Source organism: Promicromonospora sp. MEB111, assembly GCF_030209445.1.
Classification (GTDB): domain Bacteria; phylum Actinomycetota; class Actinomycetes; order Actinomycetales; family Cellulomonadaceae; genus Promicromonospora.
In genome coordinates this window covers 1-41,855 of the sequence record NZ_JARVSD010000031.1, presented here as the reverse complement: position 1 = coordinate 41,855, position 41,855 = coordinate 1, and the positions used below count along the sequence as shown (strand labels likewise).

Below are 41,855 nucleotides of genomic sequence, written 5' to 3'. Positions count from 1 at the left end.
GGTGACAGCCGCGGCGGCCGCGGCCCGGGCGTCCGCGCGGGCCAGCCGGGACGAGCTCGACGTGCTGCGCACCGCGGGCGTGCTCGACGCCGGCGCGCTCGGCCTGGTCCTCGTGCTCGACGCGCTCGTCGTCGCGGCTGCCGGTGCGGCCGGAGCCGGCGGACCGGCCCTCGGCGACCCGGACGCAGGCGGAGTGTCAGTGGTGCGCGGCAGCATGGACGCCGTGACCCTGGACCAGCTTCTCGACGCCGGTGCGCTGCCGCGCGTGCCGGGCGCGGGCGACGCCCTGTCGTCGGCGCCCGGCGGCGAGGCCGAGCCGCACGGTGCCGGCTCGGGCGCCCTCGAGCTCATGTTCGTCCTCACCGGCCCCGCCGGTGAGCAGGCCGACACGGTTGCCGCCGGGCTGCGCGGCGCCCTCGCCGAGGTGGGCGACTCGGTGGTCGTCGTCGGCGGGGACGCGGGTACCGGCACGGCGGTCTGGCAGGCCCACGTGCACACCGACCACCTGGACAGGGCGCTCGCGATCGCGGCCGACGCCGCACGGACGGGCACGCTCGCGCAGGTGCACGTGCGGCACCTCGCGGCGGCCGGCCAGCACGAGTGGGGCGTGGTGGCCGCCACGTCGGCGCCCGGGCTGGCCGGAGAGCTCGCGCACGCGGGCGCCGTCGTCCTCCTCACGGGCGGGGTCGGCGCCACCGTGGAGGACCTGGTGGCCGACGACGTCGAGCGGGCCGCCGCCTCGACCGGTGCCCGGCGGGTGCTGCTCCTGGGGGCACCCGGGGTGACCGCGGGGACCGGTGCGCTCGACGTCGACGAGCTGATCACCGTGCCGTCGGCCACCGACGTGCACGCCGTCGTGGCGCTCGCGGCGCTCGGCACGCTGCTGCCGGTCGGACTGCCGGACCAGGCCGGCGACCCCGTCGACGCGCACGCCGTCGTGGGCGAGGCCCTCGCCGGGCTGACCGTCCACGACACATCCGCCGCGGCCGCCGTCGACGTGCTGGAGCAGGCTGCCGGACCGGGCACCATCGTGGTGACGGCGCTGCTCGACGCCGGAGTGCCCGGCGACCTGGCCGACGGGCTCGCCGCCGCTCTCGGCGGGTGCGCGCCGGACGCCGAGCTCGTGGTCCTGTCGACCGGCCGCCCGGGCGACGGGGTGCATCTCGGCGCGGAGACCGTCGCGCCGGAGCCGGAGGTGGACGCATGAGCGAACGGGTGGACGAGCGACTGGAGCGCGCGTTCGACAAACGGACCGCGACCGCCCTGGGCAAGCTGGGGCTGACGACCGTGGGCGACCTGCTGGGCCACTACCCGCGCCGGTACGCCGACCCGGGCGCGCTCACGGACATCGCGGCCCTCGAGGTGGGCGAGCACGTGACGATCCTCGCGCGGGTCGAGCAGGCGACCGTGCGCCCCATGCGCAACCGCAACGGGGCGCTGATGGAGGTGGTGGTGACGGACGGCACCAGCCGCCTGTCGCTCACATTCTTCGGCAAGCACCGCGGCTCGCTCTACAACCACGAGAAGCGCCTGGTCCCGGGCGCGAAGGGCCTGTTCACGGGCACCGTCGGCCTGTACCGGGGAACCCGCCAGCTCACCCACCCGGACTTCACGCTGATGGGCGAGGAGTCCGACCTCGACAGCGACGAGGCGCTGCTGGAGCACGCCACCAAGCCCATCCCGATCTACCCGGCGGCCGCGGGCATCCCGAGCTGGAAGGTCCAGGGCGCGCTGCGCGTCGTGCTGGACACGCTGACCGACGCCGACGTGCCGGACCCGGTGCCCGACGAGGTGCGGCAGCGCCAGGGCCTGCCGGGACGGGCCGCCGCCCTGCGCAGCCTCCACCGGCCCGCCACGCTGGAGGAGGCGTACCAGGCCCGGCACCGGATGCGGTTCGAGGAGGCGTTCGTGCTGCAGGCCGCGCTCGCGCAGCGGCGGGCCCGCACCGCCGCCGAGGACGCGACCGCCCGGCCGCCGCTGCCGGCGGGGCAGCGGGGCATCCTCGCGGACTTCGACGCGTCCCTCCCGTTCGCGCTCACCGACGGCCAGCGCCAGGTCGGCGACGAGATCGCGGCCGAGCTCGCCCGGCCCCGCCCGATGCACCGGCTGCTGCAGGGCGAGGTGGGCAGCGGCAAGACGGTGGTCGCGCTGCGGGCCATGCTCCAGGTGGTCGACGTCGGCGGCCAGGCGGCCCTGCTCGCCCCCACCGAGGTGCTCGCCGCGCAGCACGCCCGCACCCTGCGCGCCCTGCTGGGCCCGCTGGCCGACGGCGGCACCCTGTTCGGCGCCGAGCGCGCGGGCGCCAGCACCCGGGTGGCGCTCCTGACCGGCTCGCTCGGCGCGAAGGCCCGCAAGGAGGCGCTGCTGCAGGCCGCCAGCGGGGAGGCCGGCATCGTGGTCGGCACGCACGCGCTGCTGTCGGAGCAGGTGCAGTTCGCCGACCTGGGCCTCGTCGTGGTGGACGAGCAGCACCGGTTCGGTGTCGAGCAGCGGGACGCGCTGCGCGCCAAGGGGCGCGTGTCGCCCCACCTTCTGGTCATGACCGCTACCCCCATCCCGCGCACCGTCGCGATGACGGTGTTCGGCGACCTGGAGACGTCGTCCCTCACGGAGGTGCCGGCCGGGCGCGCGGGCATCACGACCGTCGCGGTTCCCGCGGGGAACGTCCGCTGGACCGACCGCACCTGGGCCCGCGTGCGCGAGGAGGTCGACGCCGGCCGCCGCGCCTACGTCGTGTGCGCGCGGATCCACCCGGACGAGGAGAACGACGAGAAGAACGGCCAGAAGCCGAAGGTCCCGGCCAAGGACTTCGACGACGTGCCGGAGTTCCTGGACCCCGCGGACCCCGGCGCCGCGGGCGCCGCGGACCGGCCGCCGCTGCGGGCCGCGCTCGAGGTGGTCGAGGAGCTGCGCTCGCGGCCGGAGCTTGCCGGGATCGAGATCGGTGTGCTGCACGGGCAGATGCCGCCGGACCAGAAGGACGCCGCCATGGCCGCCTTCGCCTCCGGGGCGGCACCCGTGCTGGTCTCCACCACGGTGGTCGAGGTGGGCGTGGACGTCCCCGAGGCCACGGCCATGGTGATCTTCGACGCCGACCGGTTCGGCATCTCCCAGCTCCACCAGCTCCGCGGCCGGGTCGGGCGCGGCAGCGACCCCGGCCTGTGCCTCCTGGTCTCCGACGCCGAACCCGGCACACCCGCCTTCGCCCGGCTGGAGGCCATGACGCAGACCACCGACGGTTTCAAGCTCGCCAACCTCGACCTGGAGCTCCGCAGCGAGGGTGACGTGCTCGGCGCCGCGCAGTCCGGCCGGGCCAGCTCGCTCCGCCTGCTCCGCGTGGTCAAGGACGCCGGGCTCATCGAGGAGGCCCGCACCGCGGCCGCCGACGTCGTGGCGGCGTCCCCCGATCTCACCGAGTTCCCAGAGCTGGCGCGCGCCATCCGCGCGCAGCTCGACGAGGACCAGGAAGAGTTCCTGGAGCGCACCTGACGGTGCCTGACCGGTCTGACCTGGTCGGACGGCGGTGCCGGGTCGAGGCCTACCACGAACGGGATGACTCACTCCTTACGCCCGAAACATACAACCGATAGAGTCCCCGCCCGTGACGGTCGATGCGAGGCACGCGATCCACACGGGCAGGCCCGCGAAGACCGCGTGGCAGCGCGGGAGGCTGCTCGCGCTCGGATCCGTCCTCGCCGCCCTGCTCCTCGTGGCCCACGAGTACGTGCCCAACCGCTGGGGAGACCTCGGCAGCCTCGTCCAGTCCTTCCTGCCCTGGCTCGGTCTCGCGGTGCCGCTCGGCATCCTCGCGGCGCTGCTGCGGCGGTCGGCGCTCGCGGTCCTCGCCGTCCTGCTGCCGCTGGCGGCCTGGATCTGGGTCTTCCTGCCGCAGATCCGTGCCGAGGCCGCCGCGCCGGGCGACCTGACCGTGGTGCAGCACAACGTGAGCGACACCAACACCGACGTCGAGGGCACCGCCGAGGTGCTGCTCGCGGCCGAGCCGGACGTCGTGACGCTCACCGAGGTGTCCGACACGACGGCGGACCAGTTCACCCAGGCGTTCGCGGAGACGCTGCCGCACCACGAGACCCAGGGCACCGTCGGGATCTGGTCCCGGTACCCGCTCAAGGGGGCCCAGGCCGTCGACATCCGGCCCGAGGGCGTCGACGCGTCCTGGGACCGCTGCCTGCGCGTGGTGATCCAGCGCGAGGGCGCGGGCGTCGCGCTGTTCGTCGCGCACCTCCCGTCCGTCCGGTTCGGCACGGGCGGCTTCGAGACGGACCTGCGCAACGCGAGCGGGCAGCGGCTCGCAGATGCGGTCGACGCCGAGCAGACCGAGACGGTCATCGTTGCGGGGGACCTGAACGCGGTGCTGGCCGACGACGCGATCGCGCCGCTGACCAACCTCGTCACCGCGCCGACCACCGGGTTCGAGTTCACCTATCCCGCGGTGTTCCCGGTGGCGCAGATCGACCACGTCCTGGCCCGCGGCGCCACGGTGACGGAGGTCCGCGCCCTGCCCCGCACGGCCAGCGACCACCTCCCGGTCGTCGCCTACGTCGACACCCCCTGGTCCTGACCCCCCAGCCCCCGCCCGAACCGCTGAGTGCTGGATATTCGCCCTTTTTCGTGTGCCAGAAGGGCAAATATCCAGCACTCAACGGTTCGGCGGGCGGGTTAGGGTCGTGGGCGTGACCAGGATCGTTGCGGGATCGGTGGGCGGGCGGTCCATCGCGGTGCCCGCGAAGGGCACCCGCCCCACCAGCGACCGAGTCCGCGAGGCGATCTTCTCCCGGCTGGAGCACCTCGACGTGCTCGACGGCGCCCGCGTGCTCGACCTCTACGCCGGCTCCGGCGCGCTCGGGCTGGAGGCCGCCAGCCGCGGAGCGGTCGCGGTGACCCTCGTGGACAGCGCGCGCGCCGCGGCCGACGTCGCGCGCAAGAACGTCGCCGCCCTCGGCCTGACCGGGGTGCGCGTCACCACGGAGAGCGCCGAGCGGTTCGCGGCCGCGCTGGCGGGCCGGGTCGCCGGTGCGGCGGGCGTGGCGCGCGCGGCGGGCGGTGCTGCGGGCACGGCGGGCGCGGGCGGTGCGGCGGGCGCGGGCGGCGTTACGGCCGTCCCGGGCGGCGGCGTCGGCGGGCTCGACCTCGTCTTCCTCGACCCGCCCTACGACCTCGCGGAGGACGACCTCGCCGTCGTCCTGACGCACCTCGCGACGCCGGGAGTGCTCGCCGACGGCGCCGTCGTGGTCGTCGAGCGCTCGACCCGCACCCCGGAGCCTGCCTGGCCGGACGGCCTGGCCCCGTTCGCGCGCAAGGACTACGGCGAGACGGCCGTCTACTACGCGGAGCCGACGGACGCCGCGCCCGGGGACGCCGCGCCCGGGGACACCACGCCCGCGGACACCACGCCCGGGGACGAGGGCCCGGCGTCGTCGGATAGCGTGGGCGCGTGACCACCGTCGTCTGCCCCGGCTCGTTCGACCCCATCACGCTCGGCCACCTCGACGTGGTCCGCCGCGCCACCACGATGTTCGACGACGTGGTGGTTGGCGTCGCGAAGAACCCCGGCAAGTCCGGCCTGCTGGACCTCGAGACGCGCGCGGGGCTCGTGCGCGCGGCCCTGGCGTCCGCGGCCGAGGCCGAGCCGGAGCTGGCCCGGGTGCGGGTCGCCGTGGTGCCCGGGCTGCTGGTGGACTTCTGCCGGGAGATCGGCGCGGTCGCCGTCGTCAAGGGCCTGCGCGGCGGCGGGGACTTCGACGCCGAGCAGCCGATGGCCCTCATGAACCGGCACCTCTCGGGCGTCGAGACGATTTTCCTGCCGGGCGACCAGCGGTACGCGCACGTCGCGTCGTCGCTGGTCAAGGACATCGTGCGGCACGGCGGGCCGGTCGACGACCTGGTCCCGGCGGGAGTCACGGAGGCCCTGCGAGCCGCGCTGGGACAGCCTGCCGCGGGCTCGTGAGCCCTGTCACCCCGCACGGGCGCGCGTGACGCCCGTTCCATGTCGTAGGATTGCTTTTTGGTCCCTGGCTTGAGTCACCTTCGTGGCTGAGCGCCGGTCCACCCCCCTCATCGTCCATCCGGACGCTGTCCTCGTTCTGCCCTCATCGGAGCCTGTTATCTCCCGCGAACCGAACTCGCCGCTCGTGCTCGACACGCACGAGCTCTCTCGGCGTGCCGGAACGATGCGTACGCACAGCCTGACCGTGCAGGCGCCGTCGGACCTCGGCACCGCCGTGATCGGTATCCCGGAAGGCTCTGACCTGGAGCTGGACCTGAGGCTCGAGTCCGTGATGGAGGGCGTGCTGGTCTCCGGCACCGTCCGCGGCACGGTCAAGGGCGAGTGCAGCCGCTGCCTCGACGACATCTCCCGTGAGCTCACGGTCGACGTCACCGAGCTGTTCGCCTATCCCGAGAAGGCCGCCGCATCGGCCGAGGCGGGGGACGACGACGTCCAGGACGAGGAGTCCGTGCTGGAGGACGACATGGCCGACCTGGAGCCCTCGCTTCGGGATTCGGTCGTGACTGCACTACCATTTCAACCGTTGTGCCGGGAGGACTGCCCGGGCCTGTGCTCCGAGTGCGGAGCCCGCCTGGCGGATGACCCCGGTCATCACCATGACGTGGTCGACCCTCGTTGGTCGGCGCTACAGAGCATGCTCGAACCTACGAGCGTGTCGGACGAGACGAAAGAGAGCTAGCCGTGGCTGTTCCGAAGCGCAAGATGTCGCGCAGCAACACCCGTGCGCGTCGCTCGCAGTGGAAGACCACCGCAGCGACCCTCACGACCTGCCCGCAGTGCCAGGGCAACAAGCTGCCCCACACGGCGTGCCCGACGTGCGGTACCTACAAGGGTCGCACCTACCGCGACGCCCTGAAGACCGTTCACGCGGGCTGACGTGGCCAAGGGCGGGACGGCCCCGGCGAGGCCGGAACCTACCGCGCTGCTCGAGAAGCTCGGGGTCCATCTGGACCCCGAGCTTCTTGTGCTGGCACTGACCCACCGGTCGTTCGCGCACGAGGCCGGGGGCATCCCCACCAACGAGCGTCTGGAGTTCCTGGGCGACACGGTGCTGGGGCTGGTGGTCACCGAGGCGCTGTACCGGCGTCACCCGGACCAGTCGGAGGGCGACCTGGCGCGCATGCGCGCGGCCACGGTGTCGCAGCGCGCGCTCGCCGCGATCGCACGCACTCTCGGCCTGGGCAAGTACGTGCTGCTCGGCAAGGGCGAGATCCGCACGCGCGGCTTCGAGAAGGACTCGATCCTGTCCGACACGGTCGAGGCGCTGATCGGCGCCACGTACCTGTCGCACGGCCTGGAGACCTCGCGCGCGCTGGTGCACCGGCTGGTGGACCCGACGCTCGACGTCGCCGCCGGGCTGGGCGCGGGCCTCGACTGGAAGACCTCGCTGCAGGAGGCGTCCGCCGAGCGCGGTCTCGGTTCGCCGGACTACATCGCCACGTTCGAAGGGCCGGAGCACGCGCGGGTCTTCCACTCGACCGTCGTGATCGACGGCGTCACCTACGGGTCGGGTTCCGGCACCGCGAAGAAGCACGCCGAGCAGGGGGCCGCCGAGGAGACCTACCGGGCCCTGCTGGAGAAGTTCCCGCTGCCCGACAAGGCCGACGGCGCCGACGCGTCGGCCGCGCACAAGGCTCCCGCGAGCAAGCCGGACGCGAGCAAGTCTGACGCGAGCAAGGCGCCGGCCGCCGGTGCCTGAGCTCCCCGAGGTCGAGACCGTCCGTGACGGTCTCGACCGGCTCGTCGTGGGCGCCGTGGTGCGCGAGGTCGAGGTCTTCCGCGAGTACAGCGTCCGCAGGCACGACGGCGGCCCGGACTCCTTCCGCGACCAGCTCACCGGACAGCGTCTGGCGGCCGCGGTGCGCCGCGGCAAGTTCCTCTGGCTGCCGCTGACGGAGCCCGAGGCCGCGGCTTCGGCTTCGGCCCCGGCGCCGGCGCCCGATGCGGCCCCGTCGGCGAACCCCGCCCCGGCGGCCGAGCCCGCCGAGCCCGCGACCCCCGCCGAACCCCGCCCCGCCGCGGCCCTGCTGGCGCACCTCGGGATGTCGGGCCAGCTCCTCGTGCGCGGTGCCGTGCCGACCGCGGCCCCGGGCGAGGAGCCCGCCCGGATCCCGACCGGTGCCGCCGACGCGGCGGACGACTGGCAGCACCCCCACCTCCGGGTCCGCCTGCACCTGGAGGGCGCCCCCTCCGGCGCGCGGTACCTCGACTTCGTGGACCAGCGGACCTTCGGGCACCTGAGCGTCCAGGACCTCGTGCCCGACGGCAGCGCGCCCCGGGCGAGTGCTGCCGCGACGTCGGGCGCTCGGCGGCCGATCACTGCGCCGTCGCGCACGGCGTCTCCGCAGGCCGCATCAGCTCCGTCGGCTCCGAGCGTTCCCGCCGGCCACGGCTCCGACCTGCCCGTGCTGCCCGAGCCGGTGGCACACATCGCGCGCGACCTGCTCGACCCGAACCTGGACCTGGACGCCCTGGTGGGCCGGTTCCGCCGCCGTCGGACACAGGTCAAGCGCGCGCTGCTGGACCAGACGGTCGTGTCCGGCGTGGGCAACATCTATGCCGACGAGGCGTTGTGGCGAGCGCAGGTGCACTGGGCCCGGGCGACCGACAAGCTGCGGGCGGCGGACGTGCGCCGCGTGCTGGACTCGGCGGCCGAGGTGATGCGCGAGGCGCTCGCCCAGGGCGGCACAAGCTTCGACGAGCTGTACGTCAACGTCAACGGCCAGTCGGGGTACTTCGACCGGTCGCTCGCCGTGTACGGCCGGGAGAACGAGGAGTGCCGCCGCTGCGGTGCGCTGGTGCGCCGCGACGCGTTCATGAATCGGTCGTCGTTCAGCTGCCCGGTCTGCCAGCCGCGCCCGCGCGGTCTCTGACCGCCCGCCCCGCACCGTTGAGTGCTGGGTATGTGTTGGTTCCAAGCGCTCGGAGCAACACCTACCCAGCACTCGACGAGGCGTCAGGGGCGGGTCGCGACGTTGCGGAGGTCGCCGCCCGTGCGCCAGGCCGTGAGCTGCTCGGCCAGGAAGCGGGCCGCGCCGCGGGGCCGGCCGCCCGCGACGTGCGGCGTGAGGATCAGGTTCGGCACGTCCCACAGCGGCGAGTCGGCGGGCAGCGGCTCGGTCTCCATGACGTCGAGCGCCGCGCCGGCCAGCCGCCCGGAGCGCAGGGCGTCCTCCAGCGCGGCCTCGTCCACGGTCGCGCCGCGGCCGACGTTCACGAACCGCGCGGACGGCGGCAGCAGGCCGAGCAGCCGGGCGTCGAGGATGTGCCGCGTCGCAGGCACGGCGGGCAGGAGCGAGACGAGCAGATCGGTCTCGGCCAGCAGCGCGTCGAGGCCGGCGGCGTCGACCACCCGGTAGCCGGAGCGCTCGCCCGCCCGCGAGGCGACGCCCGTGACCTGCGCGCCGAGCGCGGTCAGCAGGGGTGCCAGGCGTAGCGCGATGGACCCGAAGCCCCAGATCGTCACGCGCGCGCCGTCGAGCGAGTACTCGCGGCCGGTGACGCCGTCGGCCTGGGCGAACGCGATCTCCTTGGCCCAGCGGTGCTCCCGCTGCGCGGCCAGGGACACGTCGATCCGGCGGACCGACGCGAGGATCAGGGCCAGCGCGTGCTCGGTGACGGTGTCGTCGTGCAGGGACTGCCCGGAGGAGATGACCACGTCGGGTGCGAACCCGGAGCGCAGCGCGACGTCCGGTCCCGCGGAGAGGGGCTGCACCCAGCGCAGGCCGGTCAGCCGCTCGGCGGCGTCGGCCACGATCTTGGGCGGGCTGGACCAGGTGACGAGCAGCTCGGCGTCGGTGTGCTCGGCGGGGATCGGCTCGTTCATCGCGTAGGTGGCGACGGTGTCTGTGCCGCCGGGCGCGAAGGAGGCGCCGCCGTCGGGCAGCAGGGACGGGAAGTCGAGGTCGAAGGGCACGTCCGGTACGAGGATCTTCACGCCGGGGACGTTACCCGACCGGGACACGAAGCAGAGCGCCCGTCCGGCTTGCCAGGGAGGAACCTCGGCAAGCCGGACGGGCGCCCCGAAGTGCGACGCGGGAGGCGTCAGCCCGTCACCCGGATGAAGACCGGGTTGGTCTGCCACATCTCCGTGTAGTGCACGGGGACGCCCTCCTGCTGGGCCTCGACGACCATGCCGTCGCCCGCGTAGAGCGAGACGTGGCCGGACGTCCAGACGATGTCGCCCGGCTGGGCCTCCGCGGCGGAGACCTGGTAGCCGACGGTCGACATCGAGGCCGAGCTGTGCGGGAGGCTGACCCCGAGCTGGGCGTAGACGTACTGGATGAGCCCGGAGCAGTCGAAGCCGCTGGGGGAGGCTCCGCCCCACACGTAGGGCACGCCCACGTACTCGAGGGCGAGGTTGACGGCCTGCTGCCCCAGGTCCGCAGAGGACTCGGCGGCTGCCGCCACGGCTGCCTCGGCCTCGGCGGCCGCTGCCGCGGCAGCCTCGGCGGCGGCCTTCGCCTCCGCCTCGGCCTTCGCCTTGGCTTCCGCCTCTGCCTTGGCGCGAGCCTCGGCCTCGGCCTTCGCCTTGGCCTCGGCGATGCCGGCCTCGGTCTCGGCGTACGGGGTCACGGTGACGTGGCCCTGCTCGGCCTGGAAGTCGGCGTCGTGGGCGACCTGGACCTTGGTCACGAGGTTCTCGGCGAGACCCGCACGGGTCTTGGTGTCGAACGTCTTGTTGGCGAGCGTGGTCTGGGTGTGGGACTCGGCAGGCGCGGTGTGGGCGGTCTGGGTGAAGACCGACGCGAGCATGCCGGACGTGACGACCGCGATGGCGCCGGTACGGGCGGCATTCTCGGCTGCTGTCTGGGTCAGGGCGGTGAAGGGGGTGAGAGCGGGGCCCTCGGCGCGGTGCCGCCCCCGGTTGCTGGGTCGGTTTGCCTGGTCGTCCGCCCAGTCGTGGGTGCGGTCGGTGAGTACGGTCACCAGTGATCTCCTCGGACGCCTACGAGGTGAGCTGTCGGGTTCGGATGGGGAGAGCGATCACCCGGCCTCACAAGGAGGCTTCACCCCGAGGACACTCGCGTGCCCGGCTTACCTGGTTCCCCCGCCCCTGTCACGTTCTGGCTGCTCAGGACCGGTGACAGGATTCGGCGTCCGGGCCTGGACCTCCCCGTTTCTGGAGCGGCGAGATCGACCGTACTCGTCCGTTGCGGAAATGTCACGATTAGGTCACATACCGTCTTGTGATGGAACGTTCCTGGCAATGAGTGCCGCGTGTCACCATGGCGTGCATGCCCGATTCCCTGCTCGACCCCCTGCGCGCCCGGTACGACGTCGTCGTCGTGGGTGGCGGTCACAACGGCCTCACCGCGGCGGCCTACGCGGCCCGCGGCGGACGCTCGGTCCTCGTCCTGGAGCGCGCCGACCACGTGGGCGGCGCCGCCGTCTCGGCCCGGCCGTTCGCGGGCGTCGACGCCCGTCTGTCGCGCTACTCCTACCTCGTCTCGCTCCTGCCGCGCCGGATCGTCGACGAGCTCGGCCTGCCGGTGCGCCTCGTGCGGCGCCGCTGGTCGTCGTACACGCCCGTGGCCGACGGCGGCCTGCTGGTCGACACGCAGGACGACGCCGCCACGCGCGCCTCGTTCCGGCGCCTCACCGGATCCGACGCCGACTTCGAGGCCTGGGGCCGGTTCTACCGGATGACCGCCGAGGTGGCCCGCCGCCTCGCGCCGACGCTCACCGAACCCCTGCTCCCGCGCTCCGCGGTGCGGCACCTCGTGGCCGACGGCGTGGGCGACGATGCCTGGCGCGCGCTCTTCGAGGAGCCGCTCGGTGAGGTGCTGCGCCGTACCTTCGCCGACGACGTCGTGCGGGGCGTCGCCGCGACCGACGGCCTGATCGGCACGTTCGCCGACGTCGACGAGCCGTCCCTGCGGCAGAACCGCTGCTTCCTCTACCACGTGATCGGCAACGGGACCGGCGACTGGGACGTGCCGGTGGGCGGCATGGGCGCCGTCTCCGGCGCCCTGCGCGACGCCGCGGTCGCGGCCGGCGCCACGATCGTCACCTCGGCGACCGTCACCGCCGTCGACCCCGGGGCCGTGGGCGCCGAGGTGGCCTGGACCGACGCCGACGGGCGCACCCGGGGCGTGACCGCCGGGCACGTGCTCGCGGGGTGCGCCCCGGCGGAGCTGGAGCGGCTGCTCGCCGTGGCCGGGCGGGGTGCGGCCTCCGGTTCGGCCACCGCGGAACCGGCCGGGGCTGCCGGGTCAGGGCCCGAGGGTGCCCAGCTCAAGGTGAACATGCTGCTGAGCCGGCTGCCCCGGCTCCGCGACGACGTGGACCCCGTGGCTGCGTTCAGCGGCACGCTGCACGTCAACGAGTCGCTGACCCAGCTCCAGGACGCGTACGCGCAGGCCGCCGCCGGGCGCATCCCCGACCTGCCGCCCAGCGAGATCTACTGCCACACGCTGTCCGACCGGACGATCCTCGGCCCGGAGCTCGCCGCGACCGAGGCGCAGACCATCACGCTGTTCGGCCTGCACATGCCGGCCCGGCTCTTCCGCGCCGACCCGGACGGCGCCCGCGAGCGGGCCCTGAGGGCCACCCTCGCGTCCCTGAACACCGTGCTGGCCGAGCCCATCGAGGACGTGCTCGCGCTCGACGCCGACGGCGCGCCCTGCCTGGAGGTGCGCACCCCCGTGGACCTGGAGGGCGACGTGGGGCTGCCGGGCGGGCACATCTTCCACCGCGACCTGAGCTGGCCGTTCGCGGAGCACGGGTCCGACGCGCCGGGTGCGGCGGGTGGGACCGGGGCTCGGCACGGGGCTGACGGTGGAGCCGGGAGCGGGGCCGCGACCTGGGTCGACCCCGGGTCCGCGCCCAGTGCCGCCGAGCGCTGGGGCGTGGCGACGCCGCACCCGCGGGTGCTGCTCGCGGGCGCCGGCGCCCGCCGCGGCGGTGGCGTGAGCGGCATCCCGGGCCGTGCCGCCGCCATGGCAGTCCTGGAGACCCGAGCCGGCTGACCTCCCGGGGCTGCCCTCCCGGCTGACCCACCGGTGTTGACCACAGCAGCTGCTGCCACCTGGGCCCTCCGCCTGGCAGCAACCGCTGTGGTCAACACCGGGGGTGGTGCGGCCCGGCGGCGTCAGTCGAGGGTCAGGGCCGCCGTCGGCGTGACGGCGGCCGCCCGGCGGGCCGGGAGGACGGCGGCCGCGAGCCCCGCCAGGGCTCCCACGGGGAGGACGGCGGCGAGCTGGACCCACGGGACGCGCCAGGTCGCGGCGTCGAGCGCCGCCTGGACGAACGTCTCGTAGCCGACCCAGGCGAACCCCACGCCGAGCACGGTGCCGAGCAGGGTCGCGGTCACCGACAGCAGCACGGCCTCGGCCGCCAGCATCCGCCGCAGCTGCCGCCGGGTGAGCCCGAGCGCGCGCAGCATCGCGTGCTCGCGGACCCGTTCCAGCACGGACAGGCCCAGCGTGTTCGCGATCCCGATCAGCGCGATCACCACGGAGATGCCCAGCAGCCCGAGCGTCGCGGCGGTGATGGTCCCCAGCATCTGGTGGTCGGCGACCTCGGCCCGCAGCCCGTTGTCGACGTCGGCGCCGATGTCGTCCGCCAGCGTGTCCATGTCCGCGAGGAGCGCGACCGGGTCGGCGTCGGCCGAGGCGCGGACCCACACCGCGTACGTCCGCGGCGTGCCCAGGTCCGTCAGCGTCTCCGGGGCGACGATGCCCGCCCCGCCCCAGCCCGTGCCCGTGGTGACCCGCAGCTGAACGGGCGAGGCGGCGACGTCGTGCTCGCCGTCCCCGCCGGCGCTCGCCGTCACCGTGCCGGCGGTCCTGTCGCCCAGCCGCTCCGCCGGGTCCTCGCCGTACACGTCCGCGTCCAGCGCGACCGTGCCCGGCTCGACCCGCGCGAACGCCCCGCCGTCGCGAGCGACCTGATCCGCGTCGGGCGCGCCGAGCAGCAGGAGCGGCCGGCCGGCCCCGCCCGATCCGGCGCCCTCGGCCCCTGCCAGGTCCACCAGCACGCCGTCGACGGCGATCGCCTCGCCCACGCCGGGCGTGGCCCGCACCCGGTCCAGCACGGCGGCGTCCAGAGGCCCGGTCCACGAGGTGAGCGCGACGTCGAGCGGGTGCGCGGTGCCGTGGTTCGCGTCCACCGAGGCGCGCGTGGTGGCCAGCCCGGTGAGCACCGCCGTCGTCAGGGTGACGCCGACCAGCAGGGACGCCGTGGTGGTCGCGGTCCGGCGGGGGTTGCGCACGGCGTTCTCCGTGGCGAGCCGCCCGCCGGGGCCGAGCAGCGCCCCGACGACCCGCACCACCCGCGGGACCACCAGGGGCCCGAGGAGGAGCACGCCCGCGAACAGCGTGCCGCCGCCGGCCACCATGCTGACGGTGCTGTCCCGCACGGCCGCCACCGCCAGCAGCACGACGCCGCCGGCCAGGAACAGCGCCCCGAGCGCCACCCGGTTCCGGCCCGCGCCCGACCGCACGTCCACGGCGCCGTCGGGCCGCAGCGCCGCCAGCGGGCTGATCCGGACGACGCGCCGGGTCGGCAGCCAGGACGCGACCGCCGTCACCACCAGCCCTACCGCGAACCCGCCCAGCAGCCACCAGCCCGGGAGCTGCGCGGGAGCGGACAGCGGGCTCTGTCGCGTGAGCGCGTCGACCAGGGCGACCAGGCCGTAGCCGGCGCCGGTGCCGACCGCGACCCCGACCAGCGAGGCGAGCACCCCGACGACGGCGGCCTCCCGCCGCACCGACCCCATGACCTGCCGGCGCGTGGCGCCGACGCAGCGCAGCAGCGCGAGGTCGCGCACCCGCTGGGCGAAGAGGATCGAGAACGTGTTCGCGATGACCAGCACCGAGACGAGGAGCGCGATGCCGGCGAAGACCAGCAGCAGCAGCGACAGGACGTTCACGTTGTTGGTGTGCTGGGCCATGCTCTCGGCGGCGTGCTCCTCGGGCGTGACCGCCGTCGCGCCGTCGGGCAGCGGGCCGGTGTCCCCGACGACCACCGCCCGGTCGAGCAGGAGGGTCTCGTCGTCGCGCCAGTTCAGCAGCTGCTCGAAGGTGACGTAGACCGCGGCCTGGCCCAGGTTCGCGGACGCCGCCACGATGCCCACCACCCGCAGGTCGGCGGCGGTGGACCCGGCCCCGAGCGTGATCTCGTCGCCCACGGAGATCTCCATGTCCTGGGCGGTCCACACGTCGACGACGGCCTCGCCGGTGCGCTCCGGGAAGCGGCCGGAGTCGAGCGTCTGCCAGCGCAGCCGCGGCGCGGCGGCGATGTTCCCGACGAACTTGCCGGGGGCCTGCTCGGCGCCGGCCCGCAGCGGCAGGGTGGCCGAGCCGAGGACGGCGACGTCGTCGCCGTGCTGCGCGGCGTAGGTGATCGCGTTCTGGGTGCCGAGGTCCCGGACCACGTGGTCGGCGCCCGCGAACTGCGACCCGGCGCCGGCGGTGATCCCGGTCCGCACGCCGGTCGTGAGCACGCCGACCGCCACGACGAAGGCGACGGCGACCACCACGGCGACCGCGGCCGCGACGTACCGGCGCAGGTGGCGGCGCAGCGACTGCAGCAGGACGGTGCGCATCAGGCGATCAGCCCGTCCTGCACGGTGACCACGTCGTCGGCGTACGCCGCGGCGTCCGGCTCGTGGGTGACCATCACGACGGTCTGCCCGAGCTCGCGCGCCGACCGCCGCAGGTGGTCCAGCACCTCCGCCGACGTGGTGCTGTCCAGGTTGCCGGTGGGCTCGTCGGCGAACAGGAGGCTCGGCCGGGTGATCAGGGCCCGGGCGATCGCGACCCGCTGCTGCTGGCCGCCCGACAGCTCCGCGGGCCGGTGGTCGAGCCGGTCCGCCACGCCGAGGCTGTCGGCGAGCTCGTGCGCGCGCTCGCGGGCGGCGTCGTCGGTCCGCGGGTGGGCGAGCTCCAGGGGGAGCAGGATGTTCTGGCGTGCCGTGAGCATCGGCAACAGGTTGAACGACTGGAACACGAAGCCGATGTGCTCGCGGCGAAAGACCGTCAGGGCGTCGTCGCCGAGCGACCCGAGGTCGGTGCCGCCCACGGCGACGGTGCCGCCGCTGGGGCGGTCCAGCCCGGCCAGGCAGTGCATCAGCGTGGACTTGCCCGATCCGCTCGGGCCCATGATCGCGGTGAACCGCCCGCGCGGGACGTCGAGGTCGACGCCGCGCAGGGCGTGCACCTGGGCCTCGCCCCGGCCGTAGGTCTTGGTCAGGCCGCGCGCGCTGGCGGCCAGGGGCTGGTCGGTCGCGCCGTGCGTCGTGGGTTCCGCGGTGCGTGCGGTGGAGGGCCCGGTGGTGGGCTGCGTGGCGGCCGGCCGGTCGGCCGCCGTCGCCGGTGCTCGTCTGCTGGAGGACATGGCGCCAGCCAAGGCGGCAGGCCGTTGCGGGCGTGTATGCGAATTTTGATACGCCCGCGATATACCGCCGGTCCGTAGCATCGAGGGCATGCGTGTGCTGATCGTCGAGGACGAACCCGAGATGGCGGAGGGCATCCGCGCGGGCCTGCGCCTGGAGGCGATCGCCGCCGACGTCGCGGGTGACGGCGACACGGCGCTGGAGCTGCTGAGCGTCAACGCCTACGACATCGCGGTGCTCGACCGCGACATCCCCGGCCCCTCGGGGGACGAGGTCGCCCGGACCGTGGTCGCGTCCGGCAGCGGCATGCCGATCCTGATGCTCACGGCCGCCGACCGGCTCGACGACAAGGCGTCCGGGTTCGAGCTGGGCGCCGACGACTACCTCACCAAGCCGTTCGAGCTGCGCGAGCTCGTGCTGCGGCTGCGGGCGCTCGACCGGCGTCGGGCCCACCACCGCCCGCCCGTGCGGGAGATCGCGGACCTGCGGCTCGACCCGTTCCGCCGCGAGGTCTACCGCGACGGCCGGTACGTGCCGCTCACGCGCAAGCAGTTCGCCGTGCTGGAGGTGCTCATGGCCGCCGACGGCGGCATCGTCAGCGCCGAGGACCTGCTGGAGCGGGCGTGGGACGAGAACGCCGACCCCTTCACCAACGCCGTGCGCATCACGGTCTCGGCGCTGCGCAAACGGCTCGGCGAGCCCTGGGTCATCGCCACCGTGCCGGGCGTGGGCTACCGGATCGACCTGCCGGCGCCCGCGGAAGCCGGCCGTGGATAGGGCGCCCGGCCTGAGCGTCCGCCTCAAGCTCACGCTGAGCTACACGGGGTTCCTCATGCTGGCCGGCACCCTCGTGCTGGGCGTCGTGTGGGCGTTCCTGCTGCGGTTCCCGCCCTCGGCCGGCATCGACACCCTGCGCGAGCTCCTCAACCCCCGGGTGTTCATCGGCGGTTGGGGGCCGCGGGTGTTCGTCCCGGCCGCCCTCGTGGTGATGACGTTCCTGCTGGTGTTCGGCCTGGTGGGCGGGTGGTTCCTCGCGGGCCGCATGCTCGCCCCGCTGGCGCAGGTCACCGACGCCACGCGGCGGGCCGCGGGCGGTTCGCTCGCGCACCGGATCCACCTGCCCGGCCGCCGGGACGAGTTCCGCGAGCTCGCCGACGCCTTCGACGCCATGCTCGCCCGGCTGGAGTCGCACGTCGCGGAGCAGCGCCGGTTCGCCGCCAACGCCTCCCACGAGCTGCGCACCCCGCTGGCCATCACCCAGACCTTCCTCGACGTGGCCCGCAGGGACCCGGACGGCGCCCCTGGCGACCTCGTCGAGCGGCTGCACGCCGTCAACTCCCGGGCGATCGACCTCACCGAGGCCCTGCTCGTGCTCAGCCGCGCCGACCAGCGGTCCTTCACGCCGGAACGCATCGACCTGTCCCTGCTGGCCGAGGAGGCCACCGAGACGCTCCTGCCCCTCGCCGGCCGGCGCGGCGTCACGATCGAGACCACGGGCGACGTCGCCCCCACGACCGGGTCACCGACGCTCCTGCTGCAGCTCACCACGAACCTGGTGCACAACGCGATCGTCCACAACCTGCCGGACGGCGCCGCCGGAACGGTGCTGGTCCGCACCGGGGCGGCACCCGAGGGGGTGACGCTCACGGTCGAGAACACGGGGGAGCGGCTCACCGCGGGGCTGGTGACCACGCTCGCCGAGCCGTTCCAGCGCGGCAGCGAGCGGGCACGCGCCAGGCGAGCCGACGGCGACCACGTCGGCGTCGGCCTGGGCCTCGCCATCGTCCGGAGCATCACCGAGGCGCACGACGGGACCCTCGCCCTCGAACCCCGGGCCGGCGGCGGCCTCTGCGTCACGGTCCGGCTCCCGGCGGCGCACGGCTGACGGCGGGTCGGCAGGTCGGTGGTGCGAGCCTGCCGCGAACGACCATGCAGTTGCTGCCAGGCCGCGGTTCCGTCTGGCAGCAGGTGCATGGTCGACCGGCGTCGTGGCGGTCAGGCTTCCTGCGCGGCCGCCCAGGCGTAGGCCGGATCCGTGGCGAGCAGGTCCTCGTGCCGGCCCCGGGCCACGACGGTTGCCGGTGCCCCGGCCGAGTCCGGTGCGCCCGGGGTACCGTCCGCCAGGAGCAGCACCTCGTCCGCGACGGCCAGCGGCGTCAGCCGGTGCGTGGCCAGCAGCACCGCGCGGCCCGTCGCGCGGGCGTGCGCGGCGACGGCGTCCACCAGCGCGTCGGCGGTCCGCCCGTCGAGATGCTCGGCCGGTTCGTCCACGAGCAGCACCCGGGCAGGCGCCAGCAGGGCCCGCGCCACCAGCAGCCGACGGCGCTCGCCGCCGGAGACCGCCGCCGCGTCCGTGCCGACCACGGTGTCCAGGCCGGTCGGCAGCGCGGCGAGCCAGTCGCCCAGCCCGACGGCGTCGAGCGCCTCGCGGGCCTCGTCCGCGGTGACGTCCCCGCGCGCGACCCGGAGATTCTCCAGCACAGTGGTGTCGAACACGTGCCCGTCCTCGCCGACGAACAGCGCGTCCGGGACCCGCTCGGTCGGTGGACCGTCAGGTGATCGGTAGTCCGGGCTGCCGATCACCTCACGATCTACCGACCTTTCGACGATGCCGGCCACGGGAGCGATCAGCCCGGCCGCCGTCATCAGCAGGGTCGTCTTGCCGACGCCGGACGCGCCCGCCAGCGCGACGACCGACCCCGGCCGCAGTGTGAGGGACACCCCCTCGACGGCCACGACCGGCCCGCCGTCCGCACCGGGCCAGCCCGCGGCGACGTCACTGAGGGTGAGCAGCGCCGCGTCGGCGCCACCCCCCGACGTGTCAGACGCACAGATCCCCCGAGTGACCTGTGTGTCTGACACGTCAGCTTGGTCGGCGGGCAGCAGCGCCAGCAGCCGCCGCGCCGCCTCGCGCGACCGGTGCAGCTGGACCGCAGCGGCGGGCAGCCCCGCGGTCGCCTCGAACACGGCGAGCGGCGTCAGCACGATCACCGTCAGCGCCTCGGGCGACAGCGTCCCGGCCAGCGCCGCCGGGATCCCGAACGCCAGCGACGCCAGCACCGCGAGGCCCTGGGCCAGCGCCCCCAGGGCGGCGGCGCGGCCGGAGGTGCGGGCGCCGTCGTCGGCGACGGCGGACAGACGCGCGTCGGCGGCGTCCAGGTCGGCCAGCCGCGCGTCGAACCGACCCGCGACGCGCAGCGGCGCCGACTCCTCCAGGAGCTCCAGGGACAGCGCCGTGACCTCGCCGCGGGCCGCCGCGCCCCGCGCCTCGGTCCGGGCCGCGGCCCGCGCGGCGAGCCAGGGCGTCACGACGCCCGCCAGCACCAGGCAGAACGCCAGCGCCACGCCCGCGGCGGGCAGTAGCACACCCAGCAGGATCACGGAGCCGAGCGACGTCACCACCGCGACGCCGGCGGGCACCATCGCGCGCACCACGACGTCACCGACGTCGTCGACGTCCTGCCCGACCCGCGCCAGGAGCTCGCCACGCCGGACGGTGACCGGCCGGTCGTCCGCGGCCAGCCGCTCGTACAGGTTGGCGCGCAGGGCGGCCATGCCCCGCAGGGCGACGTCGTGCGAGGCGAGGCGCTCGCAGTAGCGCAGCACGCCGCGCCCGATGCCGAAGGCCCGCACCGACACGACCGCCACCGAGAGGGTGAGCACCGGCGGCATCTGCGACGCGCGGGCGACCAGCCAGGCGGCGACGGCGGCGAGCCCGATCGCGCAGGCCAGGGCCAGCACGCCCAGCGCGATCGCCGCGGCGACCTTGCCGGGCCGGACCTCCAGCAGCGGCAGGATGCGCCGCAGCGGATCGCGGCCCGGTCCGGGCGTGGGGGAGGTCGGACCGGCCGGCTCCCGGGTCAGCTGGTCGGTCATCGTGTCCCCCGGTCGATCGCGAGGTCGGATGCCGGCCCGTCCGCGGAGCCGGGCGCACCGCCCGCGGGCGTGGCCGGCTCTGTCGGGTCCGCGGCGTCCGACGAGCCCGGCGAGTCCGCCCGGTCCGCCCGGTCCGTCGCGTCCGTCGGGTCCGCCGCCGAGCGGACGTCGATCACCTGGTCCGCGAGGGCGAGCAGCGATGCCCGGTGCGCGACGACGAGCACGGTCCGCCCGGCGTCGCGCCAGGCCCGGACCGTGTCGAGCACGGCCTGCTCGCCACGCGCGTCGAGGTGCGCGGTCGGCTCGTCGAGGATCACCAGCGGCCGGGCGGTCGCGTCGTCGAGCAGGGCGGACGTGAGCGCGACCCGCTGGCGCTGCCCCACGGACAGCCCCACCCCGCCGAGCCCGACGCGGGTGTCCCACCCGTCGGGCAGCGAGCCGACGACGGCGTCCAGCCCGGTCAACCGCGCCGCCCCGGCGAGGGCCAGGTCGCCGTCCGCGTCCGAGACACCGATCCGGGCCCCCTCCAGCACGACGTCCCGGAGCCGCCCCGGCGGGAGCGCGGGCCGCTGCGGCACCCAGGTGAGCCCGGCCCACCAGCCCGCGAGCTCGTCGGCGGACGCGTCGGCCAGGTCGCGGAACGTGCCGTCGCCCAGGAGCAGACCCACCCGCCCGGCATCCGGTGCCAGCAGCCCGAGGATCGTGAGCACGGCGGTCGACTTCCCCGCACCGCTGGGCCCCCGCAGCGCGACGACCAACCCACCCGTACCGCCGCGGCCCCCGCCCGCGCCTCCGGCGCCATCGGCTCCGAGCGGAATCCGAGCCGACAACCCGGCAGGAGCGACCACCCCCCGCCCCCCAGCCCGCACGGAAACCCCCTCCAACACCACGGCCTCCGCACCACCCCCTGCACCGCCGCCCCCACCCGCCGGCCCCAGACCCCTGCCACCCACCCCACCATCGGCGTCGCTGTCGCCACCCACCCCAGGAGGCGAGTCACCAGCCGAGGTCGGAGGGCGAGGACGTCCCTGCGCCGCCGTCAAGCCGTAGCGGAGGGAGCGAGGAACGAGCGAGCGTGAGCGAGGCGGCGCAGGGACGTCCTCGCCCTCCGACCGGACCGAACCAAACGAACCAGCAGAACGAGAGAGAAGAGCGAAAGCCCGATCCACAGCCGCCACCCCGTCCACCGACGCATGAAACTCGGCCCCCACGCGCCGCAGCGGCAGATAGATCTCCGGCGCCAGCACCAGCACCGCCAACGCCGGCTCCAGCAACATGGCGCCCTCCACGAGCCGCAGTCCGACGCCCACGGCGATGATCGCCACCGACAGCGTGGTGAGCAGCTCCAGCACCATCGAGGACAGGAACGCGATCCGCAGCGTGCCCATCGTGGCCCTGCGCGAGGCGTCGCCCAGCGCGCGCACCCGTTCGCCCGGCCCGAACGACCGGCCGAAGGCGCGCAGGGTCGGGAGCCCGGCGACCAGGTCGAGCACCTGGGCGCCGAGCCGCTCCACGGTGGCGAGGCGGCGCTCCGAGGTTCCCGCCGTCAGCCGCCCCACGAGCACCATGAACACGGGCACGAGCGGCAGCGTCACGATCGCGATGACGGCCGAGACCCAGTCCAGGCCGAACACCACGCACACGAGGGCGGGGGTGAGCAGCGCCGTCAGCACGAGCTGCGGCACGTACCGCACGAGATACGGCTCCAGCGCGTCCAGGCCGCGCGTCGCGAGGGTCGCGACCTCGGCCTCGGGGCTCGCCCCGCTCCCGTTGCCCGACGCCGCGGCGGGGATGTTCGCCGCCGCGCCGCCGTCCGCCGTACTGCTGCCGGGCGCCGCGCCGTCTGTCGCCGCCGGACCGCCTGCGACACCACCGCCGTCCGCCGTCGGCCAGCTCGCCCGCGGGCCGCGCAGCGCCCACGCCTCCACCACGGCGCGCCGCAGCTCGGCGATGGTGCGGGCGGCCGCGCGCAGCGCGTACCGCTCCTGGGCCCAGGCGACGGCGGCGCGCCCCGCGACGACGAACGCGAGCCACGCGACGGAGCGCACCAGCTCCGGCCCGGCCACGCCGTCCCCGCGCACCACCGGCGTCAGGATCGCGGCGATGAGGAGCGCCTGCGCCACGATCAGCCCGGCGGCGGCCACGCCGAGCCCGACCGTGAGCGCCACGTACCAGCGGGCCGCGTGCACCTGCCGCAGCAGGCGGGGGTCGAGGGGCTTCATGACGTGATGTTCCCGTACCTGTCCGGGGTCCGGCTCAGAACGCCGACTCCTTGATCTTCTTCCAGGTCAGGCCGGCCGGCGCGGGGATGTGGTCCACCGTGAGCCGGCGCCGGAAGACCCAGTAGGTCCACCCCTGGTAGAGGATCACCAGGGGAGTGAGGAACGCGGCCACCCAGGTCATGATGGTCAGGGTGTACGGGGTCGACGACGCCTCGGCGATGGTCAGGGAGTTCCCGCCGTCCAGGCCGGGCATGACGTCAGGGAACATGGATCCGAAGATCAGCACCACGGCCGCGACGATCGCTACGGCCGACAGCCCGAAGGCCCAGCCCTCGCGCCCGACCCGGTTCGTCAGCGCGACGCCGACCAGGCCCAGCGCGGCGACCGCCACGGCCGCCCAGGTCCAGGTCACGGAGAACGCGAGCTGTGCCCAGAGAGCCCACCCGCCGGCCACCAGCAGGGCCACCAGCGACAGCACGCCGGCGAACCGCCGCGCCCGCGCCCGGATCTCACCGTCGGTCTTCAGCGCCACGAACACGGACCCGTGCAGCAGGAACAGCACGAGCGTCGTGGCGCCGCCGAGCAGCGAGAACGGGTTGATCAGGGCCCAGAACCCGCCCACGTACTGGTGCGCCTCGTCGAGCTGGACACCGCGGACCAGGTTGGCGAACGCCACGCCCCAGAGCAGGGCGGGCACCCAGGAACCCACCTGGATCGCGACGTCGCAGCGCCGTGCCCAGCGGGCGTCGGAGATCTTGCCGCGGTACTCGATGGCGACACCGCGCACGATCAGTGCCACCAGGATGAGGAGCAGCGGCAGGTAGAACCCGGAGAACAGGGTGGCGTACCACTCGGGGAACGCCGCGAAGGTGGCGCCGCCCGCGGTGATCAGCCACACCTCGTTGCCGTCCCAGACGGGTCCGATGGTGTTCAGGAGGACCCGACGTTCCTTCTCCCGGTGCTCCGCCCTGCCACGGGGGAGCAGGGACATGAGCATCCCGACGCCGAAGTCGAACCCCTCGAGCACGAGGTACCCGGTCCACAGGATCGCGATGATGAAGAACCACAGGAGTGCGAGGTCCACGGTCACTTCCTTGTCTGAAGGGTCTGAAGGGTCTGGAGGTCGGGGGTCTTGCGGGGCGGGAGCATCCTCAGTACGCGAACGAGAGGGGCCGGTCGGAGTCGTCCGGGGCGGCCTCGGGCGACTCGTCGCGGACGGTCGTGGGCACGCCCTCGATCGCGTACCGGTGGATGAGGCGGTACCAGACCACGGCCAGCACGCCGTAGAGCAGCGTGAAGACGATCATCGAGGTGAGCACCATGCCCGGGCTCACCACCTCCGAGACGCCGCGCATGGTGAGCAGGCGGATCTGGTCGATGCCGGTGGGGTTGGGCGCCACCACCCAGGGCTGGCGGCCCATCTCGGTGAAGATCCAGCCGAACGACGAGGCGAGGAACGGTGTGGGGATCGCGATGAGGCCGATGCGGGCGAGCCACTTGTTGTCGCTGACGCGGCCGCCACGGGTGAACCAGAGGGCGGCCAGGGCGAGCAGCGCGGACCCGGCGGCGAACCCGATCATGAGCCGGAAGCTCCAGTAGGTGACGGCGAGGTTCGGCGTGTAGGAGATGGCGTTGCCGTCGTCGTCGGTCTCGCCGTACCGCTCGGAGTACTCCTGCTGCACGTCGTTCACGCCGGGCAGGAAGCTCTCCGGTCCGGAGAAGTGCCCGGTGCCGAGGTAGCTGGCCAGGCCGGGCACCTCCAGGATGTGCCGCACGCCCTCGCACGAGTTGGACAGGTCGCCGATCGTGAGGATCGAGAAGTTCGCCGCTTCCTCGCCCTCGCACAGCGCCTCGGCCGACGCCATCTTCCCGGGCTGCTGCTCGAACATCAGCTTGCCCTGGGCATCGCCCGTCAGCGCCACGCCGACCCCGGCCACCAGCATGACCACTGTGCCGAGGATCACGGCGGGGCGGTACACGTTCCGGGCGAGCTCGACGGACTCGGGCTTCTTGGTCCGGGCCAGCCGCACCATCCACCACGTGGCGATGCCCGCCACGAACGTCCCGGCCGTCAGGAACGCGGCCGCGACCGCGTGCGGGAAGGCCGCCCACAGCGTGTTGTTGGCGAGGATCGCCCAGATGGACTCCATCTCGGCGCGGCCGGTCTCGGGGTTGTACCGGGCGCCCACGGGGTGCTGCATCCACGAGTTGGCGGCCAGGATGAAGAAGGCCGACAGGTTCACCGCGATCGCCACGGCCCAGATGCAGGCCAGGTGCACCTTCTTGTTCAGGCGGTCCCAGCCGAAGATCCACAGGCCGAGGAACGTCGACTCCACGAAGAACGCGGCGAGGGCCTCCATGGCCAGCGGGGCGCCGAACACGTCGCCGACGAACCGGGAGTACTCGCTCCAGTTCATGCCGAACTGGAACTCCTGGACGATGCCCGTCACGACGCCGAGCGCGAAGTTGATCAGGAAGAGCTTGCCGAAGAACTTGGTCAGCCTCAGCCACCGCTCGTTCCCCGTCCGGACCCAGGCGGTCTGCATGATCGCGACGAGCGGGGCCAGCCCGATCGTGAGCGGGACGAAGATGAAGTGATAGACGGTGGTGATGCCGAACTGCCAGCGTGCCAGGTCGAGAGCTTCCACTCCGGGCTCCTGAGGTGTGTCTCCGAAACGGCTTCTTCCCTTGGGACGCTAGGCCTGATCTGCCAGGTCCGCGCGTTGCCACGGGGTGAAGGCGTCGCTTGTGAATGTCTTCACAAGGCACTGTACACGGACTTGGAGCGCGGTTTGGCTCTTTGTTGCCCAAGGCTCAGATGCGGGCGGTGCAGGCATGGTCTCCTGTGCGATACTGGTCGAACCCGCGCAGGCCACATCCCTGCGTGGACTGCAGAGTCCAACACTGCCCGCGATCCGCACGCGGTGCCGCAGTCACGACAGAACGTGGCCGCAGGCGTCCGCGAAGACCGCAGGAACAGGGCCGCAGCCGAGACTTCCGTCCAGATGTGTCGCTTCGCCGCGGCGCATCCACCGGACGACCGACCGCCTGGCGGTCCGCATGGTGTGGAGCGGACGCCGGCTACAGGAGCACCTCACGTGACGCCTTCCAGCACCACCGGTTCGACCATCGGGTCACAGGATGATCACGACGCACCTGAGGCGAACGCCCAGGTCACCACTGGTGGGGAGGCTCCGGCGGACGCGACGCCGGCCAAGCGCCCGCGTCGTCGGGCCACACGGTCCGTCGTCTCGACGGCGACGAACGTCGAGCCCATCGTCGTCGGCCCGTCCGACGCCCCCGCCGCACCGGCGGAGAGCCAGCCCGTGACCACGGGCGGCACCGCGGCGGTCGCGACCTCCGCGGCCCCCGCGGCCGGTGAGCCCACCACCAAGCGCCCGCGCCGTCGCGCCACGCGCGGCGTCTCCTCGCCCACCGCGGCCGAGGCGCCCGCCGCTGCGGCTCCCGCCGAGGAGCCGACGGCGGCCCGGCCGGTCGCCGCGGAGCCCGTCGTGGCCGAGGAGATCGCGCCCGCTGAGAGGGAGATCACCGCGGACGCGACTCCCGCCGTCGAGCCCGCGGTCGAGCCCGAGGCCGTCGTGGCGGCCGAGCCCGAGGTTGCCGCGGAGCCCGAGGCTTCCGTCGAGCCCGAGGCGCCCGCCGAGCAGGCCGCCCCGCTCGACCTCGACCTGCCGGAGCCCGTCGCTGCCGAGGCTGCCGCCGAGGAGCCGGCCCGCGGTGTCGCGAGCCTCGACGACATCGTGCTGCCCGGCGGCCCGTCCGCCGAGCCCGCCGAAGCGACGGAGAAGGCCGCGCCGAAGCGCCGGACCCGCCGGAAGGCCGAGCCGACGGCGGAGGCCGCCTCGGCAGAGCCGTCGGCCGAGGCCACGGCGGAGCCCGAGCCCGCGCCCAAGCGCAGCCGGTCACGCCGCAAGCCCGTCGTGGAGCAGGCCGTCGAGCCCGCGCCGGCCGAGGATGCCCCGGTCGAGCCGGCTGCCGCCGAGACGCCCGCTGCGGAAGCGCCCGCCGCCGAGGCCCCGGCCGAGCCCGACGCGCGGGCCCGCACACGTCGTGGCGGCCGCCGCCCGGCGTTCGAGCAGCCCGAGGCGCCCGCGCAGCCCGCGACGTCGCCCGCCGCGACCACGGCCGGCACGCGCGTGCCGCGTCTGGCCACCACGGCGCTGCTGTTCCAGGCGCCGGACGACTCGTCGGCGCGCCGTTCGCGCCGCGCGCAGGCCCCCGCCGGACCGCCGCGCCCGCAGGACCTGACGCCGACGTTCGCGCGTCCGGTCGCCCGCCCTGCCGAGCAGGCCGCCGAGCAGCCTGCCCCTCGGGCCGAGACCCCCGCGCCGCAGGCCGAGGCGCCCGTCGCCGACGCGCCCGCCGCGGAGGCACCCGCCGTCGCGCCCACGGAGGCGCGGTCAGAGACCGTCGCGGAGCCCCGCACCCGCCGGTCGGGTTCCCGCCGGGCCGTGCGCCGCACGGGTCCGAGCACCGAGCCGGCCGTTGCCGAGCCCGCCGTGCAGGAGAGCGCGCCCGCCCACGCCGAGCCCACGGGCGACGCTCCGGCCGAGACGCCTGCTCCCGAGGCCACCGTCCCGGCCGCCCCGCAGTTCATCGCCGCGGAGCTGAGCGAGGACGACGCGGCAGCGGTCGACGAGGTCGGCGCCATCGAGGAGGAGCTGGTCGCCGAGGGCGTCGAGCTCGAGGAGCTCGCCCCGGAGGACTTCGAGGAGTACGACGACGAGGAGGTGCGCCCGTCGCGCCGTCGTCGTCGCCGGGGTGGCCGGGGCCGCCGCGGCGGCCGCACGAACCGCGCGGACGACATGGACGACTCGGCGGACGAGGACCAGGACGACGAGTCCGAGGAGGACGCGGACGCACAGTCGTCCGCGGACGAGGAAGGCGACGCCGAGGACGCCGGCCAGGATGCCGCGGAGGGTGACGAGGGCGAGGGCGAGGGCGGCAGCCGTCGTCGGCGCCGGCGTCGCCGGGGCACCCGTGGCGAGCGGGCCGAGGCCGCGGCCGCCCGCACGAGCCGCAGCGACGAGGTCACCGCGCTGAAGGGCTCGACCCGTCTCGAGGCGAAGCGTCAGCGTCGCCGCGAGGGTCGCGACCACGGCCGGCGCCGCCAGATCATCACCGAGGCCGAGTTCCTGGCCCGCCGCGAGTCGGTGCAGCGGTCGATGATCGTGCGCGAGAAGGACGGCCGCACGCAGATCGCGGTGCTGGAGGACGGCGTGCTCGTGGAGCACTACGTCTCGCAGCAGTCGCAGGCGTCGATGGCCGGCAACGTGTACCTGGGCCGCGTCCAGAACGTGCTGCCGTCCATGGAGGCCGCGTTCGTCGACGTCGGCAAGGGCCGCAACGCCGTGCTGTACGCCGGCGAGGTCAACTGGGACGCGGCGGGCCTGGAGGGCCAGCCGCGCCGGATCGAGCAGGCGCTCAAGTCGGGCGACTCCGTCCTGGTGCAGGTCACCAAGGACCCGATCGGCCACAAGGGTGCCCGGCTCACGAGCCAGGTCACGCTGGCCGGCCGGTACCTCGTGTTCGTGCCCGGCGGCGGCATGACCGGCATCAGCCGCAAGCTGCCCGACACCGAGCGGTCGCGCCTCAAGAAGATCCTCCGCGAGGTGGTCCCGGACGGCGCGGGCGTCATCGTGCGCACCGCCGCCGAGGGGGCGAGCGAGGACGAGCTGCGCGCCGACGTCGAGCGTCTGCAGGGCCAGTGGGACGCCATCCAGGCCAAGTCCAAGAAGGCGAACGCCCCGGCCCTGCTGCAGGGTGAGCCGGACATGGCGATCCGCGTGGTCCGCGACATCTTCAACGACGACTTCTCGTCGTTGGTGGTGCAGGGCGAGGGTGCGTGGGACGAGATCGCGCACTACGTCGAGGAGCTGGCCCCGGACCTGCGCGAGCGCGTGTCCAAGTGGGTCGAGAACACCGACGTGTTCACGGTGCACCGGGTGGACGAGCAGCTCGCCAAGGGTATGGACCGCAAGGTCTGGCTCCCGTCGGGCGGCTCGCTGGTCATCGACCGCACCGAGGCCATGACCGTCGTGGACGTCAACACCGGCAAGTTCACCGGTGCGGGCGGCACGCTCGAGGAGACCGTCACGCGGAACAACCTCGAGGCGGCCGAGGAGATCGTGCGGCAGCTCCGCCTGCGCGACATCGGCGGCATCATCGTCATCGACTTCATCGACATGGTGCTGGAGTCCAACCGTGACCTCGTGCTGCGGCGCCTCGTCGAGTGCCTCGGCCGGGACCGCACCAAGCACCAGGTGGCGGAGGTGACCTCGCTGGGCCTGGTCCAGATGACGCGCAAGCGCGTGGGCCAGGGTCTGGTCGAGGCGTTCTCCGAGACCTGCGAGCACTGCAAGGGCCGCGGCTTCATCGTGCACGAGGAGCCGATCGAGAAGCCGGGCTCCGGCGTCGCCTCCGCTTCCGCCGCGGTCGACGAGAGCCCGCGCGCCGCGCGGTCGCGCCGCAAGCGCGGCAAGGAGGTCAAGGAGAAGGCGGCCCCCGCGCCCGAGCAGACGGCGCCGGTCGCCAGCCTGCCCGAGGAGCGGTCCGAGGCGCGCGAGGCGGTCAAGGCCACGCTCGCCACGATCGCCGCCGCGGCGCAGCACGCGCACGAGACGAAGGACGTGGCGGAGGACGGGCCCTCCACGCTGGACCAGATCCAGCTGCCCGCCGCCGGGTCCGGTGCGTCGGACTCCGCGTCGTCCGCCTCCGCCGCTTCGCCGGCTCCCGCAGACACCTCCGCCTCCGCGGACTCGCCGGCGGAAGCCGCGACGTCGGTGAGCGACGCGCCGGAGGGGGGCTCCGGCACTGGGCAGCCGGAACCGCCCAAAGGAGCTGGCGACGAGGTCGCCTGAGCCGAAGAAGGGTTTCTGGGCGCGGCTGATGGGCCGCTGACCTGATCCGGACGAGGGTCGCCACCGCGAGGTGGCGGCCCTCGTTTTTTCGTGCCCGCACGCGGCTCGGGAACCGCCTTCGACGGCTGCCCGGGAACTTGCTCGCGCAGAGTGGTTGCGGACCTCATGCGTTCTGTGGTTCATTAGTCGAGTAATGAACCAACGAGGCAAGACCGAGACGACGGAGACCGAGATGACAACGATCGCCGCGAGGCCGACCACCCGGCTGGGGTACGTCGACAACCTGCGGATCCTGCTGACCGTGCTGGTCCTGGCCCACCATTGCGCCCTGACCTACGGCGCTCTCCCGATGTGGTACTGGACCGAGCCCAGCGAGAGCCTGTCCGGGCTCGCGCTCCTGGCGTTCGTCGTCGCGAACCAGTTCTGGTTCATGGGCTTCTTCTTCCTGCTCTCCGGTCTGTTCGTGCCCGGTTCGGTGGACCGCAAGGGGCCGGGCGCGTTCGCCCGCGACCGGCTCGTCCGCCTGGGCGTCCCGCTGGTCGCCTTCTGGCTGGTCGCGCGCCCGGTGCTGTCCCTGCCGGGCTGGCCCGAGCGCCGTGCACAGGGGGAGTCGTTCCTCCACTTCTGGTTCAGCGCGGGCGACCCCGGCTCCATGTGGTTCGTCGAGGTGCTCCTGGCGATGTCGCTCGCCTACGCGGCGGTCCGCGCCCTGCGGGCACGGTCCGCGGCCCGGCCCGCCGCCCTGGCGGCTCCGGCCGACGGCGCCGCGGACGGCGTTCCGGCCCTGGCCGCGCAGCCCCTGAGCTTCCGGATGATCGCCGGGTTCGTCGCGGTACTGACCGTCGTGACCGCCCTCTGGCGGCTCGCCGTCCCCCTCGGTACGTACTGGGCGGGTGTCGGCCTCCCGACGCCGGCCTACCTGCCGCAGTACGTGCTGCTCTTCGTTGCGGGGCTCGTCGCCGCGCGCCGTGGCTGGCTGACCGCGCTCACGGTGCGGCAGGGCCGGGTCGCGCTGATCATGGCGTTCGTCGGGGTGGGGCCGGCGCTGGGCGTGTCGGCCCTCGCGAGCGCGCCGGACGCCGGGATCCTCGCGCTGCTCGGCCAGAGCCTCACCGAGAACGTCGTCGCCATCGGCGCGGTCGTGGGCCTGCTGGTGCTGTTCCGGGAGCGGTTCTCGGGGCAGCCCGCCTGGGCCCGGTTCGCCGCGCGGCACTCGTTCGCGGTGTACGTCATCCACCCGCTGGTGCTGGTGGGCGTCGCGGTGCTGCTGTCGCCGCTCGTGGCCCCCGCGGGCGTGAAGTTCCTGGTGCTGCTCGCCCTGTCGGTACCGCTGTGCTGGGGCGTCGCCTACCTGCTGCGGCGCATCCCGGGCGTGGCGCGCGTGCTGTAGGTGTCGTCGGCCGCAGGAGGTGTGTACGCCTGGGGAGGGGTAACGGAGAGCGAGCACTGCTACGTCTCCGTCACCCCTCCCCAGGCGTCTCGCTCATCTCCCGGTCGGGCGGGCGCCAGGATGCTTGACTGGCACCCATGGAAGACGGTCTGGGCGCGGGACGCCTCGAGGTCATCGCCGGCCCGATGTTCGCGGGCAAGTCCGAGGAGCTGCTGCGCCGGGTGCGTCGCGCCCGGATCGCGCGGCGCGGCGTGGTCGTGGTGAGCCACGCCCTGGACGACCGGCGCGGCGTCGGCCGGGTGACGTCGCACTCCGGCCAGGGCCTGCCGTCGCACACGGTGTCGGACGCCGGCGAGATCCCCGGCCTGCTCGGTCCGGGGACCGAGCTCGTCGCCGTCGACGAGGCCCAGTTCTTCGGCGCGGACCTGGTGCCCGTCGTCTCCGACCTGGCGGACCGCGGGCTCGTGGTGGTCGTCGCCGGGCTGTCCGTCACCTTCGACGGGCAGCCCTTCGCACCCCTGCCCGAGCTCATGGCGCTGGCCGAGTCCGTGGAGAAGCTCACAGCGGTCTGCTCCGTCTGCGGGGCGGACGCCGCCTTCCACGTGCGGCTGCCCGGCGCGCCGCCCGTGCCCGACGCCGGCTCCGCCCAGCCGGACGACGCGCTCGTGCCGGTCGCGGCGCACGTGGGCGGGTCGGAGTCGTACGAGGCCCGCTGTCGGAGGCACGCCGCCGTCGCGGGATGACCGGGGTCGTCAGACCTTGCGCATCAGCGTGTACTGCGGGCAGTCGAACGGGTCGCGTGCGGCGAGCCCGACCTTGTTGAGGTAGTTGACGACGATCATGTACGACCGCGCCAGGCTGGTCTCCGTGTAGGGGATCCCGAGCGTCGCGCAGTGCTCCCGGACGATCTCCGCGGTCCTGATGAGGTGCGGGCGCGGCATGCTCGGGAAGAGGTGGTGCTCGATCTGGAAGTTGAGGCCGCCCATCAGGATGTTCATGAACCGGCCGCCGCGGATGTTCCGCGAGGTGAGGACCTGCTTGGACAGGAAGTCGATGCGGCTGTCGGCGGGGATGATCGCCATGCCCTTGTGGTTCGGGGCGAACGACGCGCCCATGTAGACACCGAACACGGCCAGCTGCACGCCGAGGAACGCGAAGGCCATGCCGGGCGGCAGTGCCCAGAACAGGATCGCGACGTAGACGCCGAGACGGATCGTGATGGTGACGAGCTCGCGGACGCGGGAGCGCAGGGTCTCGGGGCTGCCCTTGAGCAGCGAGCGGACCGAGATGAGGTGCAGGTTCAGGCCCTCGAGCGTGAGCAGCGGGAAGAACAGCCAGCCCTGGTACCGGTTGATCAGACGGACCAGCCCGCGGTTCTGTCGCACGCCCTCCTCCGTGAACGCGATGGTGTCGTTCTCGATGTCCGGGTCCTTGCCCATCTTGTTCGGGTTGGCGTGGTGCCTGGTGTGCTTGGTCATCCACCACGAGTAGCTGATGCCGACGACGACGTTGGCCAGCAGCCGCCCCACGCGGTCGTTGCGGGGGCCGGACTCGAAGACCTGCCGGTGCGAGGCCTCGTGGGCCACGAAGGCGAACTGGGTCAGGACGAGGCCGAGCGCGCCGGCCATCAGGAGCTGGAGCCACGAGTCGCCCAGGAGCACGAAGCCGGTGACGATCCCACCGAGCGCGACCGTGAGCGCGGCGAGGACCCAGGCGTAGTAGCGGTGAGCCCGGCCCAGCAGACCGGCGTCGCGCACCGTGCGGGCCAGCGACGAGTACGTGCTGGTCACGGGCTCGGCGCCGGGATCACGGGGTGCGGTCGGTCGAAAGCCGTCGCGGACGGCGGGGGCAGCTTGGGCCATGTGGTCCTCACATGCTTGGGTTCGACTTCCCAGCCGTGGAGTTGGACGGTGCCGCCCGCGTGCAGATGCTCTCGAGCCTACGGGACCGTAGGTTGGCGTCCCAGGGGGCAGTTGTGGATGGCTCGCGAAGGATTGAAGACGGTATGTTTACCTTCGCCAGACATTTCGGACGTGCGCTGCACTCCGGCTCAGTCCTCGATCCCCTCGGTCGGACTGTGCCTGCGCTCCGCTTCGGGCGCGTGCCTCGTTCCTCGGCCCGCACCCTGCGCTGCACTCCGGCTCAGTCCTCGATCCCCTCGGTCGGACTGTGCCTGCGCTCCGCTTCGGGCGCGTGCCTCGTTCCTCGGCCCGCACCCTGCGCTGCACTCCGGCTCAGTCCTCGATCAGCGGGACGAAGCGGTATCCGCCGTGGTCGGTCGCGCGGGTGCGTCCGTCGGGCAGGCGTTCGATGAGCAGCAGCGTCGTCCGGACGGGGATGACCATTCGGCCGCCGATCCCCACCTGCTCCACCAGGGTGCGCGGCAGCGCGGCCGCGGACGCCGAGACGAGGACGCGGTCCCAGCCGCCCTCCTGGGGATGGCCCAGCACGCCGGGTGCCGAGTGCTCGATCGTCGCCCAGCCCATCCCGGTGCGGCCGACGTTGGCGGCGCCCCAGTCGGCGAGCCGGCTGTCGCGCTCGACGCCCAGCACCAAGCCCTGCGGCCCCGTCAGGTAGGCCAGCAGAGCCGTGGTCCAGCCGGAGCCCGCGCCGACGTCGAGCACTCGCGCGCCGAGCGGAATCCGCAGCAGGCGGAGCATGGCGGCCACCGTCGTGGGCTGCGAGGAGGTCTGGCCGCGACCGATCGGCAGCGGCTGGTCCTGACCGGCGAACGGGCGCTGGGACCGGGGCAGGAAGTCGCGGCGAGGTATGGCGCGCATCGCTCGCGCGATGTCGTCGTGCTCGGCAGCCGGCTCGGAAACCATGTGGTATCACCTGAGCCCAGGGTAGGCACACGCGGATCAAGGTCGCCAGGTGCTCTATTCCGGACCGGCCTCGTCGTGGACCGCCGGCCCTCTCGACGGGGCGTGGCCCCCGAGGTGGGCAAGGCCACGTCGCCGCCGGTTTGAACCCGCTGAGGGCATCGCGTAACCTTGTGCTTCGGTGTGCTGTCTGCGCACCCGTCCTGCGTGCCCATGGCGCATCGCACTCGACCGCCGCGGCGGAGCGAGTCACAGCAAAGCCGATGATCTCCGTCGTGCGCGCACGCCAAGACTAGAGAGATGAGTTGAACGTGGTTTACGCGATCGTCAAGGCCGGTGGCCGCCAGGAGAAGGTGTCCGTCGGGACCATCGTCGTCATGGACCGTGTCCAGGCGACCGCCGGTGAGACCGTCGAGCTCCCGGCCCTCCTGCTCGTGGACGGGGAGAAGGTGACCACCGACGCGAAGAAGCTGGCGAAGGTCAAGGTCACCGCTGAGGTCGTGCGGGACGAGAAGGGTCCCAAGATCACGATCCTCAAGTACAAGAACAAGACCGGTTACCGGAAGCGTCAGGGCCACCGCCAGTCGCTGACCCGCCTCAAGGTCACCGGCATCAAGTGACTTCCGCTGCGGGCCTCCTCTGACGAGTGAGCCCGCGCGAGCCAGATACTTCTTCTTCTCCTTCGTCCCGAAAGACAGGTCAGCCAGATGGCACACAAGAAGGGCGCGAGCTCCTCGCGCAACGGTCGTGACTCCAACGCCCAGCGCCTCGGCGTGAAGCGCTTCGGTGGCCAGGTCGTGAAGGCCGGCGAGATCATCGTCCGCCAGCGCGGCACCCACTTCCACCCCGGCGTGAACGTCGGCCGCGGCAAGGACGACACCCTGTTCGCCCTCGACGCCGGCGCCGTGCAGTTCGGCACCCGTCGTGGCCGCAAGGTCATCGACATCGTCGCCGCCGAGGTCTGAGCTTCGGCTTCCGCGTGAGGGGGCGCACCGGTGACGGTGCGCCCCCTCACGTCTTTTCATGAGCGGCCCTGGGCCGCTCCACCTGAGCAGTACCTGAGAGGATCGAGACATGGCCAGCTTCGTGGACCGGGTGGTTCTGCATGCCGCCGGCGGTAACGGCGGGAACGGCTGCGCCTCGATCCGCCGCGAGAAGTTCAAGCCCCTCGCGGGGCCCGACGGCGGCAACGGCGGTGACGGCGGGACGGTGAGGCTCGTCGTCGACGCCAACACCACCACCCTCCTGGAGTACCACCACTCGCCGCACCGGCGGGCGACGTCGGGCACCCAGGGGATGGGCGACGACCGGGACGGCGCCAACGGCGGCGACCTCGTCCTGAGTGTGCCGGACGGCACCGTCGTGAAGGACCTGGACGGCAACGTCCTGGCCGACCTCGTGGGCGAGGGCGCGGAGTACGTGGTCGCCGCCGGCGGCAAGGGCGGGCTCGGCAACCGCGCGCTGTCGTCGCCGAGGCGCAAGGCCCCGGGCTTCGCGCTGCTCGGCGAGGAGGGCGAGACCGCGGAGGTCGAGCTCGAGGTCAAGACCATCGCCGACGTCGCGCTGGTGGGCTTCCCGAGCGCGGGCAAGTCGTCGCTGATCGCCGCGATCTCCGCCGCGCGTCCCAAGATCGCCGACTACCCGTTCACCACGCTGGTGCCGAACCTCGGCGTGGTGCAGGCGGACCAGTCGCGGTTCACCGTCGCGGACGTGCCGGGCCTGATCCCGGGCGCGAGCGAGGGCAAGGGCCTGGGCCTGGAGTTCCTGCGGCACATCGAGCGCACGGCGATGATCGTGCACGTGCTGGACTGCGCCACGCTGGAGCCGGGCCGCGACCCGATCAGCGACCTCGACGTGATCGAGGCCGAGCTTGCCGCGTACTCGGGCGACATCGGCATCGCGGGCGGCCGCGTGCCGCTCGCCGAGCGTCCCCGCCTCGTCGTGCTCAACAAGATCGACGTGCCCGAGGCGCGCGAGCTCGCGGACTTCGTCAAGGCAGACCTGGAGGCGCGCGGGCTGCGCGTCTTCGAGATCTCCACCGCGTCCCACGAGGGCCTGCGCGAGCTCAAGTTCGCCCTGGCCGAGGTCGTGGAGAAGGCGCGTGCGGACGCCCCCGCGCCGGAGCCCGCGCCGATCGTGCTGCGGCCGCGCGCCGTGAACGAGTCGAAGTTCACCGTGCGCCGGCTGGGTGGCGAGACCGCCTACTGGTTCGAGGTGCGCGGTACCAAGCCGGAGCGCTGGGTGCGGCAGACCGACTTCAACAACGACGAGGCCGTCGGCTTCCTCGCGGACCGGCTCGCCAAGCTCGGCGTCGAGGACGGCCTGTTCAAGGCGGGCGCCGTCGCGGGTGACGAGGTGCGGATCGGTGACCCGAACAACGCCGTCGTCTTCGACTGGGAGCCCACGCTGCAGACCGGCGCGGAGCTGCTGGGCGGCCGTGGGACCGACCTGCGGCTCGACCAGAACGAGCGGCCCACGCGTGGCGACAAGCGCCGCGAGTTCACCGAGCGCATGGACGCCAAGGCCGAGGCCCGGCGCGAGCTGTGGACGGAGCGCGAGGCGGGCCACTGGACCGACCCCGACGCCGACTGAGCCGGAGCCGCAGGTTCGGCCGGCAGCCCAGCAGAGCCTGAGCAGTGTCAGACGTACAGGTCACTCGAGTGATCTGTACGTCTGACACGTCCGGTGGGGTGCCCGGCCCGTGGAATGAGCGAGCGTTCCGGGCGGGCCTCCGGAGAGGATGAGGGTGTGAACTCCCTCGACCCCTCGGTGAACGCCCACGACGCCTCGGAACCCCAGGACAGCCCGGCCGTCTCCGGCCCGCGGTCCGTGATCGCCACCGCCCGGCGCGTGGTGGTCAAGATCGGCTCGTCGTCGCTCACCGGCCCGGACGGGCACCTCGACGTCGGCGCGCTGCGCGGGGTGGTCCAGGTGCTCGCAGCCCGGCAGGCCGCGGGGGCCCAGGTCGTGCTGGTCACGTCGGGTGCGGTGTCGGCGGGCATCGGGCCGCTGGGGCTGGGGAGCCGCCCGCGCGATCTCGCCACCATGCAGGCCGCGGCCTCCGTGGGCCAGGGCCAGCTCGCCGGCCGGTACCAGGAGGAGTTCGCGGCGTTCGGCATCCAGATCGGGCAGATCCTGCTCACGGCCGAGGACACCGTCCGCCGCGCCCGCTACCGCAACGCGCAGCGCGCGCTGGACCGCCTGCTGGCGCTCGGGGTCGTGCCGGTCATCAACGAGAACGACGCCGTCACCACCGACGAGCTGAAGTTCGGCGACAACGACCGCCTCGCCGCGCTCGTGTCGCACCTCGTGCGCGCGGACGCCCTGCTGCTCCTGACCGACGTCGACGGCCTGCACGACGCCCCGCCGTCGCGCCCCGGCGCCCGCCGCATCCCGCTGGTCGACGACCTCGCGGAGATCGCGGGCGTCGAGGTGACCGCGCGCGGCAGCTCCGTCGGCACCGGCGGCATGGTCACCAAGCTGGAGTCGGTGCGGATCGCGACCGGCGCGGGCGTCCCCGCCGTCCTCACGCTCACCGCCAACGCGGCCGCCGCGCTCGCCGGGGACGACGTTGGCACCTTCTTCGCCGCCACGGGCCGCCGCACCTCGGCACGCCGGCTCTGGATCGCGCACGCCGCCCGCACGCAGGGCCGCCTCCACCTGGACGACGGCGCCGCCCGTGCCGTGCTCGGCGGCCGAGCGTCGCTGCTGCCGGCCGGGATCACCCGGGCCGAGGGCCAGTTCGACGCGGGCGACCCGGTCGAGCTCGTCGCGCCCGACGGCGCCGTCGTCGCCCGGGGGCTGGTCGCCTTCGACGCGAGCGACCTGCCCGCGCTGTTGGGCCGCTCCACCTACGCGCTGCGGAAGGAGCTGGGGGAGGGGTACGACCGCGTGGTGGTGCACCGGGACGACCTGGTCCTGGAGACCGGCCGATGAGTTCTCCGGGGGAGTCCCGTCAACCGGTCAGGCGGCTGCGCACGGACGCGCGCCGCACGACTCGAGGAGCCCCCGGATGCGACGCAACCGACCTGCCGCGACGGCGCTGGCGGCGCTGACCGCCCTGCTCGTCCCCCTGCTGGCCGGGCCGCCGGCCGCCCAGGCGGCCACGGCCCCGCCGGCCCAGGCCTCAGCAGAACACGCCCCGCCCACCGAGTACGCCGGCGAGATCGAGGGCGCCGACTACCGCGTGCTGGTCCCCGAGGACTGGAACGGGACGCTGCTGCTCTTCAGCCACGGCAACTACCCGTCCGAGTACTTCGGCGAGGGCAACCCGGTGCCGCACCTGCTGGCCAACCAGCCCGCCTCGGAGGAGGCGCTCACCGACCGCGGGTACGCGCTGGCCGCCTCGCTCTTCCAGGGCGGCGGCCTCGACTTCACCGTCCCCACCGCCGTCCAGGACCAGTCGCGGCTGCTCGACTGGTTCGAGCAGCACGTGGGCGAGCCGGAGCGCACCTTCACCACCGGGGCCTCGATGGGCGCGGTCACGGCGATCAAGCACGCCGAGGCCGAGCCCGAGCGGATCGACGGCGTGCTCACGATCGGCGGCGCCATCGACGTGGTGGGCATGCTCGACGCGATCCTCGACGTGAACCTGGCCACGAGGACCCTGCTCACCGACGGCACCGACGGCGACGGCGACCCGATCGAGCTGGTGCACCCCACCAAGCCGGTGGCGAGCCGCGCCGCCCTGGCCGACGCGCTGACGGCCGCCCTGGAGACGCCGGAGGGACGCGCCCGGATCTCGCTCATCGCCTCCCTCAACACGATCACCGGCTGGTACGACGTGTCGCGCCCGGAGCCGGAGGACCTCCAGGAGTGGATCGACGGCCAGGCGCAGTGGCTCATCTGGGCCTACACGACCGGCCTGGGCCCCACGGCGCGCGTGGACTGGGAGGAGAAGCTGGGCGGCAACGCGTCGGCCTCCTTCGACGGTGACTGGGCGCACCGGCTGCGGCACTCCGGCGCGCTGCGCGAGGTGCGCCAGGCCTACGCCGCGGCCCCGGGCGCCGACCTGTCCGACGACCTCGCGGCACTCGCCGCGGAGCCGGTGATCGAGGCGGAGCCGGACGCCCGGGCGAACCTGGTGCGGCACCGCCCGGAGGGCACGACGCCGCAGCCGGTGCTCACCCTGCACACGACCGGTGACGGCGGGGCGCCGCCGTCGTACGAGCGGTCCTTCGGCGACCGGATCGCCGACGCCGGCCACCCGGGCCGGTACCGCAGCGTCTACGTGGAGCGCGGCGCCCACCTGACGGTCAGCGTCGCCGAGGAGCTCGTCGCACTACGGGCGCTCGAGCGCCGGGTCGAGACCGGGCGCTGGCCGTCGCTGAGCCCGAGGGCGCTGAACCGGGCCGCGTGGCGGCTCGGACCCGACTGCTTCGGGATCTTCGACCCGGTGACCGGGGTGTCCCGGCACGAGCCCGCGTTCGCGCACTTCGTCCCGCCGCGCGCCGCCCGCCCGTCCTGGTGACCGGCCAGGTCCGCACCACGGAATCGTCCTCGGCATCGCCCGCACCCGACGTACTCTCGACGCATGACGATCGTGAGCCAGTACGAGGCGACACCTGCCGGGGGCGATTCCGCGGGAGCCGGCACCCCGCCGCCGTCGGGCACCGACGTCACCGCCGCCGTGCACGACGTCGCCCGGCGCGCCAAGGTCGCCTCGCGCACCCTGGCCACGGCCAACCGCATGACCAAGGACGCCGCGCTCGGCGCCGTCGCGGACGCTCTGGTGGCGGCCGCCGACGAGATCGTGGCCGCCAACGCCGAGGACCTGGAGCGCGGCCGCGCGAACGGGATGTCGGACGGCCTGCTGGACCGGCTCGCGCTGACCCCCGAGCGGATCGGGCAGATCGCGGCCGCGCTGCGCGACGTCGCCGGCCTGCCCGACCCGGTCGGCGAGGTCGTGCGCGGGCAGACCCTGCCGAACGGCCTGCGCCTGCGCCAGGTCCGTGTCCCGATGGGCGTGGTCGGCATGATCTACGAGGCCCGACCCAACGTGACCGTGGACGCCGCGGGCCTGGCCCTCAAGTCCGGCAACGCGGTGATCCTGCGCGGGGGCAGCGCGGCGGCGGCGTCCAACGCGGTGATCGTCGCGGTGATGCAGGGCGCCCTGGCGGCGCGCGGCCTGCCCGCCGACCTGGTCCAGTCGATCGACCCGTACGGCCGCGCGGGCGGCGTGGCGCTCATGCGGGCCCGCGGCCTGGTGGACGTGCTGATTCCGCGCGGCGGCGCCGACCTCATCCAGACCGTCGTGCGCGAGTCCCTCGTGCCGGTCATCGAGACGGGCGTGGGCAACGTGCACGTCTACGTGGACGCCACGGCCGACGTCGACATGGCCGTCGCGATCGTGATGAACGCCAAGACCCAGCGCGTCGGCGTGTGCAACGCGGCCGAGACGCTGCTCGTGCACGAGGACGCCGCCCCGGCCTTCCTCCCGGCGGCGCTCGCCGCGCTGGCCGACGCCGGCGTGGTGCTGCACGGCGACCCGGCAGCCCTGTCCTTTGCCCCGGAGGGAGCCACCGTGCTTCCCGCCACGGACGAGGACTGGGCAACGGAGTACCTCGCGCTGGAGCTCGGCGTGCGGGTGGTCCCGTCGCTGGACGAGGCGATCGAGCACATCCGCACCTGGTCCTCCGGGCACACCGAGGCCATCGTGACGCGGGACATCGCGGCGGCGGACCGGTTCGTCGCGGAGGTGGACTCCGCGGCGGTGATGGTGAACGCGTCGACCCGGTTCACCGACGGCGGCGAGCTCGGCCTGGGTGCCGAGATCGGCATCTCCACGCAAAAGCTGCATGCGCGCGGCCCCATGGGGCTGACCGAGCTGACCACCACGAAGTGGGTGGTCACGGGCGACGGCCACGTCAAGCCGTGAGAGCTCGTTGGCGTCCTGGAGACCTCCGCAGGATCTCCTTGCGACCCAGTGCCGCGGTGTGCCCGCCGCAATTCGTCCGTGAGAGACTAAAGCCCACCTGAGCTTGTTCGACTAGGAGGAACACCCGTGCTGCACACCGCCGTCCTGGCTGCCGAGGCCGCCTCGGAGCACGCCAACGAGCCGATCGCCCCGATCGCGCTCGGCCTGATCGCCTTCGGCGCACTCGTGGCCGCGCTGGTCGTCACGTACGCGTTCCGCAACGTCGGCAACCGGCACTGATCCATCTAGACGGGAGCCTGACGACCAGATGAGCGCACGCACCGCATGAGTGCCCCCACTGGGACCAGGCCGCGCATCGGGGTGATGGGCGGCACGTTCGATCCCATCCACCACGGTCACCTCGTCGCCGCGAGCGAGGCGGTCGCGCAGCTGGAGCTGGACGAGGTCGTCTTCGTTCCCACCGGCCGTCCGGGCTTCAAGCAGAAGCAGCGGGTCACCCCGGCGGAGCACCGCTATCTCATGACGGTGATCGCCACGGCGTCGAACCCGCGCTTCACGGTCAGCCGTGTGGACATCGACCGGGCGGGCCTCACCTACACGGTGGACACGCTCCGCGACCTGCGCACGCAGCGCCCGGACGCGGACCTGTACTTCATCTCGGGAGCGGACGCCATCCAGCAGATTCTCTCGTGGAAGGATGCCGAGAAGCTCTGGGACATGGCACACTTCGTCGCTGTCACACGGCCAGGGCACATGCTCACCGTGGACGGGCTTCCTCGGGACGGCGTGACGACACTCGAGGTTCCTGCACTAGCTATCTCCTCGACCGACTGTCGTCGTCGGGCCGAGGAGGGTTTGCCGGTCTGGTATCTGGTGCCTGACGGCGTGGTCCAGTACATCGCCAAGCACGGACTGTATCGAGGTCTTCACGATGAGTGACAACAAGGGTCGTCCCATGACGCGCCGCGAGATCCGCGAGCGTGAGGCTGCCGCCGCGGCTGCCGCCGCCGGTGGTGGTGCCGGCGGTGGTGCCTACCCGCCGCAGGGCGGTCAGCAGCCTCCGCACCGTGGCGCGCCCGCACCCGCCCCTGCTCCCGAGGGCGGCTGGTCGCCGAACCCGTCCAACCCGCCGGTCGCCCGGCCCCCGCAGGCGACGGGTGGCTCGCGCGGCGTGGACGCGACGGGCCGGCTCACGCCGGTGCAGCAGCCCGGTGGCAACCCGTCGCCTTTCGGCCCCGGTGGGGGCCAGGGCCGTCCGGGCGCTCCGTCCGGACCCGGTGGCCAGGGTGCCCCCGGCGGCCACGGCGCGCCCGGCGGGCCCGGCCAGCAGAGCGCCCCGCCGAGCCCCTTCGGCTCGCGCCCGGCGAGCGCACCCGTGCCGCCCGCGCCCCAGCAGGGCCGCGCGGCGCGGTTCGCGCCGCCC

33 protein-coding genes, 1 pseudogene and 1 riboswitch are annotated in these 41,855 nt (G+C 73.9%); of the genes and pseudogenes, 24 read left to right on the top strand and 10 right to left on the bottom strand.

Annotated features, from left to right (window positions below; translation table 11 throughout):
• The 9 genes from QRN56_RS27385 to QRN56_RS27345 all read left to right on the top strand — a co-directional run.
• Positions 1–1,207 (top strand): fatty acid kinase subunit FakA-related protein (locus QRN56_RS27385; RefSeq protein WP_285108649.1); only part of this gene is annotated, 1,207 nt, incomplete at its 5' end.
• The gene (locus QRN56_RS27380; RefSeq protein WP_285108647.1) at positions 1,204–3,489 is read left to right on the top strand and encodes an ATP-dependent DNA helicase RecG; all 2,286 of its coding nucleotides are present in this window, start codon (positions 1,204–1,206) and stop codon (positions 3,487–3,489) included. The genes QRN56_RS27385 and QRN56_RS27380, both read left to right, overlap by 4 nt.
• Positions 3,490–3,601: 112 nt before the next feature.
• Complete coding sequence (locus QRN56_RS27375; protein ID WP_285108646.1) at positions 3,602–4,579, top strand: endonuclease/exonuclease/phosphatase family protein; 978 nt, start codon at positions 3,602–3,604, stop codon at positions 4,577–4,579.
• Between the two features lie 112 nt (positions 4,580–4,691).
• The gene (locus tag QRN56_RS27370) at positions 4,692–5,456 is read left to right on the top strand and encodes an RsmD family RNA methyltransferase (protein WP_285108645.1); all 765 of its coding nucleotides are present in this window, start codon (positions 4,692–4,694) and stop codon (positions 5,454–5,456) included.
• Positions 5,453–5,965 (top strand): pantetheine-phosphate adenylyltransferase, encoded by a 513-nt coding sequence (gene coaD, locus QRN56_RS27365; RefSeq protein ID WP_285108644.1) that lies wholly within the window; start codon positions 5,453–5,455, stop codon positions 5,963–5,965. The genes QRN56_RS27370 and coaD overlap by 4 nt, the downstream gene beginning before the upstream one ends.
• Positions 5,966–6,149: 184 nt before the next feature.
• Positions 6,150–6,704 carry a YceD family protein gene (locus QRN56_RS27360; protein ID WP_285108654.1) on the top strand — a complete coding sequence of 185 codons (555 nt, stop codon included), beginning with the start codon at positions 6,150–6,152 and terminating at the stop codon, positions 6,702–6,704.
• Positions 6,705–6,706: 2 nt separating this feature from the next.
• A complete protein-coding gene (rpmF, locus tag QRN56_RS27355) occupies positions 6,707–6,901 on the top strand; it encodes a 50S ribosomal protein L32 (protein ID WP_108495103.1) in 195 nt (64 codons plus the stop codon).
• Between the two features lies 1 nt (position 6,902).
• Entirely contained in the window at positions 6,903–7,724 is an 822-nt protein-coding gene (gene rnc / locus QRN56_RS27350) for a ribonuclease III (RefSeq protein WP_285108642.1), read from the top strand.
• Entirely contained in the window at positions 7,717–8,898 is a 1,182-nt protein-coding gene (locus QRN56_RS27345) for a DNA-formamidopyrimidine glycosylase family protein (RefSeq protein WP_285108640.1), read from the top strand. Before rnc ends, QRN56_RS27345 begins: the two co-directional genes overlap by 8 nt.
• A gap of 83 nt (positions 8,899–8,981) precedes the next feature.
• On the opposite strand, the gene QRN56_RS27340 is transcribed toward QRN56_RS27345, so the two are convergent.
• Positions 8,982–9,962 carry an NAD(P)-dependent oxidoreductase gene (locus QRN56_RS27340; protein WP_285108638.1) on the bottom strand — a complete coding sequence of 327 codons (981 nt, stop codon included), beginning with the start codon at positions 9,960–9,962 and terminating at the stop codon, positions 8,982–8,984.
• A 107-nt stretch (positions 9,963–10,069) separates the two neighbouring features.
• Positions 10,070–10,954, bottom strand: coding sequence for a C40 family peptidase (locus tag QRN56_RS27335; RefSeq protein WP_285108636.1), 885 nt, complete (start codon positions 10,952–10,954; stop codon positions 10,070–10,072).
• Between the two features lies 1 nt (position 10,955).
• A riboswitch (cyclic di-AMP (ydaO/yuaA leader) is annotated at positions 10,956–11,107 on the bottom strand.
• A gap of 155 nt (positions 11,108–11,262) precedes the next feature.
• Between QRN56_RS27335 and QRN56_RS27330 the strand changes: the two genes are divergently transcribed.
• Positions 11,263–12,996: a phytoene desaturase family protein gene (locus QRN56_RS27330; protein WP_285108634.1), complete on the top strand. Its 1,734-nt coding sequence runs from the start codon at positions 11,263–11,265 to the stop codon at positions 12,994–12,996.
• A gap of 122 nt (positions 12,997–13,118) precedes the next feature.
• On the opposite strand, the gene QRN56_RS27325 is transcribed toward QRN56_RS27330, so the two are convergent.
• Entirely contained in the window at positions 13,119–15,575 is a 2,457-nt protein-coding gene (locus QRN56_RS27325; RefSeq protein ID WP_285108632.1) for an ABC transporter permease, read from the bottom strand.
• Positions 15,575–16,366: an ABC transporter ATP-binding protein gene (locus tag QRN56_RS27320; RefSeq protein ID WP_285108630.1), complete on the bottom strand. Its 792-nt coding sequence runs from the start codon at positions 16,364–16,366 to the stop codon at positions 15,575–15,577. The genes QRN56_RS27325 and QRN56_RS27320 overlap by 1 nt, the downstream gene beginning before the upstream one ends.
• An 88-nt stretch (positions 16,367–16,454) precedes the next feature.
• On the opposite strand from QRN56_RS27320, the gene QRN56_RS27315 reads away from it, so the two are divergent.
• Both QRN56_RS27315 and QRN56_RS27310 read left to right on the top strand, forming a co-directional pair.
• A complete protein-coding gene (locus QRN56_RS27315) occupies positions 16,455–17,141 on the top strand; it encodes a response regulator transcription factor (protein ID WP_285108628.1) in 687 nt (228 codons plus the stop codon).
• Entirely contained in the window at positions 17,134–18,249 is a 1,116-nt protein-coding gene (locus tag QRN56_RS27310) for a sensor histidine kinase (RefSeq protein ID WP_285108627.1), read from the top strand. The genes QRN56_RS27315 and QRN56_RS27310 overlap by 8 nt, the downstream gene beginning before the upstream one ends.
• A gap of 110 nt (positions 18,250–18,359) precedes the next feature.
• On the opposite strand, the gene cydC is transcribed toward QRN56_RS27310, so the two are convergent.
• The 4 genes from cydC to QRN56_RS27290 form a co-directional block, all read right to left on the bottom strand.
• Positions 18,360–20,240, bottom strand: coding sequence for a thiol reductant ABC exporter subunit CydC (cydC, locus tag QRN56_RS27305; RefSeq protein WP_285108626.1), 1,881 nt, complete (start codon positions 20,238–20,240; stop codon positions 18,360–18,362).
• Positions 20,237–22,462, bottom strand: a complete 2,226-nt coding sequence (locus QRN56_RS27300) for an ABC transporter ATP-binding protein/permease (RefSeq protein WP_285108624.1) — start codon at positions 22,460–22,462, stop codon at positions 20,237–20,239. The genes cydC and QRN56_RS27300 overlap by 4 nt, the downstream gene beginning before the upstream one ends.
• A gap of 34 nt (positions 22,463–22,496) precedes the next feature.
• Positions 22,497–23,546, bottom strand: a complete 1,050-nt coding sequence (gene cydB, locus QRN56_RS27295) for a cytochrome d ubiquinol oxidase subunit II (RefSeq protein WP_285108623.1) — start codon at positions 23,544–23,546, stop codon at positions 22,497–22,499.
• A 67-nt stretch (positions 23,547–23,613) separates the two neighbouring features.
• Positions 23,614–25,110 (bottom strand): cytochrome ubiquinol oxidase subunit I, encoded by a 1,497-nt coding sequence (locus tag QRN56_RS27290; RefSeq protein ID WP_285108622.1) that lies wholly within the window; start codon positions 25,108–25,110, stop codon positions 23,614–23,616.
• A 450-nt stretch (positions 25,111–25,560) separates the two neighbouring features.
• Between QRN56_RS27290 and QRN56_RS27285 the strand changes: the two genes are divergently transcribed.
• The 3 genes from QRN56_RS27285 to QRN56_RS27275 all read left to right on the top strand — a co-directional run bounded on the left by QRN56_RS27285 (position 25,561) and on the right by QRN56_RS27275 (position 31,476).
• Entirely contained in the window at positions 25,561–29,343 is a 3,783-nt protein-coding gene (locus QRN56_RS27285; protein ID WP_350224619.1) for an Rne/Rng family ribonuclease, read from the top strand.
• Between the two features lie 232 nt (positions 29,344–29,575).
• A complete protein-coding gene (locus QRN56_RS27280) occupies positions 29,576–30,733 on the top strand; it encodes an acyltransferase family protein (protein WP_285108621.1) in 1,158 nt (385 codons plus the stop codon).
• Between the two features lie 137 nt (positions 30,734–30,870).
• Positions 30,871–31,476 carry a thymidine kinase gene (locus tag QRN56_RS27275; RefSeq protein ID WP_285108620.1) on the top strand — a complete coding sequence of 202 codons (606 nt, stop codon included), beginning with the start codon at positions 30,871–30,873 and terminating at the stop codon, positions 31,474–31,476.
• A 9-nt stretch (positions 31,477–31,485) separates the two neighbouring features.
• Here the strand turns inward: QRN56_RS27275 and QRN56_RS27270 are convergent, their stop codons facing one another.
• Together QRN56_RS27270 and QRN56_RS27265 are read right to left on the bottom strand one after the other, a co-directional pair.
• On the bottom strand, positions 31,486–32,595 hold the full coding sequence (locus QRN56_RS27270) for a fatty acid desaturase family protein (RefSeq protein WP_502928852.1): 1,110 nt from the start codon (positions 32,593–32,595) through the stop codon (positions 31,486–31,488).
• A 372-nt stretch (positions 32,596–32,967) separates the two neighbouring features.
• The gene (locus QRN56_RS27265; protein ID WP_285108618.1) at positions 32,968–33,558 is read right to left on the bottom strand and encodes a protein-L-isoaspartate O-methyltransferase family protein; all 591 of its coding nucleotides are present in this window, start codon (positions 33,556–33,558) and stop codon (positions 32,968–32,970) included.
• Positions 33,559–33,866: 308 nt separating this feature from the next.
• On the opposite strand from QRN56_RS27265, the gene rplU reads away from it, so the two are divergent.
• The 9 genes and pseudogenes from rplU to QRN56_RS27220 form a co-directional block, all read left to right on the top strand.
• Positions 33,867–34,175, top strand: a complete 309-nt coding sequence (rplU, locus tag QRN56_RS27260; protein ID WP_108495114.1) for a 50S ribosomal protein L21 — start codon at positions 33,867–33,869, stop codon at positions 34,173–34,175.
• A gap of 87 nt (positions 34,176–34,262) precedes the next feature.
• Positions 34,263–34,520 (top strand): 50S ribosomal protein L27, encoded by a 258-nt coding sequence (gene rpmA / locus QRN56_RS27255; RefSeq protein ID WP_036961235.1) that lies wholly within the window; start codon positions 34,263–34,265, stop codon positions 34,518–34,520.
• Between the two features lie 109 nt (positions 34,521–34,629).
• Positions 34,630–36,147, top strand: a complete 1,518-nt coding sequence (gene obgE, locus QRN56_RS27250; protein WP_285108616.1) for a GTPase ObgE — start codon at positions 34,630–34,632, stop codon at positions 36,145–36,147.
• A gap of 156 nt (positions 36,148–36,303) precedes the next feature.
• Positions 36,304–37,491 carry a glutamate 5-kinase gene (gene proB / locus QRN56_RS27245; protein ID WP_285108614.1) on the top strand — a complete coding sequence of 396 codons (1,188 nt, stop codon included), beginning with the start codon at positions 36,304–36,306 and terminating at the stop codon, positions 37,489–37,491.
• Between the two features lie 76 nt (positions 37,492–37,567).
• Positions 37,568–39,025 carry a hypothetical protein gene (locus QRN56_RS27240; protein ID WP_285108612.1) on the top strand — a complete coding sequence of 486 codons (1,458 nt, stop codon included), beginning with the start codon at positions 37,568–37,570 and terminating at the stop codon, positions 39,023–39,025.
• Positions 39,026–39,088: 63 nt separating this feature from the next.
• Entirely contained in the window at positions 39,089–40,432 is a 1,344-nt protein-coding gene (locus QRN56_RS27235) for a glutamate-5-semialdehyde dehydrogenase (RefSeq protein WP_285108611.1), read from the top strand.
• A 126-nt stretch (positions 40,433–40,558) separates the two neighbouring features.
• Positions 40,559–40,711: a hypothetical protein gene (locus QRN56_RS27230; RefSeq protein ID WP_285108609.1), complete on the top strand. Its 153-nt coding sequence runs from the start codon at positions 40,559–40,561 to the stop codon at positions 40,709–40,711.
• A 45-nt stretch (positions 40,712–40,756) separates the two neighbouring features.
• Entirely contained in the window at positions 40,757–41,371 is a 615-nt protein-coding gene (nadD, locus tag QRN56_RS27225; RefSeq protein ID WP_285108607.1) for a nicotinate-nucleotide adenylyltransferase, read from the top strand.
• A pseudogene (locus QRN56_RS27220) lies at positions 41,364–41,855 on the top strand (hypothetical protein); the annotation flags it as partial. The gene nadD and the pseudogene QRN56_RS27220, both read left to right, overlap by 8 nt.

What these genes read in the sequence shown, in the direction of transcription:
- QRN56_RS27280 (WP_285108621.1), top strand. Translation starts at nt 29,576, where the DNA reads ATGACAACGATCGCCGCGAGGCCGACCACCCGGCTGGGGTACGTCGAC.
- rpmA (WP_036961235.1), top strand. Translation starts at nt 34,263, where the DNA reads ATGGCACACAAGAAGGGCGCGAGCTCCTCGCGCAACGGTCGTGACTCC.
- QRN56_RS27240 (WP_285108612.1), top strand. Translation starts at nt 37,568, where the DNA reads ATGCGACGCAACCGACCTGCCGCGACGGCGCTGGCGGCGCTGACCGCC.
- nadD (WP_285108607.1), top strand. Translation starts at nt 40,757, where the DNA reads ATGAGTGCCCCCACTGGGACCAGGCCGCGCATCGGGGTGATGGGCGGC.
- QRN56_RS27235 (WP_285108611.1), top strand. Translation starts at nt 39,089, where the DNA reads ATGACGATCGTGAGCCAGTACGAGGCGACACCTGCCGGGGGCGATTCC.
- QRN56_RS27315 (WP_285108628.1), top strand. Translation starts at nt 16,455, where the DNA reads ATGCGTGTGCTGATCGTCGAGGACGAACCCGAGATGGCGGAGGGCATC.
- cydC (WP_285108626.1), bottom strand. Translation starts at nt 20,240, where the DNA reads ATGACCGACCAGCTGACCCGGGAGCCGGCCGGTCCGACCTCCCCCACG.
- QRN56_RS27380 (WP_285108647.1), top strand. Translation starts at nt 1,204, where the DNA reads ATGAGCGAACGGGTGGACGAGCGACTGGAGCGCGCGTTCGACAAACGG.
- obgE (WP_285108616.1), top strand. Translation starts at nt 34,630, where the DNA reads ATGGCCAGCTTCGTGGACCGGGTGGTTCTGCATGCCGCCGGCGGTAAC.
- QRN56_RS27320 (WP_285108630.1), bottom strand. Translation starts at nt 16,366, where the DNA reads ATGTCCTCCAGCAGACGAGCACCGGCGACGGCGGCCGACCGGCCGGCC.
- QRN56_RS27270 (WP_502928852.1), bottom strand. Translation starts at nt 32,595, where the DNA reads ATGGCCCAAGCTGCCCCCGCCGTCCGCGACGGCTTTCGACCGACCGCA.
- QRN56_RS27330 (WP_285108634.1), top strand. Translation starts at nt 11,263, where the DNA reads ATGCCCGATTCCCTGCTCGACCCCCTGCGCGCCCGGTACGACGTCGTC.
- QRN56_RS27300 (WP_285108624.1), bottom strand. Translation starts at nt 22,462, where the DNA reads ATGAAGCCCCTCGACCCCCGCCTGCTGCGGCAGGTGCACGCGGCCCGC.
- QRN56_RS27325 (WP_285108632.1), bottom strand. Translation starts at nt 15,575, where the DNA reads ATGCGCACCGTCCTGCTGCAGTCGCTGCGCCGCCACCTGCGCCGGTAC.
- QRN56_RS27275 (WP_285108620.1), top strand. Translation starts at nt 30,871, where the DNA reads ATGGAAGACGGTCTGGGCGCGGGACGCCTCGAGGTCATCGCCGGCCCG.
- QRN56_RS27265 (WP_285108618.1), bottom strand. Translation starts at nt 33,558, where the DNA reads ATGGTTTCCGAGCCGGCTGCCGAGCACGACGACATCGCGCGAGCGATG.